45 protein-coding genes, 2 tRNA genes and 1 rRNA gene (1 of these 48 only partly in view) are annotated in these 57414 nt (G+C 71.7%); 19 read left to right on the forward strand and 29 right to left on the reverse strand.

What is annotated here, in order from left to right:
* The 5 genes from H537_RS0107380 to H537_RS0107400 form a co-directional block, all read right to left on the reverse strand.
* A 16S ribosomal RNA gene (locus H537_RS0107380) occupies positions 1-156 on the reverse strand; the annotation flags it as partial.
* Positions 157-553: 397 nt separating this feature from the next.
* Positions 554-644: transfer RNA gene (locus H537_RS0107385), tRNA-Ser, on the reverse strand.
* A 97-nt stretch (positions 645-741) separates the two neighbouring features.
* Positions 742-2037 carry a serine--tRNA ligase gene (gene serS / locus H537_RS0107390; protein ID WP_028997391.1) on the reverse strand — a complete coding sequence of 432 codons (1296 nt, stop codon included), beginning with the start codon at positions 2035-2037 and terminating at the stop codon, positions 742-744.
* A gap of 126 nt (positions 2038-2163) precedes the next feature.
* Positions 2164-3126 (reverse strand): 4-hydroxy-3-methylbut-2-enyl diphosphate reductase, encoded by a 963-nt coding sequence (ispH, locus tag H537_RS0107395; protein WP_028997392.1) that lies wholly within the window; start codon positions 3124-3126, stop codon positions 2164-2166.
* Positions 3126-3569: an FKBP-type peptidyl-prolyl cis-trans isomerase gene (locus H537_RS0107400; protein WP_028997393.1), complete on the reverse strand. Its 444-nt coding sequence runs from the start codon at positions 3567-3569 to the stop codon at positions 3126-3128. The genes ispH and H537_RS0107400 overlap by 1 nt, the downstream gene beginning before the upstream one ends.
* A gap of 72 nt (positions 3570-3641) precedes the next feature.
* Between H537_RS0107400 and radC the strand changes: the two genes are divergently transcribed.
* Both radC and H537_RS0107410 read left to right on the forward strand, forming a co-directional pair.
* Positions 3642-4316 carry a RadC family protein gene (gene radC, locus H537_RS0107405; RefSeq protein ID WP_028997394.1) on the forward strand — a complete coding sequence of 225 codons (675 nt, stop codon included), beginning with the start codon at positions 3642-3644 and terminating at the stop codon, positions 4314-4316.
* Between the two features lie 86 nt (positions 4317-4402).
* The gene (locus H537_RS0107410; protein ID WP_028997395.1) at positions 4403-5071 is read left to right on the forward strand and encodes a Smr/MutS family protein; all 669 of its coding nucleotides are present in this window, start codon (positions 4403-4405) and stop codon (positions 5069-5071) included.
* Positions 5072-5086: 15 nt separating this feature from the next.
* On the opposite strand, the gene H537_RS0107415 is transcribed toward H537_RS0107410, so the two are convergent.
* The 3 genes from H537_RS0107415 to H537_RS0107425 form a co-directional block, all read right to left on the reverse strand.
* On the reverse strand, positions 5087-5482 hold the full coding sequence (locus H537_RS0107415) for a group II truncated hemoglobin (protein WP_028997396.1): 396 nt from the start codon (positions 5480-5482) through the stop codon (positions 5087-5089).
* 38 nt (positions 5483-5520) lie between these two features.
* A complete protein-coding gene (locus tag H537_RS0107420) occupies positions 5521-5718 on the reverse strand; it encodes a heavy-metal-associated domain-containing protein (RefSeq protein ID WP_028997397.1) in 198 nt (65 codons plus the stop codon).
* A 103-nt stretch (positions 5719-5821) separates the two neighbouring features.
* Positions 5822-6490: a c-type cytochrome gene (locus H537_RS0107425; RefSeq protein ID WP_028997398.1), complete on the reverse strand. Its 669-nt coding sequence runs from the start codon at positions 6488-6490 to the stop codon at positions 5822-5824.
* Between the two features lie 139 nt (positions 6491-6629).
* Between H537_RS0107425 and H537_RS0107430 the strand changes: the two genes are divergently transcribed.
* The gene (locus H537_RS0107430; protein WP_028997399.1) at positions 6630-7472 is read left to right on the forward strand and encodes an AAA family ATPase; all 843 of its coding nucleotides are present in this window, start codon (positions 6630-6632) and stop codon (positions 7470-7472) included.
* Positions 7473-7511: 39 nt separating this feature from the next.
* Here H537_RS0107430 and H537_RS0107435 read toward each other — a convergent pair whose 3' ends face one another.
* Complete coding sequence (locus H537_RS0107435; protein WP_156901508.1) at positions 7512-8669, reverse strand: hypothetical protein; 1158 nt, start codon at positions 8667-8669, stop codon at positions 7512-7514.
* Positions 8670-8813: 144 nt separating this feature from the next.
* Between H537_RS0107435 and H537_RS0107440 the strand changes: the two genes are divergently transcribed.
* The 11 genes from H537_RS0107440 (at position 8814) to rocF (ending at position 24495) form a co-directional block, all read left to right on the forward strand.
* Entirely contained in the window at positions 8814-9398 is a 585-nt protein-coding gene (locus H537_RS0107440) for a GNAT family N-acetyltransferase (protein ID WP_028997401.1), read from the forward strand.
* Positions 9399-9411: 13 nt separating this feature from the next.
* Positions 9412-11367 (forward strand): S9 family peptidase, encoded by a 1956-nt coding sequence (locus H537_RS41705; RefSeq protein ID WP_043458378.1) that lies wholly within the window; start codon positions 9412-9414, stop codon positions 11365-11367.
* 77 nt (positions 11368-11444) lie between these two features.
* Complete coding sequence (locus H537_RS0107450; protein ID WP_028997402.1) at positions 11445-12611, forward strand: vWA domain-containing protein; 1167 nt, start codon at positions 11445-11447, stop codon at positions 12609-12611.
* A gap of 44 nt (positions 12612-12655) precedes the next feature.
* Complete coding sequence (locus tag H537_RS0107455) at positions 12656-14494, forward strand: autotransporter assembly complex protein TamA (protein ID WP_028997403.1); 1839 nt, start codon at positions 12656-12658, stop codon at positions 14492-14494.
* Positions 14491-18624 carry a translocation/assembly module TamB domain-containing protein gene (locus H537_RS41710; RefSeq protein ID WP_051242104.1) on the forward strand — a complete coding sequence of 1378 codons (4134 nt, stop codon included), beginning with the start codon at positions 14491-14493 and terminating at the stop codon, positions 18622-18624. Before H537_RS0107455 ends, H537_RS41710 begins: the two co-directional genes overlap by 4 nt.
* Positions 18625-18691: 67 nt before the next feature.
* Positions 18692-18766, forward strand: a tRNA-Arg gene (locus tag H537_RS0107465).
* Between the two features lie 110 nt (positions 18767-18876).
* Positions 18877-20109, forward strand: a complete 1233-nt coding sequence (locus H537_RS48980) for a GGDEF domain-containing protein (RefSeq protein WP_156901515.1) — start codon at positions 18877-18879, stop codon at positions 20107-20109.
* A 181-nt stretch (positions 20110-20290) separates the two neighbouring features.
* On the forward strand, positions 20291-21724 hold the full coding sequence (locus tag H537_RS0107475) for a S41 family peptidase (RefSeq protein ID WP_028997404.1): 1434 nt from the start codon (positions 20291-20293) through the stop codon (positions 21722-21724).
* Between the two features lie 89 nt (positions 21725-21813).
* Positions 21814-22575: a HesA/MoeB/ThiF family protein gene (locus H537_RS0107480; protein WP_028997405.1), complete on the forward strand. Its 762-nt coding sequence runs from the start codon at positions 21814-21816 to the stop codon at positions 22573-22575.
* A 25-nt stretch (positions 22576-22600) separates the two neighbouring features.
* Positions 22601-23503, forward strand: a complete 903-nt coding sequence (locus tag H537_RS0107485) for an LOG family protein (protein ID WP_028997406.1) — start codon at positions 22601-22603, stop codon at positions 23501-23503.
* A 68-nt stretch (positions 23504-23571) separates the two neighbouring features.
* Positions 23572-24495 carry an arginase gene (gene rocF / locus H537_RS0107490; RefSeq protein ID WP_028997407.1) on the forward strand — a complete coding sequence of 308 codons (924 nt, stop codon included), beginning with the start codon at positions 23572-23574 and terminating at the stop codon, positions 24493-24495.
* A gap of 73 nt (positions 24496-24568) precedes the next feature.
* Here rocF and H537_RS0107495 read toward each other — a convergent pair whose 3' ends face one another.
* A complete protein-coding gene (locus H537_RS0107495; RefSeq protein ID WP_028997408.1) occupies positions 24569-26257 on the reverse strand; it encodes a Na/Pi cotransporter family protein in 1689 nt (562 codons plus the stop codon).
* A gap of 273 nt (positions 26258-26530) precedes the next feature.
* Positions 26531-29287, reverse strand: a complete 2757-nt coding sequence (locus H537_RS48985) for a hybrid sensor histidine kinase/response regulator (RefSeq protein WP_051242108.1) — start codon at positions 29285-29287, stop codon at positions 26531-26533.
* A 654-nt stretch (positions 29288-29941) separates the two neighbouring features.
* Here H537_RS48985 and H537_RS52445 point away from each other — a divergent pair.
* Positions 29942-30088 carry a hypothetical protein gene (locus H537_RS52445; protein WP_156901517.1) on the forward strand — a complete coding sequence of 49 codons (147 nt, stop codon included), beginning with the start codon at positions 29942-29944 and terminating at the stop codon, positions 30086-30088.
* A gap of 142 nt (positions 30089-30230) precedes the next feature.
* A complete protein-coding gene (locus H537_RS0107515) occupies positions 30231-30647 on the forward strand; it encodes a hypothetical protein (protein WP_156901519.1) in 417 nt (138 codons plus the stop codon).
* Positions 30648-30803: 156 nt separating this feature from the next.
* Here H537_RS0107515 and H537_RS0107520 read toward each other — a convergent pair whose 3' ends face one another.
* Complete coding sequence (locus H537_RS0107520; RefSeq protein ID WP_028997410.1) at positions 30804-33263, reverse strand: ligase-associated DNA damage response DEXH box helicase; 2460 nt, start codon at positions 33261-33263, stop codon at positions 30804-30806.
* Between the two features lie 135 nt (positions 33264-33398).
* On the opposite strand from H537_RS0107520, the gene H537_RS0107525 reads away from it, so the two are divergent.
* Positions 33399-34073: a hypothetical protein gene (locus H537_RS0107525; protein WP_156901521.1), complete on the forward strand. Its 675-nt coding sequence runs from the start codon at positions 33399-33401 to the stop codon at positions 34071-34073.
* Here H537_RS0107525 and H537_RS54880 read toward each other — a convergent pair.
* The 15 genes from H537_RS54880 to H537_RS0107610 form a co-directional block, all read right to left on the reverse strand.
* Positions 34024-35280: an NAD(P)/FAD-dependent oxidoreductase gene (locus H537_RS54880; protein WP_051242110.1), complete on the reverse strand. Its 1257-nt coding sequence runs from the start codon at positions 35278-35280 to the stop codon at positions 34024-34026. The two genes, H537_RS0107525 and H537_RS54880, sit on opposite strands and share 50 nt — an antisense overlap.
* The gene (locus H537_RS41730) at positions 35277-37082 is read right to left on the reverse strand and encodes a LodA/GoxA family CTQ-dependent oxidase (protein WP_043458379.1); all 1806 of its coding nucleotides are present in this window, start codon (positions 37080-37082) and stop codon (positions 35277-35279) included. The genes H537_RS54880 and H537_RS41730 overlap by 4 nt, the downstream gene beginning before the upstream one ends.
* Before the next feature lie 91 nt (positions 37083-37173).
* Positions 37174-38400: a ferritin-like domain-containing protein gene (locus tag H537_RS0107540; protein WP_169516964.1), complete on the reverse strand. Its 1227-nt coding sequence runs from the start codon at positions 38398-38400 to the stop codon at positions 37174-37176.
* 570 nt (positions 38401-38970) lie between these two features.
* The gene (locus H537_RS41735; protein WP_051242112.1) at positions 38971-41097 is read right to left on the reverse strand and encodes a hybrid sensor histidine kinase/response regulator; all 2127 of its coding nucleotides are present in this window, start codon (positions 41095-41097) and stop codon (positions 38971-38973) included.
* Between the two features lie 119 nt (positions 41098-41216).
* Complete coding sequence (locus H537_RS0107555; RefSeq protein WP_028997413.1) at positions 41217-42038, reverse strand: DUF429 domain-containing protein; 822 nt, start codon at positions 42036-42038, stop codon at positions 41217-41219.
* A 16-nt stretch (positions 42039-42054) separates the two neighbouring features.
* Positions 42055-43008 carry a 2-hydroxyacid dehydrogenase gene (locus H537_RS0107560; RefSeq protein WP_028997414.1) on the reverse strand — a complete coding sequence of 318 codons (954 nt, stop codon included), beginning with the start codon at positions 43006-43008 and terminating at the stop codon, positions 42055-42057.
* A 53-nt stretch (positions 43009-43061) separates the two neighbouring features.
* Positions 43062-44030: a Bug family tripartite tricarboxylate transporter substrate binding protein gene (locus H537_RS0107565; protein WP_028997415.1), complete on the reverse strand. Its 969-nt coding sequence runs from the start codon at positions 44028-44030 to the stop codon at positions 43062-43064.
* A 133-nt stretch (positions 44031-44163) separates the two neighbouring features.
* Positions 44164-45135 (reverse strand): Bug family tripartite tricarboxylate transporter substrate binding protein, encoded by a 972-nt coding sequence (locus H537_RS0107570; RefSeq protein ID WP_028997416.1) that lies wholly within the window; start codon positions 45133-45135, stop codon positions 44164-44166.
* Entirely contained in the window at positions 45132-46376 is a 1245-nt protein-coding gene (locus tag H537_RS41740) for an alpha-hydroxy acid oxidase (RefSeq protein WP_051242114.1), read from the reverse strand. Before H537_RS41740 ends, H537_RS0107570 begins: the two co-directional genes overlap by 4 nt.
* A 56-nt stretch (positions 46377-46432) precedes the next feature.
* Positions 46433-47719 carry a glycerate kinase type-2 family protein gene (locus H537_RS0107580; RefSeq protein WP_028997417.1) on the reverse strand — a complete coding sequence of 429 codons (1287 nt, stop codon included), beginning with the start codon at positions 47717-47719 and terminating at the stop codon, positions 46433-46435.
* A gap of 302 nt (positions 47720-48021) precedes the next feature.
* The gene (glxR, locus tag H537_RS0107590; RefSeq protein ID WP_028997419.1) at positions 48022-48924 is read right to left on the reverse strand and encodes a 2-hydroxy-3-oxopropionate reductase; all 903 of its coding nucleotides are present in this window, start codon (positions 48922-48924) and stop codon (positions 48022-48024) included.
* Positions 48925-48967: 43 nt separating this feature from the next.
* A complete protein-coding gene (locus H537_RS0107595; RefSeq protein ID WP_028997420.1) occupies positions 48968-49762 on the reverse strand; it encodes an HpcH/HpaI aldolase family protein in 795 nt (264 codons plus the stop codon).
* 104 nt (positions 49763-49866) lie between these two features.
* Positions 49867-51198 (reverse strand): glucarate dehydratase, encoded by a 1332-nt coding sequence (gudD, locus tag H537_RS0107600; RefSeq protein WP_028997421.1) that lies wholly within the window; start codon positions 51196-51198, stop codon positions 49867-49869.
* 80 nt (positions 51199-51278) lie between these two features.
* Entirely contained in the window at positions 51279-52253 is a 975-nt protein-coding gene (locus H537_RS0107605; RefSeq protein ID WP_028997422.1) for a Bug family tripartite tricarboxylate transporter substrate binding protein, read from the reverse strand.
* Between the two features lie 271 nt (positions 52254-52524).
* Positions 52525-53064 carry a DUF3455 domain-containing protein gene (locus tag H537_RS0107610; protein ID WP_028997423.1) on the reverse strand — a complete coding sequence of 180 codons (540 nt, stop codon included), beginning with the start codon at positions 53062-53064 and terminating at the stop codon, positions 52525-52527.
* Between the two features lie 435 nt (positions 53065-53499).
* On the opposite strand from H537_RS0107610, the gene H537_RS0107615 reads away from it, so the two are divergent.
* On the forward strand, positions 53500-55305 hold the full coding sequence (locus H537_RS0107615) for a pectate lyase (RefSeq protein ID WP_028997424.1): 1806 nt from the start codon (positions 53500-53502) through the stop codon (positions 55303-55305).
* A 98-nt stretch (positions 55306-55403) separates the two neighbouring features.
* Here the strand turns inward: H537_RS0107615 and H537_RS0107620 are convergent, their stop codons facing one another.
* Positions 55404-56012 (reverse strand): PH domain-containing protein, encoded by a 609-nt coding sequence (locus H537_RS0107620; protein ID WP_028997425.1) that lies wholly within the window; start codon positions 56010-56012, stop codon positions 55404-55406.
* Positions 56013-56392: 380 nt separating this feature from the next.
* Between H537_RS0107620 and H537_RS0107625 the strand changes: the two genes are divergently transcribed.
* Positions 56393-57112 (forward strand): FadR/GntR family transcriptional regulator, encoded by a 720-nt coding sequence (locus tag H537_RS0107625; protein ID WP_051242119.1) that lies wholly within the window; start codon positions 56393-56395, stop codon positions 57110-57112.
* 195 nt (positions 57113-57307) lie between these two features.
* On the opposite strand, the gene H537_RS0107630 is transcribed toward H537_RS0107625, so the two are convergent.
* Positions 57308-57414, reverse strand: partial view of a FadR/GntR family transcriptional regulator gene (locus tag H537_RS0107630; RefSeq protein ID WP_028997427.1) — the final stretch only. The gene runs 613 nt beyond the window's last position; only the last 107 of its 720 coding nucleotides appear in the window; the start codon falls outside the window, past its right edge; it ends in the stop codon at positions 57308-57310.

Below are 57414 nucleotides of genomic sequence, written 5' to 3' on the forward strand. Positions count from 1 at the left end.
TTTCGCCGGGCTATCCCCCACGACTGGGCACGTTCCGATGCGTTACTCACCCGTTCGCCACTCGCCACCAGGATTGCTCCCGTGCTGCCGTTCGACTTGCATGTGTAAGGCATGCCGCCAGCGTTCAATCTGAGCCAGGATCAAACTCTTCAGTTCGATCTTGAATATTACTGCTCAAAGGAAATTGAAGAAAACTTCAACTTCTGCATCGAGCGTTCGAGGCTCCGAAAAACCTCAGGTCTTGCGACCCTGAGACACCTCAGTCACCACTCCGAACGCCCACGCTTATCGGCTGTATGTTTTTAAAGAGCTTGACTGCTTTCGCAATCAGTCGCTGCGTTAATCAGCGAAGAACGAGATTTTGACACGCTTTAAAAACCTTGTCAAACACTTGGTTTTTACTGCTTGTCGCTTACCCGGAAGACTCGCGCGGCTTACGCCTCACAAGCCCACGCTGTGATCAGCGAAGCCGCAGATTATGGCACAACTTTTTGCAAGCTGTCAACAATCTGCAATTTCCAATCTGACATCTCAGTCAGACGCCAGCCATCGCTGGCGGAAAGGGAGGGATTCGAACCCTCGATACAGGAAACCTGTATACCGGATTTCGAGTCCGGCGCATTCGACCACTCTGCCACCTTTCCGGGAACTTCACTCCGGTCAACGAGTGAAGCCTCGCATTCTATCCTGACTTTTTTGACTGCGCACCAGTGGCACGCATTTTTTTGTGCCGATGTGGCGTCAGGGGCGCAATTGCTCCAGCCCGCCGAGGTATGGCCGCAGCGCCACAGGGATATCGATGCTGCCGTCCTCGCGCTGGTAGTTCTCCAGCACCGCCACCAGCGTGCGCCCCACCGCCAGACCAGAACCGTTGAGCGTGTGCACCAGCTCCGGCTTGCCCTGCGCATTGCGGAAGCGCGCTTGCATGCGCCGCGCCTGGAAGGCCTCGCAGTTCGAGCAGGAGCTGATCTCGCGATACGTGTTCTGCGCCGGCAGCCACACCTCCAGGTCATAGGTCTTGGCCGCACCAAAGCCCATGTCGCCGCTGCTCAGCGCCACGACGCGGTACGGCAGCTCCAGCTTCTGCAGGATCGCCTCGGCGTGGCCCACCATCTCTTCCAGCGCCGCGTAGCTGTCCTCCGGACGCACGACCTGCACCATCTCCACCTTGTCGAACTGGTGCTGGCGGATCATCCCGCGCGTGTCGCGCCCGGCGCTGCCGGCCTCGCTGCGGAAGCAGGGGCTGTGCGCCGTGAGCTTGATGGGCAGCTGCGCTGCATCCAGGATCTGCTCGCGCACGCTGTTGGTCAGCGGAATCTCGCTGGTGGAGATCAGGTACTGCTCGCCCTGCTCTTCGTCGCCGCCGCGCAGCACCCAGAACATGTCCTCGCGGAACTTGGGCAGCTGGCCCGTGCCCAGCAGCGCCTCGCGATTGACGATGTAGGGCGTGTAGCACTCGGTGTAGCCGTGCTCGGTGGTCTGCACGTCCAGCATGAACTGCGCGAGCGCCCGGTGCAGCCGCGCGATGGGGCCGCGCATGAAGGCGAAGCGCGAACCCGCCAGCCTCACGCCGGTCTCGAAGTCCAGCCCCAGCGGCGCGCCCAGGTCCACGTGGTCCCGCGGCTCGAAATCGAGCGCGCGCGGGCTGCCCCAGCGCCGCACCTCGACGTTGGCCGTCTCGTCGGCGCCCAGCGGCACGCTCTCGTGCGGCAGGTTGGGCACGCTCAGCAGCATTTGCTGGAGCTCGGCCTGCAATGCGTCCAGCCGCTCGGCCCCGGCCTTGAGCTCGTCGCCGATGCCGGCCACTTCGGCCATCACCGGCGCGGTGTCCTCACCCTTGGCCTTGAGCTGGCCGATGCGCTTGCTCAGCGAGTTGCGCTTGGCCTGCAGCTCCTCGGTGGCGGACTGGATGCGCTTGCGCTCCGATTCCAGGGCCCGGAAGCGCTCCACGTCCAGGAAGGGTTGCGGCGACTTGCGCGCCTCCAGGCGGGCCACCACCGCGTCGAGGTCGCGGCGCAGCAAAGAGATATCGAGCATGGTGTGGTGTTCCTTTGAGAGGCGGGATTGTAGGAAGCCCTCCGCCCCTCCCCTTCCAGGCACACCACCGGCACGTGCCGGGCACCGCGGCCGGGCTCAAGCCCGGCGCGACCCGCGAACCGCCCGTCAGCCCTCGCCCGCTTCGGCCATGGAGCGATCGCCCAGGCCCTTGGGCAGCGGGAAGCGGATGTGCTCCTCGACACCCGCCATGCGCCGCACGCTCAGCGCACCGAGCTCGCGCAGGCGCTGGATCACCTGCTGCACCAGGATGTCCGGCGCCGAGGCGCCGGCCGTCAGGCCCACACGGCCGCCGTCCTTGAACCACTGCGGCTGCAGGTCGGCCGCGGCATCCACCATGTACGCAGGCGTGCCCAGGCGCTGCGCCAGCTCGCGCAGCCGGTTGCTGTTGGAGCTGGTGGGGCTGCCCACCACGATGAGCACGTCCACCGTGGGCGCCAGCAGCTTCACGGCGTCCTGGCGGTTCTGCGTGGCGTAGCAGATGTCCTGCTTCTTGGGCTCGCGCACCTGCGGGAAGCGCGCGCGCACCGCGGCGTGGATCTCGGCCGCGTCGTCCACGCTCAGCGTGGTCTGCGTCACCACCGCGAGCCTGGACGGGTCCCTCACTTCCACCCGGCCCACGTCCTCCACGTCCTCCACGAGGTGGATGCCGCCGTCGAGCTGGCCCATGGTGCCCTCGACCTCCGGGTGTCCCTTGTGGCCGATCATGATGAATTCGAAGCCCTCGCGCGCGAGCTTGGCCACCTCCACGTGCACCTTGGTCACCAGCGGGCACGTGGCATCGAAGAGCTGGAACCCGCGCTCGGCCGCCTCGCGCCGCACCGCCTGGCTCACGCCGTGGGCGCTGAACACCAGCGTGGCACCCGGCGGCACCTCGGACAGGTCCTCGATGAAGATCGCGCCCTTGGCGCGCAGGTCGTTCACCACGTAGGTGTTGTGCACGATCTCGTGGCGCACGTAGATCGGCGCGCCGAAGCGCGCCAGCGCCCGCTCCACGATCTCGATGGCCCGGTCCACCCCGGCGCAGAAGCCTCGCGGCTGCGCCAGCACCACTTCCTGCACCGGCGTCATCACAGCACCCCGATGACCTGGACTTCGAAGCTCACGCCCTGGCCGGCCAGAGGGTGGTTGAAGTCGAACAGCAGCCAGTCCGACCCCACTTCGCGCACCACGCCGGCGTAGCTGGCCTCGCCGCCGGGGGTGGGGAACTGCACCACGTCGCCCACGCCGTACTGCGCGTCCGGATCGCCCAGCTCGCGCAGCAGCGACAGCTTCACGCGCTGCAGCAGCTCGGGATTGCGATCGCCGAAGGCCTCGCCCGGGGCCAGCTCGAAACGCTCGTGCGCGCCCTCGCCCAGGCCGATGAGCCGTTCCTCCATCGCCGGGGCCAGCTCGCCTGTGCCCAGGGTGAGCGTGGCGGGCTTGCCGCCGAAGGTGTTGACGATGTCGGCGCCGTCGGGGCCCGAAAGTCGGTAGTGCAGGGTCAGGAAGGCCCCGGGCTGGATCGTGGTCACGGCGTATGAAACTCTGGTCTTTGGTCGGGCCCGGATTTTACGAGCCGCCCCCCAACCGCCCTGGACGCGACGATGCCATTGAAAGACCTGCCTGCCGAAGCGCTGCCGCGCGAGAAGCTGCTTGCCCGCGGTCCCGGGGCCCTCGCCGATGCCGAACTGCTCGCGCTGCTGCTGCGCACCGGGCTGCCCGAGCTCAACGTGCTGCAGCTGGCGGACAAGCTGCTGTCGGAGTTCAACGGGCTGCCGGGCCTGTTGCGGGCCCAACCGCGGCAGCTGGCGCTGGTCAAGGGCCTGGGGCCGGCCAAGCAGGCCGAGATCGGCGCGGTGATGGAGATCGCGCGGCGCACGCTGGCGGTGGAGCTGGCGCGCTCGCCCGTGTTCGATGCGCCGGCCAAGGTCAAGGACTACCTCTCGCTGCGCCTGGCCGGGCTGGAGCACGAGGTGTTCGCCGTGCTGTTCCTGGACAGCCAGCACCGGCTGCTGTGCATGGAGGAGCTTTTTCGCGGAACGCTGACGCAAACCAGCGTCTACCCGCGCGAGGTGGTCAAGCGCGCGCTGCAGCTCAACGCCGGGGCGCTGATCCTGGCGCACAACCACCCCTCGGGCCTGGCCGAGCCCTCGCGTGCCGACGAGTTCCTGACCCAGCGCCTGAAGACCGCGCTGCAGCTGGTGGACGTGGCGGTGCTGGATCACCTTGTGATCGGCGCGGGCCAGACGGTCTCCTTCGCCGAGCGCGGCTTGTTGTAATAGCGTCCTCGGGGCGGCGGTTTGCTGGAGGTGCCGCCCCGTGGGAACGTTATGGAAGACACCGCGCGCAGCGCAAGGAAGTACCGATGAACGTGAAGCTGCGCAGCCTGCACGAGCTCGATGCCATCAAGCGCGTGCTGGAGCACCGGCGCCAGGAGGCCGAACGGCAGCGCCAACGCGAGATCGAGGCGGCGCGCCTTGCGCAAAGCGCGGCCACGCTGTTCGCGCAGGCCGTGGGGCCGGTGCAGCCGCTCAAGGCCCATGGCCGCACCGAACACGTGCGCGAACTCCCCGCGCCCTGGCCGCGCCAGCGCGAACTCGACGAGCAGGCGGCGCTGCAGGAGGCGCTGTCCGACGAGGTGGACGTGGAGTCGCTGCTGGAGACCGACGCGGATCTGAGCTTCCGCCGCCCCGACATCGGCCCCGACGTGCTCAAGCGGCTGCGCCGCGGCCAGTGGTCGATCCAGGCCGAGGTGGACCTGCACGGCCTGCGCCGCGACGCCGCGCGCGAGCGGCTGGCCGCCTTCCTGCGCGAGGCCATGCAGCGCGGCCTGCGCTGCGTGCGCGTGGTGCACGGCAAGGGCCTGGGCTCGCCCGGGCGCACCCCGGTGCTCAAGGGCAAGGTGCGCGCGTGGCTGGTGCAGAAGAGCGAGGTCGCAGCCTTCGTGCAGGCCCGCGGCAGCCAGGGCGGCCACGGGGCGCTGATCGTGCTGCTGCGCGGGCGCACGGGCCCGGCGACCGCCTCCGGCAGCTGAACGGCGCTCCGCCGCTCAGCCGCCCTTGTTGCGCATCCAGTCGGCGGTGTTGAAGAAGGCGTCTTCCAGGCGCTGCGCCAGCGCGGGGTCCAGGCCCTGCTCCTGCATCGCCTGCTGCATGCACACCAGCCACTGGTCGCGCTCGGCCAAGCCGATGGCGAAAGGCAGGTGCCGCGCGCGCAGCCGCGGGTGGCCGAAGCGGTCCATGTAGTGGTTGGGCCCGCCCAGCCAGCCGCACAGGAACCAGAACAGCTTGTCGCGCGAGCCCGACATGTCGGGCGGATGCAGGCGCCGGATGCCGGCATAGGCCGGCTCCAGCTCCATCAGGTCGTAGAAGCGGTCCACGAGCCGGCGCACGGCCGGCTCGCCGCCCAGCAGCTCGAAGGCGCTGGGCGCGTCGTCGTTGCTCATCGGTGACTGCGCAAGAAAAAGGGAGGAAGCCGGTCGGCTCAGGCGGCGGCGGGCGTGTAGCCCTCTTCGTCCAGCGCCTTGGCGAAGGTGTCGGCGGGGAGCTGGGAGTCGATGCGCACCTTGTGCGTGGGCAGGTCGATGTCCAACTTGGCGGCGGCGTCCAGGCGCTGCACCGTCTCGGTGACGGTCTTGACGCAGTGGCCGCAGGTCATGGTGGGCAGGGTGAACTCGATCATCAAAGGCTCCCGGCTGAGGACAACCCGCAAGTATCGCCCTGCGCCCGCGGGCTTGCCGGTTCGGGGCTGGCGCCGGCCCTGCGGCAGCCCCGGCGTGCCGGCGTCAGCGGAAGCGCGACTGCGGCACCGTGTGGAGCTCGCCGGGCAGCGAGCCGACGTAGTCGGCGATGGCCTTGAGCTCGGCGTTGCTGAACTGCTTGACGATGCCGCCCATGATGGCGTTGTTGCGCCCCACCGAGGCGTTGTGCTCGGTGCGGTAGGCCTTGAGCGAGGCGAAGAGGTAGTCCGGGTACTGGCCGGCGACCTTGGGATAGCTGGGGTCGATGGGCTTGCTGAAGTTAGCGCCGTGGCAGGAGACGCACGCGCCCTTGTTCAGCAGCGCCGCCACGTCCGCCGGCGCCGCCGCCGGCGTGTCGGGCACGGGCGCGGCCTCCGACGGCGCGAGCTGCGCGTAGTGCGCCGCGACGAAGGCGATGTCCTGGTCGCTGAGCGAGGCGGCCACGCTGTGCATGGTGGGATGCTTGCGGTCGCCCTTCTTGTAGGCCTGCAGCGCGGCCTCGATGTACTTCTGGCCCTGCCCCGAGATCATCGGCACCTTGTAGACCTGCGGGAAGCTGGCCTGGTAGCCGGGAATGCTGTGGCAGCCGATGCACATGGCGACGCGGGCATCGCCATCGCCGGCCTTGTCCTTGGGCTGGGCTGTTGACTGGGCGTGCACGGTGGAGGCGAACAGGCCGGCCAGGGCCAGCGACAGGGCAAGGTTCTTGGTCATCGTCTCTGCTGGGGGTACTGATGAGGGATGAGGAAAGCGGCCGCTGCGGGCCGCCACAGAGGGGAACTTGCGCGGCGTCAAGCCGCAGTCTAGGGGCCTCCTATACTCGGACGCCACCCCTGCAAACCCGCCGAACCCGATGAAATTCCAAGGCTCCGATCAGTACGTCGCCACGCCCGAATTGCGCTTGGCCGTCAACGCCGCCATCACGCTGCAGCGCCCGCTGCTGATCAAGGGCGAACCCGGCACGGGCAAGACGATGCTGGCCGAGGAGGTGGCCCGCTCGCTGGGGCTGCCGCTGCTGCAGTGGCACATCAAGAGCACCACCAAGGCGCAGCAGGGCCTGTACGAGTACGACGCCGTGAGCCGCCTGCGCGACAGCCAGCTCGGCGACGAGCGCGTGAAGGACATCCACCACTACATCGTCAAGGGCGTGCTGTGGCAGGCCTTCACGGCGGAGCAGCCCGTGGCGCTGCTCATCGACGAGATCGACAAGGCCGACATCGAGTTCCCGAACGACTTGCTGCGCGAGATCGACCGGATGGAGTTCCACGTGTACGAGACGCGCGAGACCATCCGCGCGCGCCACCGCCCGCTGGTGTTCATCACCTCCAACAACGAAAAGGAGCTGCCCGACGCCTTCCTGCGCCGCTGCTTCTTCCACTACATCAGCTTCCCCGAGCCGGCGACCATGCGCGCCATCGTGGACGTGCACTTTCCCGGCCTGAAGCACGAGCTGCTGGCCGCGGCGCTGGACCACTTCTACCGCCTGCGCAACCTGCCCGGGCTGAAGAAGAAGCCCTCCACCAGCGAGCTGCTGGACTGGCTCAAGCTGCTGCTGGCCGAGGACATCCCGCAGGAAGCCCTGCACAGCGACGACCAGCGCGTGAGCGTGCCGCCGATGGTGGGCGCGCTGCTCAAGAACGAGCAGGACCTGACGCTGTTCGAGAAGCTGATCGCGATGCAGCGCCAGCACCGCTGAGCCGCGCGAGGCGGCATCCCGCAGCGCTGCCGGACGGCTTCAGCGCAGGAAGCCGCTCATCGACAGCGCCAGCCGCGGCTCCAGCGGCTGGCCTTCGGCATTGCGGCGCGCGCCCACGTCCAGCGACACGCGCCCGGGCTGCAGCCACCAGCGCACGCCCACCTCGCGCGCCACGACGCCGTTGGTTTCCTCGGACCACTGCGCGTAGAGCATGTGCTGGCCCATCGGGCGCCACAGCCCGGTGACGGCGGTGCGCGTGCGCGCCTCGCCCGTCTTGAGGTTGCCGCTGCGCAGCCGCCCGATGCTCATGTCCAGCGCCACGTCCGGCCCCAAGCGCAGCAGCCCGCCGGTGGCCACCAGCGCGCGCTGGTCGCTCTGCACCTGTCCCAGCCGCCCGTCGCGCGAGCCCTGCCAGCCCAGGCGCACGCTGGTGGTCAGCGGCGTGTCCAGCGCTGACCACTGCTGGCTCTGCAGCTGGTCCACCTCCAGCTTCACCGGCGCCTGCGGCGCGCCGCCCGACTGGTCCAGCAGCACCGCCGGCTGCGGCTGCGCCAGCTGCACGCGCGAGCCGTCCACGCCCAGGCGCAGGCGGTCGCGCCCGCAGTCCTTGCGCAGCAGCTGCTGCCGGTCGTCGGTGCTGAGGGTGGTGAAGGGGTCCAGCGGGCAGTCGCGCCGGTCGGCGAAAGCCTCCCGCAGCGGCACGCGCGGCCGCGGTGCGTAGATGCGCACGGCCGCCAGCGGCTTGTCCGGCAGGAGCCGGTAGGCCTGGGTGGACCACACGCTCGGCGCCGCATAGGGCGACGGCGGCAGCAGCGGCGATTCGTCGGGCGGCAGCAGCGCCGCCACGGGCGGCGGCGTGCGGGGCCGCTCCGCCGGGCGCCACAGCGCCAGCAGCTGCGGCTCGGAATCCATGCTCAGGACAACGCCGCGGGGCGGTGGCGGCGCAGGTGCCTCGGCGGGGGCCTGCGCGCCGGAGTCCTCGTCCACCGGATCGGACGCATCGTCCGTGGCGCCGGCCGGCTGCCCGGCCAACTCGGCTGCTGCGTCGACGGCTTCAGCCGCCTCGATTTGGACTGGCGCCGGCGCGGGTGCCGACAGCTCGGCCTCACCCTGTGCCCATGCCGTGCCGGCCAGCAACGCGCCCACCAGCACCAGCACCTTTTCCAGCCGTTCGCGAGCGTTACTGCCGCAGCCCACAACCTTCTCCCGCGCCAACAACCCCGTCCCCTTCCGGGTCCGTCGAACAGCGATGGTGCGATGATCCCGCGCCATGAAATTGAAGCAACACAGGCATCTTTGCGCCCCCTGTAACGGCTTGCAATCACCCCGGAGATGGCGCCCATGAGCTGGCCCGAGGGCGTGACCCTGCAGGGCCGCCACGCGTCGCTGCGGCTGCTGTCGCACGCGGACGCCCCGGCGCTGGCGTTGGCAGTGCAGGAGGGAGATCTGTGGAAGCTGTGGGTCACCCGGGTCCCGGCCCCCGAGGAGATGGAGGCTGAGATCGCCCGCCGCCTCGGCCTGCATGAAAAGGGCTCGATGACGCCCTACGCCATCCTCGACGCCCAGGGCACGCCGGTGGGCATGACGAGCTACATGAACGTCGATCCGGTGAACCGCCGCGTGGAAATCGGCAGCACCTGGATCGCCCAGCGCGTGCAGCGCACGCCGCTCAACACCGAGTGCAAGTTCCTGCTGCTGCAGCGCGCCTTCGAGGCGCTGGACTGCCTGGCGGTGGAGTTCCGCACGCACCGGCTGAATTTCACCTCGCGCCGCGCCATCGAGCGCCTGGGCGCACAGCTCGACGGCATCCTGCGCCATCACCAGCGCCTGGCCGACGGCACCGTCCGCGACACCGCGGTCTACAGCATCACCGCCCCCGAGTGGCCCACCGTGCGCCGCCACCTGCAGGCCAAGCTGCAGCACTGACCCCACCACTGCCATGAACACACCGCGCCACCTGCACCCGCGCCTGCTGTGGCGCCTCGAACACCCGGGCGGCATCGCCCTGTGCGCCGACGGCGCGCGCGCCGCGCTGGAAGTGCGCGCGGCGTGCGGCGAGCGCATCGAATCCAGCCTCTGGCTGCTGGACACGCGCCGCGGCGGCGAGCCCCGGCCGCTGGCGCTGCCCGCCGTGGACGCCCGCGCCCCGGCCTGGTCGCCGCGCGGCGAGCTCATCGCCTGCACTGCGCGCGCGGCGGGCGACCCCGAAGCCCCGCCGCAGCTCTGGGTCCTCGACCCGGCCCAGGACGGCGCCGCGCCGCGCGCGCTGGCCCACGTGCCCACCGGCGTGCACGCGCCGCGCTGGCTGCCCGACGGGCGGCGGCTGCTCGCGGTCTCGCACGTCTGGCCGGGCCTGGACGACGCCCCGTCCCAGGCGCGGCGGCTGCGCCAGCTGCAGCGCCACCAGCGCGACGGCCTGCGCATCGAGGACGACGCCGAGCGGCGCGAGGCGCACCTGCTGCTGCTGGAGCTGGACGGCGGCGTGCGCGACCTCTTCGCCGGCCTGCCCTGCGCACTGGACGACACGGCCGAGGCCTTCGACCTCTCCCCGGACGGCCAGCGCGTGGTCTTCGCCTGCGCCCCGGAGACGCCCGGCGGGCCGCGCGCGCTGGCGGCGCTGGACCTCGACTCCGGCGCACTGCGCTGGCTGGTGCGCGACGCGGCCTGGGACTGCTTTGCCCCGCGCTGGGCGCCGCCCGCGGCGCTGGACGGCGGACGCCTGGCCTTCCTGGCGCGCCACGTCGGCCTCAAGCACAACCAGCCCGCGCAGCTCGCGCTGTGGGAGGCGCAGACGGGCGACTGGTCGGTGCTCAGTGGCGCCTGGGACCACGAGGTCCTGGCCCCGCTGCGCTGGGAGGAGGACGGCCTGGCGCTGCTGCTGCGCGCGCGCCAGCACGGGCGCCAGCACCTGTGGCGCTTCGACGTGGCGGACCGCCGCGCCGAGTTGCTGGTGCGCGGCGGCTGGGTGCGCGCCTTCGACAAGACCGCCGGCACGCTGGTGACGGTGGCCGACGCGCTGGAGCATCCCGCGCGCGTGCACGTGCATGCGCCCGGCCGCCCGCCGCTGCGCGTGGAGCGCTTCAACGACGCGCGCCTGGCCGGCCTCGAAGCGGGTGTGGCGGAGGCCGTGACGCTGCAGGGCGCGCAGGACGAGGACTTCCAGCTCTGGCTGCACTACCCGCCGGGCTTCGACGCCACGCGGCGCTACCCGGTGCTGCAGCTGCTGCCCGACGGCCCGCACGGCGGCGCAGGCGAGCGCTGGGACATGGTCTTGAACCCCTCGCTGCTGGCGGCGCAGGGCGACTGCGTGGTGGCGCTGGCCAACGTGCACGGCAGCGCGGGCTTCGGCTACGCCTTCCTGGACAGCATCAACCACCGCTGGGGCGAGCTGGAGCTGCAGGACCTGGAGGCCGCCACCGCCTGGCTGCAGCGCCAGCCCTGGGCCGACGCGCGGCGGCTCTTCGCCGCCGGCAGCGGCTACGGCGGCTTCCTGGCCGCGTGGCTCAACGCGCGGCGCTCGCCGCACGCGGCGCTGGCCTGCCTGGGCGGCGTGTTCGACTGGGACGCCATGCTCGCCAGCAGCGCCTGGCCGCAGCTCACGCGGGCGCTGGGCGCGCTGCCCTGGGCCAATCCCGAGCGGCTGCTCGTCGCCAGCCCGCAGGCCAGCGCCGAGGCCATGCGCACGCCCACGCTGATCGTGCATGCCGCACGCGACCCGCGCGTGCCGCTGCAGCAGGCGCTGGCGCACCACCACGCGCTGCAGGCGCTGGACGTGCCGTCGCGGCTGCTGTGCCTGGACGCCGCCGACCTGCGCCGCCCGCGCCACGCGCGCCGCGTGCTGGTGGAGCTGCTGCGCTGGTTCAAGCGCCACGACCCGGCCGGGACCCCACGCTGAAGGCCGCGCGCAGGCCGCGCACAATCCACGAACCGGGGGCGGATGCTTCCCCCGGCTGCAGCCCTGCGAGACCGCCCATGCTCATCGACTTCTTCTACAGCCTGCGCAAGGCGCGGCTGCCGGTGTCCCTCAAGGAATTCCTCACGCTGCTCGAAGGGCTCAAGGCGGGCGTGATCGGCCCCTCGGTGGACGAGTTCTACCAATTCGCCCGCCTCGCCCTGGTCAAGGACGAGACCCTCTACGACCGCTTCGACCGCGCCTTCGGCGCCTACTTCAAGGGCGTGGAGCAGATCGACGTGGCGCTGGAGCTGCCCGAGGACTGGCTGCGCCGCACGCTGGAGCGCGAGTTCACGGACGAGCAGCGCGCCGCGCTGGAGGCCATGGACTGGGACGAGCTGATGGAGACGCTCCAGAAGCGCCTGGAGGAGCAGAAGGAGCGCCACGAGGGCGGTTCCAAGTGGATCGGCACCAACGGCACCTCTCCCTTCGGCCACGGCGGCGTGAACCCGCGCGGCGTGCGCATCGGCGGCCCCGGCAAGGAGAAGAGCGCGGTGAAGGTCTGGGAGCGCCGCGCCTTCAAGGACTACGACGATTCGGCAGAGCTCGGCACCCGCGCCATCCAGCTCGCGCTGCGGCGGCTGCGCCGCTTCGCGCGCGAGGGCGCCGCGGAGGAGCTGGACCTGGACACCACCATCCACGCCACCGCGGCCAACGCCGGGCTGCTGGACATCCGCTTCGTCCCCGAGCGCCACAACAAGGTGAAGCTGCTGCTGCTGATGGACGTGGGCGGCTCCATGGACGAGCACGTCAAGGCGGTGGAGCAGCTCTTCAGCGCGGTGCGCAGCGAGTTCAAGCACCTGGAGTTCTATTACTTCCACAACTGCGTCTACGACTTCGTGTGGAAGCACAACCGCCGCCGCCATGCCGAGCGCACGTCCACCTGGGACCTCATGCGCACCTACAACAAGGACTACCGGCTGGTGTTCGTGGGCGACGCGACCATGAGCCCCTATGAAATCCTGCAGCCCGGCGGCAGCGTGGAGTACCACAACGAGGAGCCCGGCGCCGAGTGGCTGCAGCGCCTGGCGCACCACTACCCGCACTGCGCCTGGATCAACCCGGAGCCGCAAGGGCTGTGGCAGTACCGCCAGAGCATCGCGCTGGTGCAGCAGATCCTCGGGCCGCGCATGTTCCCGCTCACGCTGGCCGGCCTGGAAGGGGCGATGCGGCTGCTGAGCAAATGACGGCCCGGCGAAGGGCCCTCCACCACCCCATAGTCCGGCACGCGATGCCGGCGCGGGCCTGGGCGCTGGGGCTGCTGCTGGCGCCGGCGCTGCTGGGCGGCTGCGCGCTGCTGCGCCCCGAGCAGGCCGATGCCGACACGCCCGCAGCCGCCGCGGCGCCGCGGCCCCTGCCCTACGCGCTGCGCGTCGAGGTGGCCGACGCGACGCTGCGCACCCTGCTGCTGGAGCACCTGGACCTGGCGCGGCTGCGCAGCGTGGCGCCGCAGGCCGACATCGACGACACCGAGCTCGCGCGGCTGGTGGCCGCCGCGCCCGCGCAGGTGCGCGCGCTGCTGGAGACCGAGGGCTATTTCAATGCGCAGGTGCGCTTGCGGCGCGAGCCGGGCACGCCGGTGGAGGTGGTGCTGCAGGTCGATCCGGGCCCGCGCACGCGCGTGGCGCAGCTGGACCTTCGCTTCACCGGCGCCCTGGAACACGCGCAGGCCTCGGGCGACGCCAACGCGCGCCGGCTGGAGCGGCGGCTGCGCCGGCGCTGGCCGCTGGACGAGGGCGAGCCCTTCCGCAACGCCGACTGGGCCGAGGGCAAGAGCGCCCTGCTGGCGCAGATGCGCGCCGAGGGCTACGCGCAGGCCGCGCTGGCGGACAGCGCCGCGCAGGTGGACGCGGCGACCAACGAGGCGCGGCTGTCGCTGGAGGCCGACAGCGGCGCGCTGTTCCGCACCGGCGCGCTGCGCATCGAGGGGCTGGAGCGCCAGGACGAGCGCGCGGTGCGCCACCTGGCCGGCTTCGCTCCCGGCACGCCGGCCAGCGAGACGCTGCTGCTGGACTACCAGGAGCGGCTGCTGCTCTCCGGCCTCTACGACCGCGCCACCGTCACCCTGGACACCGACGCCGACCCGGCGGCGGCGCCGGTGGTGGTGCAGCTGCACGAGCTGCCGCTGCAGCAGGCCAGCTTCGCGCTGGGCGTGGACGCCAACACCGGGGCGCGCGCCAGCGTCGAGCACTGGCACCGGCGCGCCTTCGGCTGGGCCGCGACGGCGCGCAACAAGATCGAGGTCGCGCAGCTGCGCCAGGCCTGGGAGGGCGAGCTGGCCTCGCACCACCTGGAGGGCATGCACCGCAACCTGGTGAGCGCACAGGCCGAGCGACTGAAGTCGGGGACGGACGTGGTGACCTCGCTGCGCCTGCGCCTTGGGCGCGACCAGAGCACCCCGCAGGCGGACCGCTTCACCTTCGTCCAGCTCGAAAGCTCCAACCAGCAGCCGGACGACCCCGCGCTGCCGCGAGAGCACGCCGAGGCGCTGTCGCTGAACCACCACATCGTGCTGCGCCGGCTCAACGACCGGCTGCTGCCCACGCGCGGCTGGACGCTGTCGCTGCAGACCGGTGCAGGCCAGGCGCGCAGCACCGACGCCGCGAGCGGCCCCTTCGCGCGGCTGTACGGGCGATTCACGCTGTACCGCCCGCTAGGCAACCGCTGGTTCGGCCAGACCCGGGTGGAGCTGGGCCAGGTGTTCGTGCGCGGCAACGTGCAGGTGCCGGAGTCGCAGCAGTTCCGCGCCGGGGGCGAGCAGTCGGTGCGCGGCTACGCCTACCGCTCGCTGGCGCCGACGGTCAACGGCACCGTCACCAGCGGCAACGTGCTCTTCACCGCCAGCGCCGAGGTGGCGCGCCCGCTGTCGTCCGAGCTGCCCGCGCTGTGGGGCGCGCTGTTCGTGGACGTGGGCCAGGCGGCGCAACGCTGGAGCGATCTGAACCCCGTGTGGGGCCCGGGCGTGGGCCTGCGCTACCGCAGCCCCGTCGGCCCGGTGCAGCTGGACGTGGCCTACGGCACGGCGGTGCGCAAGGCGCGGCTGCATCTGAGCGTGGGGGTGACGTTTTGAGCGCCGACCCGCCCCCGCCGGCGGTGCCGCCGCCGCGTCCACGACGGCGCCGGTGGCCGGCCCTGCTGCTCGCGCTGGCGCTGCTGCTGGCCGGCGGCGGCGCGGCGCTGTGGTGGGCGCTGTCGCCGGCCGGGCTGGCGTGGTGGCTGCCGCGCGCGGGCGTGCAGGTTTCCGGGCTGCGCGGCGGGCTGCAGGGCGGCGCGCTGGCTTTCGACACGCTGCGCTGGCAGGGCGACAGCGGCGCGCGGCTGGAGATCGACGCCTTCACCCTGGCCGAGCTGCGCTGGCAGCCGTGGCCCCGCGGCGGCTGGCTCGGCCTGCAGCTGCAGGCGCCGCAGGCGGCGCGCGTGGCGTGGAGCTCCGGGACGGACGCGGCCCCTGCCCGCGCCGCGCCGCAGTCGCTGCGGCTACCGCTACGGGTGCGCATCGAGGCGCTGCACGTCGGCACGCTGGTCGTGGACGCGCTCGCGCCCGTGCGCGACCTGCAGCTCACGGCCGAGCTCGGCGCCCAGTCGGGGCAGGTGCACCGGCTGCATTCGCTGACGCTGCAGTGGCAGCAGCTCCAGCTGCAGGCCAGCGGCCAGCTCGGCGCGGTGGCGCCGCTGGCGCTGCAGGCGCAAGCCCAGGCCGCGACGCTGGCCGAGACGCAGCCGGCCTGGCAGGCGCAGCTCACGCTGGAAGGGACGCTGGCGCAGGTGGAGCTGTCGGCCAGGCTGCGCAGCCCGCCCGGCGCGAGCGGCGCGGCGCCGTCCCCCGGCACCCGGACCGCCACGCCCGCCAGCCTGGACGCCCAGGCGCGGCTGACGCCCTTCGCGGACTGGCCGCTGCAGGCGCTGCAGCTGCGCACCCAGGGCCTGGACCTCTCCGCCCTGGCGCCGTCGCTGCCGGCGACGAGCCTGACCGGCCACGCCGACCTGCAGGGTGGCACCGCCGGCACGCCGCTGCAGCTGGACCTGGCACTGGACAACGCCCGCCCCGGCCGGTGGACGGAGGCGCGCCTGCCCGTGCGCAGCGCCCAGCTCACCCTGGCTGCCCGGCCGCAGCGGCCCGACCTGCTGGAGCTGCAGGCCCTGGCCCTGGAGCTGGGCGATGCCCGGGGCCGCGCCGGCAGCCTCAGCGGCAGCGGGCGCTGGGAGGGCAGCACCCTCGCGCTGGACGCGCGCGTGCGCCAGCTGCAGCCGGCGCGGCTGGATGCGCGGCTGCCCGCACTGCGGCTGGACGGGCCGCTGGCGCTGCAGCTCCAGGGTTTCAACTTGCCCGGCACCGGCAGCCCTGCCGCCGCCCCGGCTCCGCTGGCGCTGCGACTGGACACCGACCTGCGCGGCCAGCAGGACGAGCGCCTGCCGGTGCAGCTCCAGGCCGCGCTGCAGGCACGGCGCGAAGGCCCGGCCGACGCTGCGCACTGGACGCTGGACGTGCAGGACTTCGCCGCCCGCGCCGGTGCCGCGCAGGCTCAGGCGCGGGGCCAGGTGGTGGTCGAGCCCTCCGGCGCCTGGCAGGCGCGCAGCCAGGGTCAGCTGAAGAGCTTCGACCCGACGGCCTGGTGGCCGGCCGCCCCGGCCGCCACCGTGCTCGACGGCGACTGGGACGCGCAGCTCTCCGCCCCAGCCGGCCAGCCGTTGCCGCAGGCGCTGCGCGGCCAGGCCGCGCTGGCGCTGCAGGGCCGGCTGGCGGCGGTGCCGCTGCAAGGACGAGTGTCCTGGCGCGACGCCGGCGCCGGGCTGCAGGCGCAGGCGCGGCTGCAGCTGGGCGGCAACCGCATCGACCTGGACGGCCGTGCCACCGGCAGCGCGGCGCCGCAATGGCGCCTCGACATGGACGCGCCGGCGCTGCAGGCGTTGGCGCCGCTGGCGAAGCTGCATCCCGCCCTGCCCGCGCTGTGGCCGCGCGAGGGCCGGCTCAGCGCCCAGGCGACGCTGCAGGCGCGCGGTCTCCGGGACTGGCGCAGCGAAGGCCGGCTGGAGACGGCGGGACTGGACGTCGGCACCTGGCGGCTGGCGCAGGGCCAGGCGCGCTGGGCCCTGCAGGCGCCCGGCACGGGCGACGCGCCGCTGTCCCTGGCGCTGGACGCCGCCGGGCTGCAGCAGGACGGCGCCGCGCGGCTGGAGCGGCTGCGCGCGCAGCTCCAGGGGCGCTGGTCGGCGCACCAGGTCGAGCTGGACGCCTCCAGCCCGCTGCGCCCGCCGGCCTGGGCCGACGCCCTTATCGGCCCCTCCAGCGGCACCGAGCTCACGCTGCGCGGCAGCGGCGCCTGGCAGGGCGACATGGCCGGGCGCTGGAGCCTGCAGCTGCAGACGCTGCAGGCCCGCGCGCGCGGCGGCCGGGGCACGCCCTGGCTGAACACCACGCCGGTGCAGGCGCAGCTCGCCTTCGACCCGGCGCTGCGCAGCGTGTCGCTCTCGCCCGGCGGCGTGGAGATGCTGGGCCTGGTGCTGCGCTGGTCGCAGCTGGACTGGAGCGCGCCCGCCACGCCCGATGCGCCGCCGCGGCTGCGCGCGCAGGCCGAGCTGCAGGCGCTGCGCGTGGCGCCCTGGCTGCAGCGGCTGCAGCCGGACTTCGGCTGGGGCGGCGACCTGGAGGTGGGCGGCCAGCTGCGCTTCGACAGCGCCGACGCGCAGGGCAGCGAGATCGTCGTGGAGCGGCGGCGCGGCGACCTGCAGCGCAGCGACGAAGTCGGCGGCGTGCAGCCCTTCGGCCTGAGCGAGCTGCGCCTGGCGCTGCAGGTGCAGGCCGGGCGCTGGACCTTCACGCAGGCGATGGCGGCGCGCCACTTCGGCGTGCTGGCCGGGGCGCAGGTGATCCAGAGCCGTCCGGGCGTTCCCTGGCCCGACCCGCAGGACCCGATGCAGGGCGTGCTGGAGCTGCGCGTGGACGACCTGGGCGTGTGGGCGCCCTGGGTGCCGCCGGGCTGGCGCCTGGGCGGGCGGCTGCATGCCTCGGCCGGGCTGGGCGGGCGCTTCGGGGCGCCGGAGGTCACGGGCCGGCTGGAGGCCTCGCGGCTGGCGCTGCGCAACCTGCTGCAGGGCGTGGACCTGCGCGACGGCGAGGTCGCCATGGCGCTGCGCGGCGAGGACGCGCGCATCGAGCGCTTCACCTTGCGTGCCGGCGAGGGCGTGCTGGAGGCCACCGGCGGGGCGCGCTTCGGCGCGACGCCCGGCGCGGCGCTGCAGCTGAAGCTGGACCGCTTCCGCGTGCTGGGCCGCTTCGACCGGCAGCTCAGCGTCAGCGGCCAGGCGGCGCTGGCGCTGCAGGCGCAGCGGCTGGAGCTGGACGGCCGTCTGGCGGTGGACGAAGGCTTCATCGACATCAGCCGCACCGAGGCCCCGGCGCTGGACGCGGACGTGACGGTGCTGAACCGCCCGGGTGCGAGTGCGCAGGCGCCGGGCCCGGACGAGCCCTCGGCGCTGCTGCGCAACGCGCGCGTGGACCTGCGCCTGGACCTGGGGCAGCGCCTGCGGCTGCGCGGCCAGGGCGTCGACACGCGGCTGGGCGGCGAGCTGGCGCTGACCACCCCGGGCGGGCAGCCGGAGGTGCGCGGCACGGTGCGCACGCTGCAGGGGCGCTACGTCGCGTACGGGCAGGACCTGGAGATCGAACGCGGCGAGATTGTCTTCACCGGCGCGCTGCTGAACCCGCGGCTGGACATTCTGGCGATCCGGCCGCGGCTCGACGAGGTGCGGGTGGGCGTGCAGATCTTGGGCACGGCGCAGAACCCGCGGGTGCGGCTGTACAGCGAGCCCGAGCTGGCGGAGATGGAGAAGCTGTCGTGGCTGGTGACGGGGCGGGCGCCGGACACGCTGGGCCGAGCCGACACCGCGCTGCTGCAGCGGGCCGCGCTGGCGCTGCTGGCCGGCCAGGGCGGCGGCGCGATGCCGGGGAGCAAGTTATTTCGCAGCCTGGGTCTGGACGAAGTGGCGCTGAGCCAGCGCAGCAGCGGCGAGGTGCAGCAGACGGTGGTGACGCTGGGGCGCCAGCTGTCGCAGCGCTGGTACCTGGGTTACGAGCGCGGCATCGGCAGCGCGCTGGGCACCTGGCAGCTGATCTACCGGCTGGGGCGCCGCCTCACGCTGCGCGGCCAGTCCGGCGAGCAGAACTCGGTGGACGTGCTGTGGAGCTGGCGCTGGAACTGAGCCGGGGCCTGATCCTGCTGCGCCCGGACCCCGCTGGAAGCCGTGCGAGAATGCGCGCCGCTGTCCGCTCGCCGTAGTTCAATGGATAGAACGGCCGCCTCCTAAGCGGCAAATACAGGTTCGATTCCTGTCGGCGGGACCAGCCCTCTTCTCCAGCCCACGGCCCGCAACGGGCCCGGTTGCAAACCTGATGCAACCCTCGGCAACCAACGCTTACTTCACGCCGGCCTGAGCGGACCGATGAGGGAGGCGATGTCACCCTCAATCGACTTGCCCCGCGACAGTGCCGCCCCGACGGCGCGGCCCAGCGCGTTCCAGCCCTTCCAGCGCCTGCAGCGGCTCAAGCTGCTGTGCCTGGGCGGGCTGTTCCTGCTGCTGGCGCTGCTGAGCGTGGCGCAGGGCTGGGAGTCGATGCGGGAACTCGCGGCGCAGCGGCGCTCGCAGGCGCTGGTGGCCGACATCCACGAATTGCGCGAGCGGCTGCTCGACACCGAGGACGCGCTGCGCGTCTACCAGACCACCAACAACGACGTGCTGCTGCGCCAGTACCTGCGCTGCGCCCCGCCCTGCCTCAGCACCGCGGGACTGCAGGCGCAGGCCGACGATCCGGCACAGCAGGCGCTGTTCGAGCGCGTCACCGAATGGAGCCAGATCCTGCTGCCGCTGCTGCGCCAGGCGCTGGAAGGCGGCCCGTCCACGGCGCCGCTGCCCTTGCCCGCGATCGGCCAGATGCGCCGTCTGCTGCTGCAGGCCGAGGAGGCCGAGCTCGCCACGCTGCGCCGCCACGAGGAGGCCTGGCGCACGCGCGGCCTGCAGCTGCAGCTGGTGCTGGGCGCCACGCTGCTGCTGGGCTTCGCCGGCGTGCTGCTGCTGCAGCGGCGCACCCAGGCGCTGGTGCGGGCCGGGCTGCGCGCGGAGGCCGCGCTGGAGGAGGCGCTGCTGCGCGATCCGCTCACCGGCGCCTACAACCGACGCGGGCTGGACCTGCACCTGGCGCACCGGCTGGACCAGGCACGGCAGCGGCAGCAGCCGCTGGCCCTGCTGGCGCTGGACCTGGACGGCTTCAAGGCCGTCAACGACCGCCACGGCCATGGCGCGGGCGACGCGGCGCTGCGCACCATCGTGGCGCGGCTGCAGGAGACGGTGGGCGAGCACGGGCTGGTCACCCGCACCGGCGGCGACGAGTTCGTGCTCGCGCTGCAGGCACCGATGGACGAGGCCGGCGCGCACCTGGTGGCGCAGCGCCTGCTGCACGCCGTCGGGGTGCCGCTGGCGCTGTCCGGCGGCGCCGAGGCGCGGCTGGGGGCGTCCATCGGCCTGGCCCTGTTCCCGCGCCACGGCGCCGATGCGCCGACGCTGCTGCAGGCGGCCGACGCCGCCTCCTACGCCGCCAAGCGCGGCGGCAAGCACCGCGTCTGCACCTTCGGCGAGCCGGCTTGGGCGGGCGCCGCGCACGCCGTCGTCCCGCTGCGCCGGGTGCGCTGAGCCGGGGCGGGCCGGGCCCGCGCCGCTGCGGCGGACCCGGGCGCGGCTTCTGCAGGCATCCGGCGTGAAATTGCCTTGAAAGTCGCCTGCGGCGCGCAACTTATGGCCCTGCGCGCCCTAATCCCTGGGGGGCGAAACGTATACTGCCCTGGCTACTTCATCTCGCGGGAAAGCTGTTCACATGGGTGCCAAATTGAAAGTCGCCGGCCTCGTAGCCATTGGCGCCGTGGCGGGCGCGCTCACCACGATGCAGCTGCAGGCGGTAGCACGCAACGCGACCGCGCCGCTGCCGCTGGAGGAGCTGCAGCAGCTCGCCGCCGTCTTCGGCATCGTCAAGAGCGACTACGTCGAGGCGGTGGACGAGAAGAAGCTGCTGACCGATGCCATCTCGGGCATGGTCTCGGGGCTCGATCCGCACAGCCAGTATTTCGACAAGAAGAGTTTCAAGGAATTCCGCGAAGGCACCAGCGGCCGCTTCGTGGGCGTGGGCATCGAGATCGGCATGGAGGACGGGCTGGTCAAGGTGGTGTCGCCCATCGAGGGCTCGCCGGCCTTCCGCGCCGGGCTCAAGGCGGGTGACCTGATCACCAAGATCGACGACACCGCCGTCAAGGGCCTGACCATGGACCAGGCCGTCAAGCGCATGCGCGGCGAGCCCAGCACCAAGGTGCAGCTCACGGTGTTCCGCAAGGCCGAGAGCCGCACCTTCCCGGTGACGATCACGCGCGAGGAGATCCGCGTGCAGAGCGTGCGCTCCAAGGTGGTGGAGCCCGGCTATGCGTGGCTGCGCGTGAGCCAGTTCCAGGACCGCACGGTGGAAGACTTCGTGCGCAAGATCGAGGAGATCTACAAGCAGGAGCCCAACCTCAAGGGCCTGGTGCTGGACCTGCGCAACGACCCGGGCGGCCTGCTCGAAGGCGCCGTGGCGGTCTCCGCGGCCTTCCTGCCCTCCGACGTCGTGGTCGTCTCCACCAACGGCCAGCTGCCCGACTCCAAGGCCACCTTCAAGGCCACGCCGGAGTTCTACCAGCGCCGCGGCGGTGCCGATCCGCTCAAGCGGCTGCCCGACGCCGTCAAGAAGGTGCCGATGGTGGTTCTGGTCAATGAAGGCTCGGCCTCGGCCAGCGAGATCGTTGCCGGCGCGCTGCAGGACCACAAGCGCGCCGTCATCATGGGCGCGCAGACCTTCGGCAAGGGCTCGGTGCAGACGGTGCGTCCGCTGACGCAGGACACGGCGCTCAAGCTCACCACCGCGCGCTACTACACCCCCAGCGGGCGCTCGATCCAGGCCAAGGGCATCGTGCCGGACGTGTGGCTGGACGAGACCGCCGAGGGCAACGTCTTCGCCGCGCTGCGCATGCGCGAGGCCGACTTGGACAAGCATCTGGTGCAGGGCGAGGAAAAGCGCGACGAGGCGCGCGAGAAGGCCCGCGAAGAAGCGCGCCAGAAGCTCGAAGAGCAGCTGGCCAAGCGCGCCGAGCCGCCCAAGCCGCTGCCCGAGTTCGGCAGCGGCGAGGACTTCCAGCTCGTGCAGGCGCTCAACCGGCTGAAGAACAAGCCGGTGGTGGTCAGCAAGACCATGAGTGAGCGCAAGCCCGAGAGCGAAACCAACTGAGCCGGCACGCTTGGCCCCCTCGGCCGCTGCCCTCGCAAAGCCCGCCCCGCGCGGGCTTTGTGTTCTGTGGCGGCGGCTATGCTGACGCGATGAACGACGACCAGCTCCTGCGCTACTCGCGCCACATCCTGCTCAACGAACTCGGCGTGGAAGGCCAGCAGAAGCTGCTGGACAGCCGCGCGCTGGTGATCGGCGCCGGCGGCCTGGGCTCGCCGGTGGCGCTGTACCTGGGCACCGCGGGGCTGGGCACGATCACGCTGGTGGACCACGACACGGTGGACGTGACCAACCTGCAGCGCCAGATCGCGCACGACATGGCGCACGTGGGCCAGCCCAAGGTGCTGTCCGCCGCGGCCAGCATCCACGCCATGAACCCGGAGACGCGCGTCGTCACGCTGCAGGAAAAGGTCGATGCGGCGCGGCTGGACGAGCTCGTGCGCGGCGCCGACGTGGTGCTCGACTGCAGCGACAACTTCCGCACCCGCCACGCCGTCAACGCTGCCTGCGTGCGCCACGGCAAGCCGCTGGTGTCGGGCGCGGCCATCGGCTTCGACGGCCAGATCGCCGTGTACGACACGCGCCATGCCGAGGCCCCCTGCTATGCCTGCGTGTTCCCGCCGGAATCGGGCGTGGAGGAGGTGCGCTGCGCCACCATGGGCGTGTTCGCGCCGCTGGTGGGCATCATCGGCAGCATGCAGGCGGCCGAGGCCCTGAAGTTGCTTGCCGGGGTGGGCAGCTCTCTGGCCGGAAGGCTGCAAATGCTGGACGCGCGCAGCATGGAATGGACGGAGATCCGCATCGGCCGCTCCGCCCAGTGCCCGGTGTGCGCCACGCGTGGCGCGGCGCACTGACACAACAAACCTACCCATACATCGCATGGAAAAGCGCCCCGACCTGACTGCCCGCAACTTCCCCACGGCCGAGGAAGAAGCGCTGTCGCAGCTTGAAGCCTCCCGCTACGCCGGCCCCGAGAGCGCCTACCGGCTGGCGTTCACCGACACGGCCTTCCTGCTGCGCGAGGAGCTGCGCCCGGTGCGCATGCAGCTGGAGCTGCTCAAGCCCGAGCTGGTGCAGCGCGAGCAGGGCATCGAGTCGACCATCGTCATCTTCGGCAGCGCGCGCGTGCTGCCGCCGGAGGAGGCGCAGCTGCGGCTGGAGGCCGCGCGCGAACTGGGCGAGCCCCAGGCGCTGCGGCGCGCCGAGATGGGTGTGCTCATGAGCCGCTTCTACGACGAGGCGCGGCGCTTCGCGGCGCTGGTGACCACGCGCTCGCGCTCGCACGACACGCCGATCTACGTCGTCACCGGCGGCGGCCCCGGCGTCATGGAGGCGGGCAACCGCGGCGCCTTCGAGGTGGACGGCAAGAGCATCGGGCTCAACATCGTGCTGCCCCACGAGCAGGCGCCCAACCCGTACATCACGCCGGAGCTGTGCTTCCAGTTCCACTACTTCGCGCTGCGCAAGATGCACTTCCTCATGCGCAGCATCGCGCTGGTGTGCTTCCCCGGCGGCTTCGGCACGCTCGACGAGCTGTTCGAGGTGCTGACGCTGATCCAGACCGGCAAGTCGCGCCCGCGCCCGGTGCTGCTGTTCGGGCGCGAGTTCTGGACCAAGCTCATCAACTTCGACTGGCTGGTGGAGACCGGCATGATCAGCCCCAACGACGTGAACCTGTTCCACTTCGTCGAAACCGCCGAAGACGCCTGGGCGCGGCTGACCGAGATCTACGGCTTCGACGCCCCCGTGACGCAGACCGGCGAGTTCGCCGACGACATCTGAAGCAGGCGGGCAGCCGGCACGGCGGCTGCCCACCATCGATCGCCACCCGTTCGACGCAGGAGCCGCGCATGAACCGCAACGTCAGTCTCATCGGCGCGCCCACCGACGTGGGCGCCGGCGCCCGCGGCGCCAGCATGGGCCCGGAGGCGCTGCGCGTGGCGCGCATCGGCCCGCTGCTGGGCGAGATGGGCCTGGACGTGGTGGACCGCGGCAACCTCACCGGCCCGGCCAACCCCTGGCTGCCGCCGGTGGAGGGCTACCGTCACTTCGACGAGGTGCTGGCCTGGAACCGCGCGGTGCACGAGGCGGTGTACGCGGAGCTGCAGGCGGGCTGCTTCCCGATCCTGTTGGGCGGCGACCACTGCCTGGGGCTGGGCTCCATCAGCGCCGTGGCGCGCCACTGCCGCGACACCGGCCAGAAGCTGCGCGTGCTCTGGCTCGATGCGCACTCCGACTTCAACACCGACCAGATCACGCCCAGCGGGAACATCCACGGCATGCCCGTGGCCTGCCTGTGCGGCTACGGCCCGAAGCCGCTGGTGGAGATCGGCGGCCACGTGCCGGCGGTGAGCCCCAAGTGGGTCAAGCAGATCGGCATCCGCAGCGTCGACGCCGGCGAGAAGCAGCTGCTGTACGACGCCGGGCTGGAGGTGTTCGACATGCGCTACATCGACGAGATGAGCATGCGCCACACCATGGAGCTGGCCCTGGCGACGATGGACGCCAGCACGCACCTGCACGTGAGCTTCGACGTCGACTTCCTCGACCCCTCCTTCGCGCCCGGCGTGGGCACCACCGTCATGGGCGGCCCCACCTACCGCGAGGCGCAGCTGTGCATGGAGATGATCGCCGACACCGGCCGCCTGGCCTCGCTGGACGTGATGGAGCTCAATCCGGCGCTGGACGTGCGCAACCGCACCGCCGAGGTCGCCGTGGACATGGTGCAGAGCCTCTTCGGCAAGAGCACGCTGGTGCGGCGCGCGCCGCGCTGAGGCCGCCCATGAGCGCGGCCTCGCGGCCGCCACGTTGAGGCCGCAACCGCGGCCCCTGCCCTTCATCCGTTTCTCAGCCCTGCTGCTGCGCGTCCTGCGCCGGCTGCACCTGCGGCAGCGGCGTCGCGGGGCGCAGCCGCGTGTTGGCCAGCGCGCCGGCGGACTCCAGGATCGGGTAGGCAATGGAGCAGATGTGCGAGTTGATGCGCTTCAGGTCGCTGATGAGGTCCAGGTGCAGGCTGCTGGTCTCGATGCTGTAGGGCGTGTTGGCCTGCAGCCGCACGATGTGCGTGGCGGCGTACTCGTGCTCCAGGGCGCGGAAGCGCGCCTTCTCCTCCAGCAGCTTCTGCGCGTCGTGCACGTTGCCGTCGAGGAACACGCTCATGCCCAGGCGCAGGTTCTGCAGCAGGCGCTGGTGCAGGTGCACGATCTCGGCCATGCCGGCGTCGGAGAGGCGGCGCTTCTTGCGGATCTTCTTGTCCTCGATGTCCTGCAGCACGCGCTCGATGATGTCGCCGATCTGCTCCATGTTGATGGTGAAGGAGACGATGTCGGTCCAGCGCCGGCCCTCGCGCTCCGACAGCGCCTCGCGCGAGATCTGTGTGAGGTAGAACTTGATGGCCGAGTACAGCGCGTCCACCGTGTCGTCCATCTTGCGCAGCTGCTGCGCCAGCGCCAGGTCGTCGTGGCGCAGCACGGGCTCGATGCCGCGCAGCATGGTCTCCACGATGTCGGCCTGGTGCAGCGCCTCGCGCGCGGCGCAGGTGATGGCCAGCGAGGGCGTCTCCAGCGCCATCGGGTCCAGGTGCTGCGGACGCGCCGGCGCCGCCGGGGCCGGCGGCTCGGTGAGCCACTGCTCCAGCCAGCGGGCCAGCAGCGTCGTGGCGCCCACGAACAGCAGCGCCAGCGCCACGTTGAAGCCCAGGTGGAACAGCACCACCTGGCGCGCCACCGAGGGCGCACTGGCCTGCAGCCAGGGCAGGATCTGCGGCAGCAGCGGCATCGCGATCAGGCAGCCCGCGACCTTGAACATCAGGTTGCCCACCGGCAGCCGCCGCGTCGCCACCGAGCCGCGCAGCGTGGAGAGCACGCCCAGCACGCCGCTGCCGAGGTTGGCGCCCAGCACCAGGCCCAGCGCCACCTGCGGCGCCAGCAGCCCCTGCGCCGCCAGCGTGGCGGTGAGCAGCACGATCGCCAGGCTGGAGTAGGACAGCACCGCCAGCACCATGCCCATGAGCAGCTGCGGCGCCACCTCGCGCGGCAGCGAGGCCAGCAGCGTGCGCACCACCGGCGAGGCCACCAGCGGGTGCGTGCTCTGCATGATCAGGTGCAGCGCCAGCGTGATCAGCCCCAGGCCGATGAGCACGCGGCCCAGGCGCCCGGTGACGCTCTTCTCGCGCGATATGAACATCACCACGCCGACGAAGATCAGCAGCGGCGACAGCCACGACAGGTCGAAGGAGAAGAACACCGTCATGAGGCTGGAGCCCATGTCGGCACCCAGCATCACCGCCAGCGCCGCCGAGGTCGGCACCAGCTGCCGCCCGACGAAGGAGGCCATGAGCATGCAGGTGGCGGTGCCCGACTGCAGCAGCATCGTCACGCCCATGCCCGCCAGCAGCGCCGATGGGCGCGAGCCCATGCCGCGCGCGAGCACGTACCGCAAGTTCTCGCCGAACATGCGCAGCACCCCGGTGCGCACGATGAAGGTGCCCCATACCAGCAGGGCAATGGCGGCCAGCAGATTCAGCAGCTCGGTCATGAATACTTCTTCCGGGTCCCCCGGACAGCGCTGCCCTCCATCCATCCCTCGCGGAGCGCGTCCTTTAAGGAGACCCGAGCGAGAAGCATGCCCGAACCCCCCAGGTGGCGGCTACGCGTGTTTACATGAAACCGTGATGACGTTGCGATCTCGCCGCACCGCGTTCCTCAGCCTGGGACGCAATGCCCCTGGCGGAAAGCAGCCCGGCGGCCAGCAGCGCCGGTTGCAGCCGGTGCAGGCGGCCCGCTGCTACCCGTGCCGCGCGGCGGTGGCTCACCCGGCTTGCTCCACGTCCCGCACCGCTCGGCGCTCCTCCCGCGCCAGCAGCTCGTCCAGCCGCTGCAGGAAGGCCTGAATCTCGATGGGCTTGCTCCAGAAGCCGTCGAAGCCGCTGCTGCGGGCGCGCTCGACGTTGTCGGGCATGGCGTCGGCCGTCAGCGCGATGCAGCACAGGCCTCGCGTGCGCGGGTCGGCACGCAGCCGTGCCAGCACCTCGTGGCCGCTCATGTCGGGCAGGTTCAGGTCGATGAGCACCAGCGCCGGCAGCTCGCTGCGCGCCAGCGCCAGGCCCGATTCGCCGTCCTCCGCGATGCGCAGCCGGCACTGCGGCCGCAGCGCCATGATGTGCTCCACCAGCAGCGCGTTGACCGGCTCGTCCTCGATGTAGAGCACCAGCGGCGCCGCGCTGGCGGCCGGCATCGCGGCGACGGCCGTGGGTGCGGGCACCGGGGCCGCTCCAGCGGCAGCCTCGGGCAGCGGCGCGGGGGCGGGTGCGGGGGCCGGGGACGGCAAGGGCGCCGGCGCGTCCTCCTGTGCCACGGGCAGCTCCAGCGTGAACACGCTGCCGCCCTCTCCGCCCCGGCCCGCGCGCAGGCTGCCGTGCATGAGCTGCGCCAGGCGCTGCGAGATCACCAGTCCCAGGCCCGTGCCCTCGATGCCCGTGCGCTCCGCGCCCAGGCGGTTGAAGGGCTGGAACAGCTGGCCGAGCTGCGCGTCGCTGAGGCCCGGGCCCGAGTCCTCCACGGCGATGGCCACGCGCCCAGGGCCGGCGGCGCGCACCGCCAGCCGCACCCAGCCGCCGCGGCGGTTGTACTTGACGGCGTTGCTCAGCAGGTTGAGCAGCACCTCGCGCAGCCGCGTGGCATCGGCCTGCACCTGCCCGGCCGCGCCGCCGAGCCCGGTGTCGAGCGCGATCTCGGTGTCGAGCTTGACCTCGGCGGCGCGCGCCATCGGCTCCAGCGCGTCCAGGCAGGACAGCACCAGCGGCGCCAGCGCCACGGGCTCCAGCGTCAGGCGCACGCTGCCCGCCTCGATGCCGGTGAGGTCCAGCATCTCGTTGATCATCGTCAGCAGGTGCTCGCCCGCGCCCTGGATGCGCTGCAGCCGCTGCGCCTGCGCCGCAGGCAGCGGCGAGCGCGCGTCGAGCTGCATCATCTGCGCGAAGCCCAGGATGGCGTTGAGCGGCGTGCGCAGCTCGTGGCTGGTGCGCGCCAGGAACTCGCTCTTGGCGCGGCTGGCACGCTCGGCGGCCTCGCGCGCGGCGCGGTCCTCCTCGGCATGCTTGCGCTCGCTGATGTCGAGGTTGGTGCCGGCCATGCGCAGTGCGCGCCCTTGCGCGTCGCGCTCCACCACGCGGCCGACGTCCAGCACCCAGCGCCAGGGGCCCGCGCCGGTGCCCACCCGGTACTCGGCCACGTAGGCGGCGCTGCGGCCGTCCAGGTGCGCCTGCAGCGCCGCCTGCATCGCCTCGCGGTCCTCGGGGTGCACCAGGCCCTTCCAGCTCGCCACGCTGGGCAGCAGCTCGGTCGCGCTGCAGCCGCGCATGGCCAGCCAGCGCGCGTTCCAGGCCAGGGTGCCGGTGGCGACGTTCCAGTCCCACAGCCCCAGGTCGGCGCCGGCCAGCGCCAGCTCCAGCCGCTGCTCGCTGGCCCGCAGTGCGGCGTTGGCAGTGGCGAGCTCGGCGGTGCGCGCCGCCACGCGCGAGGCCAGCTCGGCGCGCACCCGGTGCTGCAGCCGCAGCAGCCGGAACAGCAGCAGGCTCGCCAGCGTGCCGCCGAGCAGCACCAGCACCGCGGCGGGCTCCACGGCCGAGTCGAGCGGCTGGCGCAGGTGCAGCAGCCACACCCGGCCGCCCACGTTCACGCGCAGCGACTGCATCAGCAGGGCCGTCTCGGCCGCCACGTGCGCCGGCACGGCCTGCTGGCCGTCGTAGAGCAGGTTGATGCGCGAGGGCAAGGCCTCGTGGCCGGCGGGGCCCAGGTCATACAGCCGCAGGTCCATGCCCTGCAGCAGTTCGCCGCCCAGCGTGGCGTCGATGAAGTCGCTCATGCGCAGCACCACCTCGGCCGTGCCCAGGAAGGCAGCGCGGCGCTGCTCCAGTGTCTCCAGCGGCATGAGCGGGCGGTACACCGGCTCGCGCAGCACCAGCGAAGGCCGGGGGTTGGGCTCCTGCACCAGGTTGGACCACGCCGAGGCGACGAGGCGGCCGTTGTCGCGCGCCTCCTCCAGCCCGCGGCGGCGCTCCGGCGACGCGGCGATGTCGAAGCCGAGCATGGTCTCGTTGCCTTCCAGGGGTTCGAGGTAGTCGACGACGTAGTAGTCGTCGCGGTCGCCCGGCGGGCGGATCGCAAAGTCCGGATAGCCCTGCGGCCGCACGCTGGCGTCGCCGCGCACCAGGGCTTCGAAGGCAAAGCGGTCCTCGGCCGCGAGGTAGCGCACGAAGCGCAGCGCGCGGAAGCCCGGGTGGCGCTGCGGCAGCTCCAGCTGCTGCGCCAGGCGCCTGAACTCGTCGCGCGTGACCCCGTCGGAGGCCAGGAACAGCCCGCGCACGCCGCGCAGCACCTCGGCCCAGCCGTCCACGCGCCGCTCCACCACCTCCGCCACGATGCGCGCGCGCGACTCGAAATCCAGCCGCGTGCGCGTGCGGGCCGACTCCTGCACGTACCACGCCGCACCCAGGCTCAGCGCCAGCCCCAGCACGAGCACCAGGAGCGCGAGCGGCGGCGAACGGGGCTTGTCCGTAGCGGGCATGGCAGACGAACGGCGCTGGAACGGCGGCAGGACGGCTCCTGGGCAGGTGAACTCCCCACCATAGCCGGGCGCCCGTGGGCCGCCCAGGGGACGCCAGGCGGGAGCGGCCTGTTGTGCGCAGTAATGCACGGCGTCCGGCCAATTCCCATTTTGGCCTCTACCCGTTCGTCCTGTGATTGGGCATAAATACATCCACGGCGCCGCGATGCAGTAAGGCGGCACCGCTCCAGGCAATACATCGGAAAGGAGGCTCTCATCGAAACTTCGAGTAAACGGACCACTCCTGAAAATCCGGGGCACGATAGATCTCAGTGAACGATCCGAGTTCTTGCCCCCTGTGTCTTGATGAATTGAACGCGGGCTTTCCATACCCGTGGCGCAGCCTTCGATGGCGTGCCGATCCGGCCACTTTCTGACGGCCGACCAGCATCGGCAATCCCAGGGAATACCCCCCTGACGCCCAGCAAGCCGCTGCCGCCACAGACATGGCAAGCCCCTCCCTAGAACGGCGCCCACGGGCGCCGTTTCATTTTCGTGCAGCCTTCCACGCCACGGCCTCATTGTGGCCGCGAGCCCCTCGTGGAATTTTCTCAATAGGCGCATAAACAAGTCCTCACCACTGCGCCGCGCCGCCGGCGCCTCCAGGACCGCGCCATGAATGCCATCAAGGAATATCTGCTGCTGATCGTGATTTCGGTCTTCGTGGCGAATACCGTGGGCACGGCCTATGGCGAGCTGATCAATACCCTGTTCAGCGACATCGCGCTCAGGCTGGAGCAGGTGCAGGTCCTGGTGCGCTGAAGTCCTTCACCGGCCAGTCCGGCGCCAAGAAAAAAGACACGCAAGGCAAGCAAGCCGCCGCCAACTCCCGGACCTTGATCTGGCGCAGCAGGCCATCAGATGCCCGGCATTTACCTTTGCCCCAACGCCGGAGCAAATGACCATGAAAAAACAATTGCTGATCGCACTACTGCCCCTGCTACTTGCGGCCTGCGATTTCGACCAGGCCGAGCGGCTGCAGACCGTGCATGACATGGAAGCGGCCGCCACCCGCTACAGCCAGCTCAGGGCGCTGATCGACAACACCGACCGCGCACTGGAAAGGCTGGGCACGGAAGCCAAGATCCTGCGCGAGGACATCAAGGCCCAGGGCGCGGAATATGAAAAGAGCCGCGGCGCCCATTACCGGGATCAAGTCTTGGTGCTGACCGACAAGGAAGCGGACCTCGCCCAGCGCATCGCCGCCCTGGAGGGAAAGCGCAGCGAGGCCACCCTGCAGGTCAGCCAGCATCGCGACCGCATCCACAACCTGCAGGCGCGGCTGGAATCCATGGGCTGCGGCCGGCCGCCGTGTATTTGATTTCGGCGCTCATACAAAACCGCTACAGCGGAACAACAAGGAACCCGTCACACCCGCGAAGGCGGGTGTCCACGCCTGCCGGGCTGCACCGCGTGGCTCGTGGATGCCCGCCTTCGCGGGCATGACGGAGGTATTTGCGAATTCCAGGGCCTGGAATCAGCCCGCATCCGGCTCGCCCAATATCCGCGCCAGCCGCTGCGCCAGTTTCTCGTTGCTGAGCTGCTCGCGCCAGCGCTCCACCATCAGCGGCACGGCCAGGGGGCTGGGCTCCTTCAATTCCACCAGCAGCACCCGCTGCGCCGCCAGCCGGCGCAGCGTCGCCTCCAGCCGCCCTATTTCCAGCTCCTGCGCCAGCGCCTCGTTGCGCGCCTGCGCCAGCAGCAGGTTGTCCGGGTCATATTGGCGGAACACGTCGTAGAACAGCCCACTCGACGCCTGCAATTGCCGCGCGCTCTTGGCCGCACCTGGATAGCCGCCGAATACCAGCCCCGCCACGCGCGCAATTTCCCTGAAGCGCCGCTGCGCCAGCTGCCGCGCGTCCAGGCTGGCCAGCAAATCCGCCTCCAGCCGCTCGGCGGCGAATATCGAGCCGCCCAGCAGCGGGGCCAAGTCCAGCGGGCGCGCGCTCAGCAATTCCAGCCCGTATTCGTTGACCGCCAGCGAGAAGGTATTGGCTTCCACCTGCGCCAGCCGCCAGGCCAACAATCCCGCCAAGCCCAGGTGCACCGGGCCGCCGGCGAAGGGGTAAATCCACAAGTGGTGGCCCTCCCGCGAGCGGTGGCGCTCGACCAGCAATTCCTCCGGTCCGGGCAACCGGGAAACACCGGCCTGCAATTCCAGCATCGGCCGCGCCGCGCGCATTTCCGGCTCGCTGAATTCGCCCCGCGCCGCCTCGTGCAGCAATTCGCGCAGGGCGTTCGCCAGCTCGTCGGACAGCGCCATGCGCGTGCCGGACCACACCGGGATGCGCCCGCTCTTCTTCGTGGCCCGCGTCACGTAGGCCGTGAGCTCGCGCACCCGCACGAATTCCAGCAGCCGCCCGCCGAACCAGAAGCAATCGCCCGGCGCCAGGCGCGATATGAAGCTCTCGTCGACCGTGCCCAGCGCAGCACCGCCCAGCATGCGCAGCCGCATGGTGGTCTCGGACACGATGGTCCCGACCTGCAGCCGGTGCCGGTGCGCGATGCCGCGGTCCGTGACGCGGAAACGCCCGTCCACCACCTGCAGCCGGTGGTACTGCGGGTACGCCGCCAAGCTCGTGCCGCCCTGCCCTGCGAAAGCCAGGGCCCAGTCGAACTCCTCGCGCGTGAGATCGCGGTAGGCCGGGGCGCCGCGCACTTCCTCGAACAGCGCCGGCGCGCCCCAGCCGCCGCCGGGCAGCGGCTCGGCCTCGAAGCCGCCGCCCAGCGCCACTGTCACCAGGTGCTGCACCAGCACGTCCATCGGCTTGCGCGGGCTGCGCCGCGCCTCGATGGCGCCGGCCTGGGCAGCGCGGCGCAGCGCAGCCGCCTCCAGCAGCTCGAACAGTTGCGTGGGCACCAGCGTGGCGCGGCTGGCGCGCCCGGGCGCGTGGCCGGAACGCCCCGCGCGCTGCAGCAGCCGCGCCACGCCCTTGGGGCTGCCGATCTGCAGCACCCGCTCCACCGGCAGGAAGTCCACGCCCAGGTCCAGCGAGGAGGTCGCCACCACCACCTTGAGCCGCCCCTCCTTGAGCCCCTGCTCCACCCACTCGCGCAGCGACCGGTCCAGCGAGCCGTGGTGCAGCGCGATGGCGCCGGCCCAGTCCGGCCGCGCCTCCAGCAGGCGCTGGTACCAGATCTCGCTTTGCGAGCGCACGTTGGTGAACACGAGGCAGGTGCCCGCCGGCTCGATCTCGCGCACCACCGCGTCCAGCATGCGCAGGCCGAGCTGGCCGGGCCAGGAGAAGCGCGCCGGGGCCTCGGGCAGCAGCGTGTCGATCACCAGCCGCTTGTCGATGCGGCCCTGCACCAGCCGGGCGCCGCCGGTGCCGGCCAGGGTGGACATCGCCTCCTCCAGGTTGCCCAGCGTCGCGCTCAGGCCCCAGGTCAGCAGCCGCGGGTTCCAGCGCCGCAGCCGTGCCAGCGCCAGCTGCACCTGCACGCCGCGCTTGCTGCCGATGAGCTCGTGCCACTCGTCCACCACCACGGTGTGCACGTGGCGCAGCTCGGCCTCGGCATCGGCGCGCGTGAGCAGCAGGCTCAGCGACTCGGGCGTGGTCACCAGCGCCTGGGGACGCTGGCGCTCCTGGCGCTGGCGCTCGGCCGCGGTGGTGTCGCCCGTGCGCTGCGCCAGCCCGAAGCCGGGCGCCACGTCGGGCAGCGGACGTGCCAGCGCCTGGGCCGTGTCGCTGGCCAGCGCGCGCATGGGCGTGATCCACAGCACCTGCAGCCCCGCCGCCGCGCTGCGCCGCGCCAGCGCGCCGAGCCACACGGCGTAGGTCTTGCCGGAGCCGGTGGTGGCGTGCAGCAGGCCGCTCTCGCCCGCGGCCATTGCGGCCCACACCTCGCGCTGGAAGGCAAAGGGCGTCCAGCCCTGGGCGGCGAACCAGGCCTCGGCGGTGGCGCCGGGCGGCTCGGAGGGCGGGTCGGAACGCATGCGGAAACTGGCGAGGGAAGCGTGAGGGGGTTTCGAACGTACACGGCCAGCATGCCCCAAGCGCCGCCGGTGGCCGCGGCGCGGCGGCTGCGCTACCTTGCCTGCCCTGTGTCCACTGCCCCGAGGAGACCCCAAATGCCCGCCATGACGATGAAGACGCTGCTGCCCCTGTGCGCCGCCCTCCTGTCTGCCTGCACCTCGGCGCAGCAGCCCGGCGCGTCGCCGGGGTCGCAGCTGGGATTCTTCGTCACCAGCACCGGGCTGGGCCGCGGCGCGGACCTGGGCGGCCTGGCCGGCGCGGACAAGCACTGCCAGGCCCTGGCCGAGGACGTGGGCGCCGGCGGCCGCACTTGGCGCGCCTACCTCAGCACCAGCGCCGAAAGCGGCACGCCGGCCGTGAACGCGCGCGACCGCATCGGCACCGGCCCCTGGCGCAACGCGCGCGGCGTGGTCATCGCCGAGAGCGTGGCGCAACTGCACCAGGACAACCGCATCACCAAAGACACGGCGCTGACCGAGAAGGGCGACACCGTGCGCGGCCGGGGCGACACGCCCAACATGCACGACGTCCTCACCGGCTCCCAGGCCGACGGCACTGCCTACCCCGCCGGAGGCAACGACATGAGCTGCCGCAACTGGACCCACAGCGGCGAAGGCGCCGCCATGGTCGGCCACCACGACCGCACCGGGCTGGACGACAGCGCGGCGGCCAAGTCCTGGAACACCTCGCACCCCACGCGCGGCTGCAGCCAGGACGCGCTCAAGGCGACAGGGGGTGCGGGGCTGTTCTACTGCTTCGCGGCGAACTGAGGGCGGGCGGCACCGCCGTCTCGCCCCACGGGGCGGCGTGCGGCGGCGGCAGCCGCCGCTGCCAGTACGGCATCTGCGGCCACTGGGCCGCCTGCGCATGGCGCTCGCGGCGCTCGCGCAGGAAAGCTTCCCAGGCGCTGCGGGCGCGCCAGCCCCAGGCCCGTCCGGGCGGCGCGGCGTCCTGGCCGGCCAGCCACGGCAGCAGCACCCCGTGGCAGGCCTCCCAGGCGTCGCGCAGCGAGCCCGACAGGCCCGAGGAGGTGAGCGGGTCCAGGCTCATCATGGCGTCGCCCAGGGCCAGCCAGCCGGGGCCGGCGACGCGGTCCAGGCAGGCGGCATGGGCCGCGCAGGGCCGCGGCCGCAACCCCTCGGGCGCCATCTCGGGCGGGGCCCAGGGCGCCAGCGCCGGCCACAGCGCCCGGCTGCGGCGCAGCGCCGCCCACCACGCCTGCGGCGCGCGCAGCGCCGGGGTGAGGTCGGCATCGGTCATCAGCGCCAGCTGCGGCCGGCCCAGCGCATCCGGCGCGGCGGTCCACCAGCCTTCGGGCACGGCCTCCACCAGCACCCGCTGGTGCAGCGGATGCGCCGGCCCGGGCGCGGGCCAGCCGCCCGCGGGCTCGGCCCCCGGCCAGGGCGAGGCCAGCGCCACTTGCCGGTCCACCGCCTGGCGCTGCGCCCCCAGGCACCGCGCCAGCACCGCCGCTCGGCCACTGGCGTCCACCAGCAGCCGTGCGCCCAGCCGGGTCGCCGCCCCGGGCCGCTCGCCGTCCGCGCCGGCGCGCAGCTCGACCTGCCAGCCCGGCTCCAGGCGCCGCACCGCGTCCAGCGCATGGCCGCGCAGCAGCAGCGCCCCCGACTGGACCGCCGCGCCGCGCAACTGCTCGTCGAGCAGCTCGCGGTCCACGTGCCAGGCCGGGGGCAGGCGGCGGCGGGCGAAGTCGTCCAGCCACAGCGCCTGGCCCCAGGCCGAGGCATTGCCCAGGCAGGGCCGGTGGCCTGCCGGCCAGGCCAGGCCCAGGCGCTCCAGCAGGCCCGGCACGTCGGGCGTGGCACTCTCGCCCAGGCGCCAGCCGGGCGCCGCGGCCTTGGGCCGCGACTCCAGCAGCGCCACGCGCCGCACGCCGGCCTGGCGCAGCGCCAGCGCCGTGGCGCAGCCCGCCGGGCCCGCGCCCACGATCAGCACGTCCAGCGCGGCGGCAGTGCTCATGCCTCGCTGTCGCTGGGCGGGAAGAACGGGCGCGGCAGGTCGCGCGCCACCTCCACGTAGCGCACCGGCGGCGTGCCGCCCGTGTCCTTGCGCATCACGAAGCCCAGCCGCCACCAGTACTGGACCATCTGCACGTTGTCGGCGAAGGCCACGTAGTCGTCGCGCTTCTGGTCGAAGTCCGTGCCCACCCAGGCCACCTGCCCGCCGGTGGCGAGCGTGGGCTCGGGCTCGCCGATGGCGGCGCGCTGCGCTCGCGTGGGGTCCAGGTACACGTACTCCGGCCGCTGCGCCGGCCACCACCACAGCACGCGCGGGCCGATGTTCTGCGAGGAGCACTCGTTGAAGTCCGCCTGCCAGGGGATGGCCATGTAGCGGCTGACGTCGCCGGGCTGCATGCGCGCGGGGTTGAAGTCCAGCCGCAGCGGGCCGTTGGCCGGCATGTCGGCGTTGATGCGCAGCGGGTCATCGTCCTGGTAGATGGCGGCGTTGCGCGAGATCCAGCTCATCTCGATGCCGGGCGAGAAGGCGCCGCCCACGCAGTTCTCCAGCACCGCGCGCGTGAGCGCGAGGCCCGGGTCGCCGCCCTGCTCGTCCTCGTCGACGAACCAGCCCTCGGCCCACTGCTGCAGGAAGAAGTACTGCGTGTCGGTCAGGCGCAGGTACTTGGAGACCAGCGTGTCGGGCAGCAGGGCGTTGTCGCCGGCGAGGTACGGCATCATGGTCCGGCCGCTCTGGTCCACGATCTGGTTCTCCTGCGCCGGCGCGCGCAGCACCTGCAGGATCCACGTGCGCAGCCCGCGGTTCTCGTCCTCCGCCGGCGAACTGGGCACCGCCGCCAGGCGCTGCATGTCGAAGCGGTGCGCCTTGGGCGGGATGGCGGCCACCCATGGGAAGGTCGCGGCGCGCTCCAGCAGCGGGCCGATCTCGGTGCGGAAGTTGGGCCGGTAGCCCTGCGGGCCGCTGCGCCACAGGCCGCCGGTGCACAGCTCGGGGCACTGGCCGGCGCGCACCGCGGTGTCGAAGATGGTGTCCCACAGCGTCACGAGGTTGGGAATCTCGGGCGCGTAGGCCGGCGGCGCCACGATCACCCAGGCCGTGCCGCAGTCGATGCAGGTGCCGTCCTTGAGCACCACCACCGCGCTCAGCGGGCCGTCGGAGGTGTCGTCCCACCAGCCGTCGTTGTTGGCGTAGGCCGGCAGCTGCGGGTCGCTGTCGAGCGTGCCCGAGTGGCCCAGGCCGCCCAGGAACAGCAGCCGGCCCTGCGCGTCGGTGCGCAGCTCGCCCAGGGTGTCGATGTCATTGCCCGCCGGCAACAGGCCCGGCGGCGGGAAGTGGCCGCCCTCGTAGCCCGAGGGCACGGTGCTGCGGCTGAAGGGCTCCGGCCCAGAGGAGGCGCCGCCGATGCTGCGCGGGCCCGGGTCGATGATCAGCTCGTGGCGGTTCTGCACGTCGCTGTTGCGCAGCGGCTGGTTGCTGGCATAGCCGTTCTCGCCGCGGTTGGTCTGGAACTCGTACCAGCTGGGCTTCTTGTTGGCCACGTGCGCGGTCCACTCGATGGCGGCCACGTCGGGCGAGTCCAGCGTCACCTCCTGCGGGCCCTGGTCGGTGTCGCGGTAGATCCTGAAGCGCGCCGCCTGGCGGCACAGCCTGCCGTCGGCGTCGCGGAAGTCGTCCTCGGTGAAGGGACGGCCGTCGGGGTTGATGGGCAGCCCGCGGTAGGTCTCGGGGCCGATGTAGAACTTCTCGGGCGCGTTGCCCACGCGGGCCACGCCGATGGACGGGTAGATCTTGTAGCTGCTCATGGTCGGGCGCTCTCCTGGGAGGCGGTCGGCAGGATGTTCAAGGGGCCGCGGCCGCACGGGCCGCCGCCGGCTGGGACGGGCTGGATCCGGCTCAGAGCGCCGGCAGCGCCTTGGCCACGACCAGGCGCTGCCAGGCGTCGCTGGCCTGCGCCAGGTGGGCTTGCGCGGCCGGCGGCAGCCCGGCCGGCGGCTGGGCGCTGAGCTGCCGCAGCCGCTGCCCGGTCTGGTCCAGGGCCGCGTCAGAGCGCCAGCGCCAGGCGGGCGTGGCGTTGGGGCCCACCGAGTGGTTGCCGCCGTCGAACGCGGCCGTGGTCATCAGGCTGCGGGCCAGGTTGGGCAGCACCTGGTGCATCGTGTCCAGCACCACGCCGAAGTACGGATCGGGACCGGCACGGAAGCTCAGCTCGAAGGCCTTGAGCATCACGCTGTAGGCGTTGTCGAAGAGCTGCGACAGGTGCTGCGCCGACGGGTTGCTGTAGTCCTCCTCGTTGGGGTTGGAGGTGATGGGCAGCGTTTCCGGGAAGGGCTCCTTCGACACGCTCACCTGGCGGAAGCGGCTGAAATGGCTGAGTTCGTAGGGCGTCCCCAGGATCGGGCCGTAGGTGCCGTCGGTGCGGGTGCCGTAGTGGTTGTAGGCGCCGAAGGGCTGCATATCCACCAGCGGCTTGCGCGCGGGCACCGTGCCCTCGCCCTGCTTGACGATCTCCTCGATGCCCAGCAGCGCGCTCTTCACGTCGGTGACCTCGATGACGTGGCCGCCGAACTTGCCCAGGTAGATGTCGGTGCGCTGGCGGCCTTCAGGCGCCGGCGCCTCGAAGGGATTGCCGGGGTAGGCGAGGATGCCGTCCTTGAGCGCGTCGTAGAGCTGGGCGATGGTGTCGTACTGGTCGCCCTGGGGCGTCGCGCCGGCCGGGGCCGGCGACTCGATGGCGGCGTACAGGCTCTCGAACACGTCCCGCGAGGCGCGCACCAGGCCCAGCAGCGGCGTGGTGGACTCGTTGGCGTGCGGCAGGTAGCCCGGGTAGGTCGGCGCGGCGTCGCCGGTGAACCGGGGCAGCGCCCCCAGCGCCACCACCAGGTTGGCGGCCTGGTTGACGTGGAACATCTCCTCCATGACCACCGCCCGCAGCGCCTGGTACGCGACGCTGCCAGTGTCGGAGATGGAGTACATGCCGGTCAGGTAGACCGGGATGGTGGCGAACTCGACCTGCAGGGCCAGCTGGGCGGCCTCCTGCAGCGGGCGGCGGTCGCCGTCGCTTTGCCTCAACCGCTGGAACAACCCATGGAACGGGCGCGCACTGCGCAAACGCTGTGGCATGGCATCTCCTGGACGAATGATTCGAAGCGCGCCTTGAGTAAAAAGCGCTTTCGATGAAAAAGCCGTTGCCGGCCTTGAATGCGACGGCCCGATATCCGGCCAGTACATGCGCCGATATTCAAACCACCGGACAAAATGAATATCCCGGGCAGCCCGCGACACGCGCGCGGACCGCGGCGATGATTCGTGGAGACGTGGCCCGCACGGCCACGAAGAGGGAGAAGCCCGGCGTCAGCGCGGGCGGCGTGGCGCGCGCAGGCGGGCGCCGGGCGGCGGCAGCGCGCGGCCGTAAATCAGGACCGGAAAATGGAACGGCAGTTTCATGGCGTCTCCGAATTCAGTCATCGGCAGCAATGAAGCTGCCTTTTTTCTGTCCTGGATGCGCCCAGCCAACTGCCCGTGGACGCGGTTTCCCGGGTTCGTGCCGCGCATTTTCAATTTGCGCGGCACCCGGAAAGCAGCACCACTCTAGTAACAAGGAGATACAAGAACGGCGGGAATTGGGCCCGATGCCCGTCCCAGTTCCGCGCTTCGGGCGGCGGCGCCCGTGATAAGCGCCGCCGCGTGGCCTCAGGCAGCCGGCGCCCCGCCGGCGATCAGCTTCTCCAGCGCCTGCAGGTCCACCGGCTTGACGAGGTGCCCGTCGAAGCCCGCGTCCTGCGAGCGCTGCTTGTCGGCAGCCTGGCCCCAGCCGGTGACGGCGATGAGCAGCGAGCGCGCCGACCAGGGCTGCTGGCGGATGCGCCGGCACAGCTCGCAGCCGTCCAGCCCCGGCAGCCCCAGGTCCAGCAGCAGCACCTCGGGCTGCAGCCGAGAGGCCAGCTCCAGCGCCTGCAGGCCGTCGTAGGCGGTGTGCGCCTCGTGGCCGCCGAGCTGCAGCAGCATCGCCAGGCTGTCGGCGCTGTCGGCGTTGTCGTCCACGATCAGGATGCGCCGCCCCTGCGGCGCGGCCGTGCCGGACAGGCTGTCCTCGGCGGCGGAATCGGAAACGGGCGGAAAGTCGGGCAGGTTCAGCATGGCAGGGTCGGCCGATGCGGCCGCGGGGGGTGTCGGGCCAGGGGCCGTTGCAGATGGGGCGCTGGTCCCCGGAAACAAGGGGATTGTCCCCGCATCGCCCGGTGCGTCTCCCGGGAGGCTCTGTTCGGCCAGCAATGGCAGCTCGACCGTGAAGTCGCTACCCTGCCCCGGCCCGTCGCTGTGCGCGGCCACGCTGCCGCCGTGCAGCTCCACCAGGCGCTTGACCAGCGACAGGCCGATGCCCAGGCCGCCCGCGGCGCGGCCCTGCGCGCTGTCCACCTGCGTGAACAGGTCGAACACCCGCTCCAGCATCGCCGGCGGGATGCCCAGCCCGGAGTCGCTCACCCGCACGCGCACCGCGCGCGTGCCCAGCGCCTGGGCCTCGACGCGGATGCGTCCGCCGGGCTCGGTGTAGCGGCAGGCGTTGGCCAGCAGGTTGCCGAACACCTGCGACAGCCGCACCGGGTCGGCGTGCAGCCACAGCGGCGAGGCGGGCAGCGCCACTGCCAGCGCGTGGCGGCGGTCCAGCAGCAGCGGGCGGCAGGTCTCGATGGCGGCGTCGACGACGGCGTCCAGCCGCACGCGCTCGCGCCGCAGCTCCAGGTGGTCGCGGCTGATGCGGCTGACGTCGAGCAGGTCGTCGATGAGCCGCACCATGTGCGCGATCTGCCGCTCCATGGTGCACAGCGCGCGGGTGGTGAGCGCGGCGTCGTGCTCCGCGCGCTTGAGCAGCTCCAGCGCGTTGCGCACCGGCGCCAGCGGGTTGCGCAGCTCGTGCGCCAGGGTGGCGAGGAAGGCGTCCTTGCGCTGGTCGGCGTCGCGCAGCGCCTGCTCGGCCTGGCGCCGCTGCGTGACGTCCTGCACCACCACGCCCACGCCCAGCGTGCGCGTGCCCACGCGCACCGGGTAGTAGCTCGTGGCCCAGCAGCGCGTGACGCCGGGCGCGGCGGCGGTCTGGCCGCAGACCTCATCCTCCACCGCCTCGCCGGCCAGCGCGCGCCGGTACGAGCCCTCCAGCACCGGCCACAGCTGCGGCAGCACCTGCGCCACGGGCCGGCCCAGGTGCTCGGCCACGCCGAGGCCGTTCATGGCCGCCAGCTTCTCGTTGATGCGCACGTAGCGGAATTCCGGGTCCAGGAAGGCCATGCCCAGCGGTGACTGCGCCGCGAGCGTGTTCAGCAGCGCCGTCTGCTCGGCCAGCCGCATCTCGGTGTGCTTGCGCGCGGTGATGTCCTGCGACATGCCCAGCAGCCGCAGCGGCCGTCCGGCCTCGTCGCGCTCCACGCGGCCCATGTCCTGCAGCCAGATCACGCGGCCGTCGGGCAGCCGCAGCCGGAACTCGCTCTCGTAGCGCCCCTGCGGATGCACCAGCGCCGCCCGCACCCGGGCCTCGAACAGCGCCCGGTCCTCCGGATGCACCAGCGCCCGCATGTCGGCGAAGCACTGGGGCGTGTGCGGCGCCGTGGGCGCCAGCGTCTCGTGCAGCGAGTGGAAGCGGCGCACTTCGTCGCGGCGGATGTCCCACTCGAAGGAGATCAGGGAGGCCGCGTCCATCGCCAGCCGCAGCCGCTCCTCGTTGGCGCGCAGGGCCTGCAGCGCATGCAGCAAGGGCGGCGGGACGCTGCCGTCGGGATCGGCAGACGTCTCGTCATCGGGCCGGCGGTGGGCGGGCGGGTTCACGTGGGACAGCTCCTGGAACGCTGCGGGCACTATCCCACACGCACTACATGGGTCTGGTGACACGGCTGCATCCAAGCGCAACCGGCGCTGCGCGCGGCGGCGCCCCGTGTCCAAAGCGCTCAGGCGCTGACGATCCAGCCCTCCACGGGGTCGAAATCTGCGGGCAGCCCCCAGTTCTCGCGGCTGCCGGCCCAGGCGGCCTGCAGCAGGCACAGCACGGCGTCGAGCCGGTCGCCGCTGGCGTCGGCGATCAGCGCGTCGTGCTGCGCCGGCGTGAGCTTCAGGCGCAGGTTCAGCCGCGTGCGGCCCTGCTCCAGCGCAGCGACGATGTCCTTGCGCGCGATCAGCCGCTCCGGCGTGTGTTTCAACATGTCGTCGTTCTTGTAGGAGCGGCGGCCGATCAATTCCCTGGCCAGCAAGCCGGGATAGGCCTCCAGCGCCACGCGCGTGCGGTCGCCGTCGAGCAGTCCAGGCAGGTGCACGCCCGCCTCCAGCAGCAGCGGCACGCCCGCGTGCAGCATGTAGGCCACGGGCGGATTGACCCATTTCATCGAGCTGCTGGCGCCGGCCGGGGCGTCGGTGGCGCGGTGGGCGAACTTGCCGCCCACGGGGCGCGCGTTGCAGAAGGCGGCGAAGGTGTCGCGGATGGCGGCGCGCTCCAGGGCCGCGTAGTGGCGCATCAGCGGCAGCCACTCGGTGGGCCAGCCCAGGTGCTCGACCAGTTCGCGCGGCAGCCCGAAGGGAAAGTCGAAGCCGCCGACCCAGGGCCCGGGCAACTGGAGGAAGGCGCCGAAGCCCTCCAGCGTGTCGAAGGCGTGCAGCGCCTCCAGCTTCACCGCGCTCCCCACGGCGCGCCCCTGCGCCACCACCACGGGCTTGCGCCGGGTGGGACGGCTGGAGAAGTCGACGCCGAGGAGGTGGAGGGGCTGCATCGGCGCCATTGTCCGGCGCCCCGGATCAAGCCCCCGGCGCTGCCACCTTCAGCCGGCCCTCGCCGAAGAACGCCCGCAGGTTCTCCAGCACCAGCTCCGACATCGCCTGGCGCGTCTCGTGGGTGGCGCTGGCCACGTGCGGCAGCAGCACCGCGTTGTCCAGCTGCAGCAGTGCTTCGGGCACGCGCGGCTCGTCCACGTACACGTCCAGGCCCGCGCCGGCGATGCGCTTCTCCTGCAGGTACTGCACCAGCACCGCCTCGTCCACCACCGTGCCGCGCGCGATGTTGACCAGGAAGCCCTGCGGCCCCAGCGCGTCCAGCACCTCGGCCGAGACCAGGTTGCGGCTCTCCGCCCCGCCCGCCGCGGCGATCACCAGGAAGTCGGACCAGCGCGCCAGCTCCACCAGGCTCGGCTCGTAGCCGAAGGACACGCCCTCGGCGGGACGGCGGTTGTGGTAGCGGATCTCCATGTCGAAGCCGCTCGCGCGCCGGGCGATCGTGCGGCCTATGCGCCCCAGCCCCACGATGCCCAGCCGCTTGCCGCTCACGCGCGTGGCCAGCGGGAACTTGTCCTTCAGCCACCCGCCCTGGCGCACGAAGCGGTCGGCCTCGGTGGCGCGGCGCGCCACGTCCAGCAGCAGCGTGAAGGCGGTGTCCGCCACGCAGTCGTTGAGCACCTCGGGCGTGTAGCCCACCGGGATGCCGCGGCGCGCGGCGGCCTGCAGGTCGATCTTGTCCAGGCCCACGCCGAAGCTGGAGATCACCTGCAGCTTGGGCAGCGACTCGATCAGCGCGGCATCGATGCCCACCGCCGCCGAGGTCACGGCGGCGACGAACCCGGCGCCGTGCTCGGCCAGATACGCCCGCGCATCGGGCTGCTGCGCCAGCAGCGTAAGGTCGAAGTCGGCAGCGAGCTGCTGCTCCAGCCAGGGCGTCAGGCGGCCGATCTGCAGCACGCGGGGCTTGGGGTCACTCATGGGTTGGATTCCGGTTTCTGGTTGCTCGTGAAGCGGGTCGGGGCCCGAGGCGCTCAGTCGAGCTTCACGCCGCCCTGCGCCACCACCTTGGCCCAGTTGGCGCGCTCGCGCTCGAAGAAGGTCGTGAACTCGGTGGGCGTCATGGTGTAGACCTCGGCACCCTGCCCGCTCAGCCGCTGGCGCACCTCGGGTGTGCGGATGATGCGGGTCAGCTCGGCCGAAACCTTCTCAAGCACCGCCGGCGGCGTGTTGGCCGGCATCAGCACGCCCTGCCAGGTGCCGGACTCGAAGCCCTTGACGCCCTGCTCGGCGATGGTGGGCACGTTGGGCAGCAGCGCCACGCGCGTGGACTTGGACACGCCCAGCACCTTGAGCTGGCCCGACTGCACGAAGGGCAGCGTCGCCAGCATGCCGTTCATCAGCACGTGCGCCTGGCCCGCCACGGTGTCGTTGATGGCCTGCGAGCCGCCCTTGTACGGGATGTACTCCCACTTGGCGCCGGTGGCCTTCTCCACCGCCACGCCCGCCACGTGCGGCGCGCTGCCGATGGCCGTCACGGCGAAGTCCATCTTCTGCTTCTGCGACAGCGCCACCAGCTCCTTGAGGTTGCTGGCCTGCACCGAGGGATGCACCACCAGCAGGTGCGGCGAGTAGGCCAGCATGGTCGCGCCCTTGAGGTCCTTGCTGGGATTGAAGGGCAGCCGGTTGTAGACCGACGCGGTGATGGCCAGCGCGCCCACGTCGCACAGCAGCAGCGTGTGGCCGTCATTGGACTTGGCGACGAAGTCGGTGCCGGTGTTGCCGTTGGCGCCGGGCTTGTTCTCGATGACCACCGTCGTCTTCAGCGCTTCCGATAGCGGCTGGCTGATGGAGCGGGCGATGATGTCCGAGGAGCCTCCCGGCGGGTACGGCACCACGATGCGCAGCGGCTTCGTGGGCCATTGCTGGGCCTGCGCGGCCCCGGCGGCACAAACGGCCAGCGCGGCGGCGGCCAGGGCGTGGAACGTGGTCCTGCGGTTCATGGGTCGTCTCCTCGGGTTGATTCACAAAGGCAATGGGGCGCCGTGATGCCGTCGCCGGGGACGGCATCCACGCGGCCCGGGCCCTCGTTGGGCCGGGCGCAAAAAAGCCGGCCCGCGGGCCGGCTTCAGCGCGTCACTCGATCTTGATGCTGGCGGCCTTGATGAGCTGCGCCCACTTGGCGACCTCGGCCTTCTGGAAGGCGGTGAACTGGTCGGTGCTCATCTGGCCGGGCTCCATGCCCAGCTTGGCCAGGCGCTCCTTCACGTCGGGCTGCGCCAGGATCTTGTTGACCTCGTCGTGCAGCCGCTGCTGGATCGCCTTGGGCGTGCCCGCGGGCGCGAAGATCGCCTGCCACGACACCACCTCGTAGCCCGGCACGGTGTCGGCCACCGTGGGCACGTTGGGCAGGCCGGGCAGCCGCTTGGCCGAGGTCACGGCCAGCGCGCGCAGCTTGCCGGACTCGACGTGCGGGCCGGCCACCACCGTGGTGTCGAACATCATGTCCACCTGCCCCGCCATCACGTCCTGGATCGCCGGGGCGCTGCCCTTGTAGGGGATGTGGTCGATGCCGATGCCGGTCTTGAACTTCAGCAGCTCCAGCGCCAGGTGCTGCGAGGTGCCGTTGCCCGCCGAAGCGGAGGTCAGGGGCTTCTTGGCCTTGCCCGCGGCGATCACGTCGGCCACGGTCTTGTAGGGGCTGTCCTGGCGCGTGACCAGCACCAGCGGGTTGGTGCCGATGAGCGCGATCGGCGCGAAGGACGTCACCGGGTCGTAGCCCAGCTTCGGGTACAGGCTGACGTTGATGGCGTGCGAGCTGATGGTGCCGCCCAGGATCGTGTAGCCGTCCGGCGCCGCGCGCGCGACCTGCTCCGAGCCCACGCTGCCGCCGGCGCCGGCCTTGTTGTCCACGATCACGGTGGTGCCCAGCGCCGGGCCCAGCTTCTGCGCGATCAGGCGCGCCACGATGTCGCTGGTGCCGCCGGCGGGGAAGGCGACGAGGTAGGTGATGGGCTTGCTGGGCCACTTGTCCTGCGCCTGCGCGGCGGGCAGTGCGGCGGCCAGGGCCAGGGCGGCGACGGTCAGGCTTCGACGGGTGCGGTTCATCGTTGGTCTCCTCGGGGAACTTGCGGGAAATACAGGTGCCGCGGGCCCAGCTCGTCCAGCCGGTTGATGCCCAGCAGCCCCATGTCGGCATGGATCTCGGCGCGCAGCAGCGCCAGCGCGTGCGCCACGCCGGCCTCGCCGCCCACGGCGGCGGCGTAGTTCATGGGCCGGCCGACGAGGACGGCGCGCGCGCCCAGCGCCAGCGCCTTGAGCACGTCGGTGCCGCGGCGGAAGCCGCTGTCGGCCATCACCACCATCGGCCCGGCGGCCTCGGCGACCTGCCGCAGCACGCGCAGCGGCGAGACGGCGCCGTCGAGCTGGCGCCCGCCGTGGTTGGACACGATCACGCCGTCCACGCCGAAGTTGCGCGCGAGCTTGGCGTCCTCCGGGTGCAGCAGGCCCTTGAGCACCAGCGGGCCGCTCCAGCGGCGGCGGATGTCCTTGAGCGCCTCCCAGTCCAGGTGCTCGCGGCCGGAGAAGTCGCGCGTCACGTCGCGCGCCACCAGCGGCGCGCCGCGCTCGGCGCCCACGTTCTCGAAATGCGGCATGCCGTGCGCCAGCAGCGTGCGCAGGAAGGTGCCTACGGCCCAGCGCGGGTGCGTGAGGCCGTCCCACAGCAGCCGCAGGTCCGGGTGCAGCGGCGTCTTGAAGCGGTTGCGGACGTTGTTCTCGCGGTTGGGCACCACGGCGGAGTCGATGGTCACCACCAGCACCGGCGCGCCGGCTGCCTTCACCCGCTCCACCAGCCGCGCCGTGGCCTGCGGGTCGCGCCCCAGGTAGGCCTGGAACCAGGTGCCGGGCGCCTGCTGCAGCACCTCCTCCATGCGGATCAGCGAGGAGCTGCTGAGCACCATGGGCACGCGCGCGGCGGCCGCGGCGCGCGCCTGCGCCAGATCGCCGCGGTAGGCCGTGAGCGAGCTGATGCCCATGGGCGCGATGCCGAAGGGCGCCGCGTAGCGCGTGCCGAACAGCTCCACCGACTGCTCGCGCCGCGCCACGTTCACCAGCATGCGCGGCAGGAAGGCGATCTCCTCGAACGCCGCGCGGTTGCCGCGCAGCGAGGCGTTGGACTCGGTGGCGCCCGACACGTAGCCGAACAGCGGACGCGGCAGCCGCGCCCGCGCCGCGGGCTCGAAGTCGTCCAGGCACAGGAAGCGCCGCAGCGCGCGCGGCGCCACGGTGGCCGCCGGCGGTGCCGCGGGCGCCGCGGCCACCGCGGGCTCCACCGGCGTGGCGGCCATCGGGGTCGGGCTCTGCATCGGGACGGCCATGGGCTGCGGCGGCGCCTGCGTTGGCGTCACGCCGCCGGCGCGTCGATGACGATGGCCCGGAAGTCGTTGACGTTGGTCAGCGTCGGGCCGGTGACCACGGAATCCCCCAGCGCCTGGAAGAAGCCGTGGCCGTCGTTGTTGTCCAGGCTGGCGCGCGGGTTGATGCCCTGCGCCCAGGCGCGCGCCAGGGTATCGGGCGTGAGAACGGCGCCCGCGATCTCCTCGACGCCGTCCACGCCGTCGGTGTCGCCCGCCAGCGCGTACACGCCCGGCAGAGCGTCCAGCGCCACCGCCATGGACAGCAGGCATTCCACGTTGCGCCCGCCGCGGCCTTTGCCCCGCAGCGTCACGGTGGTCTCGCCGCCGGACAGCAGCACGCACGGGGTCTGGAACGGCTGGCCGTGGGTGACGACCTGGCGCGCCAGGCCCGCGAGCACCTTGCCCACGTCGCGCGCCTCGCCTTCGAGGCTGTCGCCCAGGATGTAGGGCGTCACGCCCGCCTCGCGCGCTACCGCCGCGGCGGCCTCCAGCGCCATCTGCGGCGCGGTGATCATGCGGGTCTCGCAGCGCTGCAGCCGCGCATCCTCCGGCTTGACGCTCTCGCTCTCCTCGCGGTCCAGCCACTCGCGCACCGGCGCGGGCACCTCGATGCGGTAGCGCTCGATGATCGCCAGCGCGTCGGCGCGGGTGGTGGAGTCGCCCACGGTGGGCCCGGAGGCGATGTCCATGGGGTTGTCGCCGGGCACGTCGGAGATCAGCAGCGTCAGCACCCGCGCCGGGTGGCAGGCCGCGGCCAGGCGCCCGCCCTTGACGGCCGAGAGGTGGCGGCGCACGCAGTTCATCTCGGAGATGGAGGCGCCGCTCGCGAGCAGCGCCTTGTTCACCGCCTGCTTGTGCTCCAGCGTCAGGCCCGGCGCCGGGCCCACCAGCAGCGCGGAGCCGCCGCCGGAGATCAGCGCGATGACGAGGTCGTCGGCGGTGAGGCCCGTGACCAGCTCGCGCACGCGCTCGGTGGCGCGCAGCCCCGCGGCGTCGGGCACCGGGTGCGCGGCCTGCACGATCTCGATGCGCTCGCAGGGCACCTCGTAGCCGTAGCGGGTGACGACCAGCCCTTCCAGCGGACCGTCCCAGTGCTGCTCCAGCGCGCGCGCCATCTCGGCCGAGGCCTTGCCCGCACCGATGACGATGGTGCGGCCCTTGGGCTTCGCGGGCAGGTGCGGCGGCAGGCACAGCGCGGGCTGCGCGGCGGCGATGGCGGCGTCGAACATGCGGCGCAGCAGGGGACGGCGGTCGGGAGGGGTCGGGGCGGTCATGCGATGGGTCCTGGTTGAGTAGTCCGGGGAAAGGGTTGGACGTCAGCCGAAAGCTGGTGGGCTTCGCCTACTGCTTCGTCATCCCCGCGCAGGCGGGGATCCAGGCGGCCCCACGCCAGCGCGCCAGAGACGGTGCAGGCATCAAGGAGCCATCAACCTTCTGCACGCCGGCCGCCCTGCTCCGGGCCGACTTGGGGACCGCCTGGATTCCCGCCTGCGCGGGAATGACGAAGTAGAGAGCGGAGCGTGCCTGCTGGCGGCAAACGCCCCGCGACTTTTCCCCAAGCGCGCCAAGCCTCAGCTCAGCCCTTCGCCACCTCATGGTTCCCCATGAGCTCCAGCGCGCGCACCAGCGCCGAGTGGTCCAGGTCGGCCATGCCGTTGGCGGCGAGCACCTGCATCAGCTGCGCGGCGCTGGCGGTCTGCGGCAGCGCCAGGCCCAGCTCGCGCGCGCCCTGCAGCGCCAGGCCCAGGTCCTTCTGGTGCAGCTTGATGCGGAAGCCCGGGTCGAAGGTGCGCTTGATCATGCGTTCGCCGTGCACCTCCAGGATGCGGCTGGAGGCGAAGCCGCCCATCAGCGCCTGGCGCACCTTGGCCGGATCGGCACCGGCCTTGCTGGCGAACAGCAGCGCCTCGCCCACGGCGGCGATGTTCAGCGCCACGATGATCTGGTTCGCGACCTTGGTGGTCTGGCCGTCGCCGTTGCCGCCCACCAGCGTGATGTTCTTGCCCATCTTCTCCAGCAGCGGGCGCACGCGCTCGAACACCGCCTCGTCGCCGCCGCACATGATGGTCAGCGACGCCGCCTTGGCGCCCACCTCGCCGCCGGAGACCGGCGCGTCGATGTAGTCCGCGCCCAGCGCGTTGATCTTCTGCGCGAAGGCCTTGGTGGCCATCGGCGAGATGGAGCTCATGTCCACGATCACCTTGCGCTGGCCGCCCGCGCCGCCCGCCTGCAGCGCGCTGGCCACGCCGTTCTCGCCGAACAGCACGGCTTCCACGTCCGGCGTGTCCGGCACCATGGTGAAGACGATCTCCGATTGCTTCGTCACCTCGGCCGCGTTGGCGCAGACCTTGGCGCCCGTGGCGGTGACGGTCTCGTGCACGGGGCCCACGGTGTTGACGAAGAGCTGGTGGCCGGCGTTGGCCAGGTGCACCGCCATGGGCGCGCCCATGATCCCCAGGCCGATGAATCCGATGTTCATGTGATCTCCTTTGTCTGGCGTGTTGCGTGAGGGAGGCAGCGGCTCAGTACGAGCCCGAGCCGGTGTTCGCCGGCTTCAATTGCGCGCGCATCGCGCTGAGGATCTGCTGCGAGCCGGCGGCCAGCAGCCGCGCGTCCGAGCTGACGGTGACGAACTGGAAGCCCTTGGCGATGCGCGCCAGCGCCACGTCGGCGCGGCCGTTGTGGATGCCCGCCACCACGCCGTGCGCCTTGGCGCGCTCCAGGATGTGGTCGATGGCCTGCGCCGCCTTGGGGTCCACGTCGTCGAAGGTGGGCTTGCAGCCCAGCGACAGCGACAGGTCCGAGGGACCAATGTAGATCGCGTCCAGCCCTTCGACCGAGAGGATGTCGTCCAGGTTGTCCAGCGCCTGGGCGGTCTCGATCATGGCGAAGCGCACGATGGTGTCGTTGGCCTGCTCGGGGTAGTCGGCGCCGCCGTAGTAGAGCGCGCGCACCGGGCCGAAGCTGCGCACGCCGCGCGGCGCGTAGCTGGTGTAGGCCACGAGCTTCTGCGCGTCCTCGCGCGTGTTGACCATGGGGCAGATCACGCCGTAGGCGCCCGCGTCCAGGATCTTCATCAGGATGCCCGGCTCCAGCCACGGCGCGCGCACCACCGGCACGGTGTCGGTGGTGGAAATGGCCTGCAGCATCTGCACCATGGCCTGGTAGTCCACCACGCCGTGCTGCACGTCGATGGTCAGCGTGTCCCAGCCCTGGTGGGCCATGACCTCGGTGGCGAAGCCGTTGGGAATGGCCAGCCAGCCATTGACGGCGGCGCCGCCGGATTTCCACAGCGTGCGCAAACGGTTCTCTCTCATGGCGTCTCCAGCGTGTTGTCGGGTTTCGGGCCTGAAGCTCAGGCGCGGGTCCGGAAAAGATGCGCCGGCCAGGAGCCGCGGCCCCCAGCCGGCACACGAAGCGCTCAGCGCACCAGGCAGGGCCGCTTGTTGTCGAACTTCCAGCCCGGGATCAGGTACTGCATGGCCACGGCGTCGTCGCGCGCACCCAGGCCGTGCTGCTGGTACAGCGCGTTGGCCTTCATCACGGCGTCCATGTCCAGCTCCACGCCCAGGCCGGCCTTCTTCGGCACGGCGACTTCGCCGCCCACGATCTGCAGCGGCTCCTTGGTCAGGAACTGGCCGTCCTGCCAGATCCAGTGCGTGTCGATGGCCGTGACGCGGCCGGGCACCGCCGCGGCGGCGTGCGTGAACATCGCCAGCGAGACGTCGAAGTGGTTGTTGGAGTGCGAGCCCCAGGTCAGGCCGAAGTCGCGGCAGGTCTGGCCCACGCGCACGGCGCCCTGCATGGTCCAGAAGTGCGGGTCGGCCAGCGGGATGTCCACCGACTGCAGCACCAGCGAGTGCACGAACTGGCGCCAGTCGGTGGCGATCATGTTCGTGGCGGTGGGCAGCCCGGTGGCGCGGCGGAACTCGGCCATCACCTCGCGGCCGGAGAAGCCGCCCTCGGCGCCGCAGGGGTCCTCGGCGTAGGCCACCACGCCGTGCATGTCGCGCATCAGGCGGATCGCGTCCTTCAGCAGCCAGCCGCCGTTGGGGTCCAGCGTGATGCGCGCGTCGGGGAAGCGGGCCTTGAGCGCCTTGATGGCCTCGACCTCCTCCTCGCCGCGCAGCACGCCGCCCTTGAGCTTGAAGTCCTGGAAGCCGTAGCGCTTGTGCGAGGCCTCGGCCAGCTTGACGATGCCTTCCGGCGTCATCGCCTCCTCGTGGCGGATGCGCAGCCACTCGTCGGCCGCGTCGGGGTCGCTGTCGTAAGGCAGGTCGGTCTTCCTGCGGTCGCCGATGTAGAACAGGTAGCCCAGCATCGGCACGCTCTCGCGCTGCTGGCCCTCGCCCAGCAGCGCGCACACCGGAACCTCCAGCTCCTGGCCCAGCAGGTCCAGCAGCGCGGACTCCACCGCCGTGACGGCGTGGATGGTGGTGCGCAGGTCGAAGGTCTGCAGGCCGCGGCCGCCGGCGTCGCGGTCGGCGAACTTCGTGCGGATCTCGGTCAGCACCGCCTGCCAGTCGCCCAGCTTGCGGCCCACGACGATCTCGCCCGCATCCTCCAGCGTCTGGCGGATGGCCTCGCCGCCGGGCACCTCGCCCACGCCGGTGCGGCCGGCGCTGTCGGTGAGCACCAGCAGGTTGCGCGTGAAGTACGGGCCGTGCGCGCCGCTGAGGTTGAGCAGCATGCTGTCGCGGCCGGCGACGGGAATGGCCTTCAGGGAGACGACGGTGGGCGTGGAGGTGGACATGGCGAGCGGGGGAGTTGGCGCCCTCCCCCGCCGCGCGGGAGAAGGCTGTAGGACGAGGGCTGGAGCGCGGGCGGGGAAGGTCAGTCCGCGGTGATCTTGCGGGTCTCGATCAGCGTCTTCCAGCGCGCGTACTCGGCGGCCTGGAACTTGGCGAACTGCTCGGGCGTGTTGGCCACGATCTCGAAGCCCTGCTCGGTGAGCTTGGACTTCACGGCCGGCTCGCCCAGCACCGCGGCGACGTTGGTGGCCAGCTTGGTCTTGACGTCGGCGGGCAGCCCCTTGGGCGCGGCGATGGCCTGCCACGAGTAGACGTCCACGCCCTTGACGCCGGCCTCGGCCAGCGTGGGCACCTGCGGCAGCAGCGCGGCGCGCTTGTCGCCGGTGACGGCCAGCGCGCGCAGCTTGCCTGCGGCGATGTGCTGCTGCACGGCGTTGATGTTCTGGAACGAGGCGTCGATCACCGCGCCCAGCAGGTCCGTGATGGCCGGCGCGCCGCCCTTGTAGGGCACGTGCGTGCCCTGGGTGCCGGTCTGGGCCCAGAACAGCTCGGCCGTGAGGTGGTCCGAGGAGCCGTTGCCCGAGGAGGCGAAGGTCATCTTGCCCGGCTCCTTCTTGAGCGCGGCCAGCACGTCGGCCACGGTCTTGTAGGGCGAGGCGGCAGGAACGACCAGCACGTTGGGCGCCTGCACGGCCACGGTGATGTAGTCGAAGTCCTTGGTCGCGTCGTAGGGCACGTTCTTGATCAGGTGCGGCGCGATCACGTAGGGGCCCAGCGAGGCCACCAGCAGCGTGTAGCCGTCCGCCGGCGAGCGCTTGACCTGCGCCGCGCCGATGGTGCCGGTGGCGCCGGCCTTGTTGTCCACGATGAAGGTCTGGCCCAGCTTGGCCTGCAGCCCGGAAGCCAGCGTGCGGGCGATCATGTCGGTGGAGCCGCCCGGCGGGAACGGCACCACCATCGTCACCGGCTTGGCCGGCCAGGCCTGGGCCTGCACGGCCAGGGGAGACAGCAGCGCGACACCAGCGAGGGCCGCGGACAACAGGCTTCGACGTTGCATGCTTGGAGTTCCTTGCAAAAGGGAGCGGGCTGTACGGTGTCGCCGCAACGGTGCGGCCTGCGCGACGCCGGCAAGGCGCGCTTCCCTTGGAAAAACGGGAGCACTTGCCTTGCCCACCCAGCATGGTCCCGGGCGTCGTGACAGCGGACAGCGACTTCACTGACTGCGTTGTCCGTCATCGTACAACCGGCCGATTCGCACCACAAGGCATCACGGGTTGTGGAGAACACCTAGATGGTGCGAGCCGGGGCACTCGGCGCCGCCGAGGGCCTCAGCGCGGGCTGAAGAGGACATAGTCGGCCGTGTAGGGCACGCGCGCCGATGCGCCGGCCCGTGCCGCGCTGCAGCCGCTGCCGGGCGCGACGCCGCCCACGGTGTGGATGCGCTGCACGCTGCTGACGCGGCTGAAGAGCCCTTCCTTGCCGACGGAACGGGCGCGCAGCAGCAGCCAGGGGATGGCGCCGGCGGCGGGTGCCTCCACCCGCTCCTGCACCGTGCCGACGATGCGGCTGCCGTCGTCGGCCTCCCAGTGCGGGCCCACGTAATGGCGGCCGATGCGCTGGCCGCGCGTGTCGAACAGTTCGGCCTCGGGCGCCACCAGGGCCCACTCGTAGCCCGCGGCATCGGCCTTGAGGCGGCACTCGTAGACCTGCACGCCGCGCGCCGGCACCACGAGCGCCAGCCGCTCGTCCGCCGAGGGCCGGAGCTTCTGCGGCACCTCGGGCGCCGATGCTGGACCTTGCAGCACGGCGCAGCCGCCAAGGAGGAGCGCCGGCAACGCCGCGAGCTGGCCAAGGGGAAACAGGCGCATGGATCACCTCCGCACAAGGGATCGGGAACCGTCCCGGGGCGCGCAGTGTGGTGCGGCCCGCGCCGCCGCGGCCGGCATGCCCCGGCCGCCGGGACGGCCTTGCCGGTGTCGGTGGGTGGACAGCGCCTCGTGCACCGGCCCTCGAAAGCCGCGGTCTGGACCACCTTTGCCTCACCATCAGTTGTCCGTCAACAGCTCACTTGTTTTGCTTTGTTTCAAGCATGGATAAGAAGGAAGTTGGAGCTTTTGACTACTTAAAAAGTTCGATTGCGACCTATTGGGGCTTTCCTTAGCTTTCAAAAAGCTGTCAGCTTCATACGATGTCCTACAACTCGTTCACCTTGGACGGGTTTGTCTGGCCGCCCTGGCGCTGCTTGCGCCCTCCTCCTCCTCTCCTCCCGGCGGCCGGTCCCACCACTCCACAGCAAAGAGACGATGAAGCGCAGAACCTTTGTGATGTCCGGTTTCGCCCCCGTGGTCCTGGCGGCCTGCGGCGGCGGCAGTGACGATCCCGTGCCGCCGACCACGCGCGAGAACGCGCTGGACGCGATGAAGCGCGCCGTGGCCTACATGAACGGCACCGTGTCCTACGAGGGTGGCTACGTCTGGGACTACCTGCCCGACTTCTCGCGCACCTGGGGCGAGATGGAAGCCAAGCGCACGATGTGCTGGATCCAGCCGCCGGGCACGCCTTCCGTGGGCCATGCCCTGCTCGACGCCTACCACGCCAGCGCCGACGAGGGCATCTACGCGGCGGCGGACCGCACGGCGCGGGCGCTGGTGAAGGCGCAGCACCCGGCCGGCGGCTGGAACTACATCTTCGACTTCGCGGGCGAGGAATCGCTCAAGCAGTGGTACGAGACCATCGGCGCCAACGGCTGGCGGCTGGAGGAGTTCCAGCACTACTACGGCAACGCCACCTTCGACGACGCCGGCACGGCCGTGGCCTCGCAGGTGCTGCTGCGCACCTACCTGGAGAAGCGCGACCCGTTCTTCAAGGCCCCGCTGAACAACGCGATCCGCTTCGTGCTCGCGGCGCAGTTCTCGGGCGGCGTGGCCGACGGCGGCTGGCCCCAGCGCTTCCCGGCGGCAAACGGCGTCTCGGAGATGCCCGCGCCGAACCCGCAGCAGATCCCGGCCACGCCCGGCGTGCGCCAGGGCATGGAGGACGGCGACTACACGCGCCACGTCACCTTCAACGACGACGTGGCGGGCGAGAACATCAAGTTCCTGCTGATGTGCGTCGTCAGCCTGGGCCCGGCCGACCTGGAGGCCGACATCACCCATGCCGAGCTGGTCTCCAGGGTGCACCGCGCCATGCAGTGCCTCAAGCGGATGCAGTACTTCAACGGCATCCAGGCCGGCTGGGGCCTGCAGCACCTGGCGGTGGACCAGGCCGGCCGCCGCGCCGGCGAGCCCGCCGGCGCGCGCAGCTACGAGCCGCGCTCGCTGGCCACGCACACCACGCAGACCAACGTCCAGCAGCTCTTCAACTACTTCCGCCTCACCGGCGACCGCACGTACCTCGACGGCGTGCCGGCAGCCATCGCCTGGCTGGAGAGCGTGCCGCTGACGGCGCAGATGAAGGCGGAGAACCCGCTGATCGCCACCCGCTCGCACCCCACCTTCGTCGAGCTGGGCACCAACCTCCCGCTGTTCGTGCACCGCTACGGATCGAACATCCACAACGGCGCCTACTACGTGGACTACGACTGGCACGACACGCCCAGCCACTACTCGGCCGGGCGCGCCATCGACATCGCGGGGCTGCGCAAGACCTACACCGAGCTGATGGCGATGACGGACGCGCAAGTGGCCGCGATGGTGGCGGCCTCGCCGCTGAACGCCACCGCGCCGCGCGCGCTGCCGCGCTACTACTCGCTGCGCGAGGTGGACTTCGCGGACCTCTACGCGGGCGCGGTGATGGCCAGCCCCACGGTGGACGAAGCCGCGGCGCAGGCGGTGGTGACGGACCTGGGGACGAAGAACTACTGGCTGGTGCCGCTGTCGGCCACGACCAACCCCTACACCGGTCCCGGCACGGCCGCGCCCTACACCGGCACCGCCTACCGCAGCAAGCACGTCGGCGACCGCAGCGACACCTCGCCCTACGACCCCATGGACCCGCCGCTGGACGGCAGCTACACGCCGCAGCCCAAGGCGCTGGGCATCTCGACCACCGGCTTCATCAGCAACCTCGGGAAGCTGGTGGCGTACGTGGCGCCGGTGAAGGCGGCTTGACGGTTTGACGGCGGCTCAAGAGCCCTGAGGGCGAACCACAGGCCGTCCGGTCGCCGCGGGGCCCCCCAGGCTCCGCGGCGGCTTTTTTTGCGTCCCGCTCACGCGTGGATGTACTTCTCGAACACCGCGCTGAAGTCCCGCCGCGTGTGGTCCTGCAGCACCGCGTGGTTGAGGCTGCGCAGCAGCTCGGTGAACTGCCCGGCCAGGCTCTCGCCCGCGCCCGTGCTGCCCAGCTTGTAGGCCGTCGCCGTGGCATTGAGCGCGTGCAGCGCGTGGCCGCGGCAGACCTCGTCGTGGTGCTGCAGCCGCCCGATGCTGATCAGCGCCTTGTAGATGTCCTTCACCGGCTCGACGAAGCTCTTCCTCACGTCGATGCTGAAGGGCATGGCGCCGATGGCGAACTTCAGCTCCAGGTCCATGTCCAGCGTGCCCGCCGTCTCCAGCGTCACGCCGGTGATGGCATGGCTGGCGTACTCGTAGCGCTTGATGGAGCGCTTGGACGACACGGCCGACTCGCCGTCCACGTGGATCAGCGCGAAGTTGGTGAAGCAGTACTCGTCCTTCCTCGACTTGATGAGGAAGAAGATGCGCTCGCCGTCCTCGTGGAACAGGTAGTCGTCGGCGTCCACGCTGCCGAAGTCCCGGGGCTGGACGATGGTGCCGATGTCGCTGAGGCCCAGGGCCTCGGAAGCCAGCTTCTTGAACATGGTGCGGTCCCTTGCAAGGCGGTGAAAGAGGGGCGCGGGCGGCTGCCGCAGCAGCAGTGTCGGGCCCGATCGGGCACGGCCCGGATGCGCACCCTGCCCCGTCCCCGGCATTGCCGTCAACCTTCCAGGGCACCCGGCGCCGGCGCCGCCGCGTCCCGCCCAGCCCGCGCGGCACAGTGCGGTGGCAGGGGTCCGCACCCGCACGCCGGCCACCCAGATCACCCTGCTTGTTTGACAGCCTGAGCATCGATTGCTGAAACAACCCGGGCTTTTCCCTGAAAAAAAGCAAACAAGCAGGCCGGATTTGTCAGAATCCCTGACGTTCAATCACTCAATCGGAGGTCCGGCGGCCCGCGGGGGCGGCCGGATGCCAGACAGCCATGACCGAACTGCGCCTGCAGAAGGACGGCAGCGGGACGCTGCCGGAACGCATCTATGCCCGCGTGGTGGAAGGCATCCTGCGTGGCGACTTCGGCGCCGGCGGCAAGCTGCCCACCGAAGGCGAGCTCGCCACGCGCTTCGGCGTCTCGCGCCCGACGGTGCGCGAGGCGCTGTCGCGGCTGCGCTCGGACGGCGTGATCGAGACCCGCCGCGGCTCGGGCAGCCACGTGGTCGCCCCCGGCGGCGGCTCGCCCGCGCCCAGCACCCCGCCCATCAGCAGCCTGGCCGACATCGAGCGCTACTACGCCTTCCGCAGCTGTGTGGAGGCCGGCGCCGCCGCCGCCGCCGCCGAGTACCGCGACGCCGCCGACCTGGAAGCCATCCGCAGTAGCCTGGACACGCTCAACGAGGCCATGCAGGGCGGCCAGCCCGGCATCGAGCAGGACCTGCGCTTCCACTTCGCCATTGCCCGCGCCGCCCACAACCCCTTCTTCCTTACCACCATCGAGACCACGGTGGCGCCGGTGCGCCAGTTCATGGAGCTGGCCAACAGCGTGACGGACAAGAAGAGCCCCGAGCGCGTGCGCACCGTGCAGGCCGAGCACCAGGCCATCGTGGACGCCATCGCGCGCCGCGCCCCGCACGACGCCGCCGAGGCCGTGCGCGTGCACGTGCTCAACGCCAAGCGGCGCATCTTCGAGAAGACCCGGCTGATCTGAACCCGCTCGCGCCGGCACGCCCGGCCCAAGACCCCGATACCCTCAGGTGCCGGCTGAAGTTGCTTGACAACTTTTGAACCTGCATGACAATTCGCGCCGCCGCGGCATGACCCTTGCCCGGCGCGAATGCAGGAGAAGCCGATGTCCGCCCTGGAGCACATGCGCCCTGCCGGCCCGCACAGGCCGGCAACGGCGTCAGCTTGTCTCGCCGGCGGCGCGGCGGCGGCGCTCGCGGCTGTTGGCCAGGTGCGTGCGCATGGCCGCGCGTGCGGCCTCCGGGTCCTGGCGCAGGATCGCGTCGT

It is taken from the genome of Azohydromonas australica DSM 1124, assembly GCF_000430725.1.
Lineage (GTDB): Bacteria > Pseudomonadota > Gammaproteobacteria > Burkholderiales > Burkholderiaceae_C > Azohydromonas > Azohydromonas australica.

Excerpts from the sequence above, each read along its gene's own strand:
- serS (WP_028997391.1), bottom strand. The coding sequence starts at position 2,037 with ATGCTCGATATCTCTTTGCTGCGCCGCGACCTCGACGCGGTGGTGGCC.
- ispH (WP_028997392.1), bottom strand. The coding sequence starts at position 3,126 with ATGACGCCGGTGCAGGAAGTGGTGCTGGCGCAGCCGCGAGGCTTCTGC.
- radC (WP_028997394.1), top strand. The coding sequence starts at position 3,642 with ATGCCATTGAAAGACCTGCCTGCCGAAGCGCTGCCGCGCGAGAAGCTG.
- H537_RS0107410 (WP_028997395.1), top strand. The coding sequence starts at position 4,403 with ATGAACGTGAAGCTGCGCAGCCTGCACGAGCTCGATGCCATCAAGCGC.
- H537_RS0107415 (WP_028997396.1), bottom strand. The coding sequence starts at position 5,482 with ATGAGCAACGACGACGCGCCCAGCGCCTTCGAGCTGCTGGGCGGCGAG.
- H537_RS0107420 (WP_028997397.1), bottom strand. The coding sequence starts at position 5,718 with ATGATCGAGTTCACCCTGCCCACCATGACCTGCGGCCACTGCGTCAAG.
- H537_RS0107425 (WP_028997398.1), bottom strand. The coding sequence starts at position 6,490 with ATGACCAAGAACCTTGCCCTGTCGCTGGCCCTGGCCGGCCTGTTCGCC.
- H537_RS0107430 (WP_028997399.1), top strand. The coding sequence starts at position 6,630 with ATGAAATTCCAAGGCTCCGATCAGTACGTCGCCACGCCCGAATTGCGC.
- H537_RS0107440 (WP_028997401.1), top strand. The coding sequence starts at position 8,814 with ATGAGCTGGCCCGAGGGCGTGACCCTGCAGGGCCGCCACGCGTCGCTG.
- H537_RS41705 (WP_043458378.1), top strand. The coding sequence starts at position 9,412 with ATGAACACACCGCGCCACCTGCACCCGCGCCTGCTGTGGCGCCTCGAA.
- H537_RS0107450 (WP_028997402.1), top strand. The coding sequence starts at position 11,445 with ATGCTCATCGACTTCTTCTACAGCCTGCGCAAGGCGCGGCTGCCGGTG.
- H537_RS0107455 (WP_028997403.1), top strand. The coding sequence starts at position 12,656 with ATGCCGGCGCGGGCCTGGGCGCTGGGGCTGCTGCTGGCGCCGGCGCTG.
- H537_RS48980 (WP_156901515.1), top strand. The coding sequence starts at position 18,877 with ATGTCACCCTCAATCGACTTGCCCCGCGACAGTGCCGCCCCGACGGCG.
- H537_RS0107475 (WP_028997404.1), top strand. The coding sequence starts at position 20,291 with ATGGGTGCCAAATTGAAAGTCGCCGGCCTCGTAGCCATTGGCGCCGTG.
- H537_RS0107480 (WP_028997405.1), top strand. The coding sequence starts at position 21,814 with ATGAACGACGACCAGCTCCTGCGCTACTCGCGCCACATCCTGCTCAAC.
- H537_RS0107485 (WP_028997406.1), top strand. The coding sequence starts at position 22,601 with ATGGAAAAGCGCCCCGACCTGACTGCCCGCAACTTCCCCACGGCCGAG.
- rocF (WP_028997407.1), top strand. The coding sequence starts at position 23,572 with ATGAACCGCAACGTCAGTCTCATCGGCGCGCCCACCGACGTGGGCGCC.
- H537_RS0107495 (WP_028997408.1), bottom strand. The coding sequence starts at position 26,257 with ATGACCGAGCTGCTGAATCTGCTGGCCGCCATTGCCCTGCTGGTATGG.
- H537_RS48985 (WP_051242108.1), bottom strand. The coding sequence starts at position 29,287 with ATGCCCGCTACGGACAAGCCCCGTTCGCCGCCGCTCGCGCTCCTGGTG.
- H537_RS52445 (WP_156901517.1), top strand. The coding sequence starts at position 29,942 with ATGAATGCCATCAAGGAATATCTGCTGCTGATCGTGATTTCGGTCTTC.
- H537_RS0107515 (WP_156901519.1), top strand. The coding sequence starts at position 30,231 with ATGAAAAAACAATTGCTGATCGCACTACTGCCCCTGCTACTTGCGGCC.
- H537_RS0107520 (WP_028997410.1), bottom strand. The coding sequence starts at position 33,263 with ATGCGTTCCGACCCGCCCTCCGAGCCGCCCGGCGCCACCGCCGAGGCC.
- H537_RS0107525 (WP_156901521.1), top strand. The coding sequence starts at position 33,399 with ATGCCCGCCATGACGATGAAGACGCTGCTGCCCCTGTGCGCCGCCCTC.
- H537_RS54880 (WP_051242110.1), bottom strand. The coding sequence starts at position 35,280 with ATGAGCACTGCCGCCGCGCTGGACGTGCTGATCGTGGGCGCGGGCCCG.
- H537_RS41730 (WP_043458379.1), bottom strand. The coding sequence starts at position 37,082 with ATGAGCAGCTACAAGATCTACCCGTCCATCGGCGTGGCCCGCGTGGGC.
- H537_RS0107540 (WP_169516964.1), bottom strand. The coding sequence starts at position 38,400 with ATGCCACAGCGTTTGCGCAGTGCGCGCCCGTTCCATGGGTTGTTCCAG.
- H537_RS0107555 (WP_028997413.1), bottom strand. The coding sequence starts at position 42,038 with ATGGCGCCGATGCAGCCCCTCCACCTCCTCGGCGTCGACTTCTCCAGC.
- H537_RS0107560 (WP_028997414.1), bottom strand. The coding sequence starts at position 43,008 with ATGAGTGACCCCAAGCCCCGCGTGCTGCAGATCGGCCGCCTGACGCCC.
- H537_RS0107565 (WP_028997415.1), bottom strand. The coding sequence starts at position 44,030 with ATGAACCGCAGGACCACGTTCCACGCCCTGGCCGCCGCCGCGCTGGCC.
- H537_RS0107570 (WP_028997416.1), bottom strand. The coding sequence starts at position 45,135 with ATGAACCGCACCCGTCGAAGCCTGACCGTCGCCGCCCTGGCCCTGGCC.
- H537_RS41740 (WP_051242114.1), bottom strand. The coding sequence starts at position 46,376 with ATGGCCGCCACGCCGGTGGAGCCCGCGGTGGCCGCGGCGCCCGCGGCA.
- H537_RS0107580 (WP_028997417.1), bottom strand. The coding sequence starts at position 47,719 with ATGACCGCCCCGACCCCTCCCGACCGCCGTCCCCTGCTGCGCCGCATG.
- glxR (WP_028997419.1), bottom strand. The coding sequence starts at position 48,924 with ATGAACATCGGATTCATCGGCCTGGGGATCATGGGCGCGCCCATGGCG.
- H537_RS0107595 (WP_028997420.1), bottom strand. The coding sequence starts at position 49,762 with ATGAGAGAGAACCGTTTGCGCACGCTGTGGAAATCCGGCGGCGCCGCC.
- gudD (WP_028997421.1), bottom strand. The coding sequence starts at position 51,198 with ATGTCCACCTCCACGCCCACCGTCGTCTCCCTGAAGGCCATTCCCGTC.
- H537_RS0107605 (WP_028997422.1), bottom strand. The coding sequence starts at position 52,253 with ATGCAACGTCGAAGCCTGTTGTCCGCGGCCCTCGCTGGTGTCGCGCTG.
- H537_RS0107610 (WP_028997423.1), bottom strand. The coding sequence starts at position 53,064 with ATGCGCCTGTTTCCCCTTGGCCAGCTCGCGGCGTTGCCGGCGCTCCTC.
- H537_RS0107615 (WP_028997424.1), top strand. The coding sequence starts at position 53,500 with ATGAAGCGCAGAACCTTTGTGATGTCCGGTTTCGCCCCCGTGGTCCTG.
- H537_RS0107620 (WP_028997425.1), bottom strand. The coding sequence starts at position 56,012 with ATGTTCAAGAAGCTGGCTTCCGAGGCCCTGGGCCTCAGCGACATCGGC.
- H537_RS0107625 (WP_051242119.1), top strand. The coding sequence starts at position 56,393 with ATGACCGAACTGCGCCTGCAGAAGGACGGCAGCGGGACGCTGCCGGAA.